Genomic DNA, 54,365 nt, shown 5'->3' with positions numbered 1-54,365 from the left:
AGGTGCCGCCATCGCGAGCAGGCTCGCTCCCACAGGGTTTGTGGACGAGCACAAATTATGTGAACACCCTCAAATAACTGTGGGAGCGAGCCTGCTCGCGATGAGGCCAGTAAGGGCACTGCAAAACTCAGACAGTAATCAACCGCTCCCGCAACTTGGCAATCTCGTCGCGCATCTGCGCCGCCGCTTCGAATTCCAGGTCGCGAGCCAACTGGTACATCTTCTCTTCCAGCGCCTTGATCCGCTTGGCGACTTCTCCCGGCGAACGCAATTCCGCTTCGTACCTGGCGTTCTCCTCGGCAGCCTTGGCCATGCCTTTGCGTTTCTTGCTGCGTGAGCCCGGCACGGTGGCGCCTTCCATGATGTCGGCGACGTCCTTGAACACACCCTTCGGCGTAATGCCGTTGGCCAGGTTGAAGGCGATCTGCTTGTCGCGACGACGCTCGGTTTCACCGATCGCCCGCTCCATGGAACCGGTGATGCGATCCGCATACAGAATCGCCCGACCGTTGAGGTTACGAGCTGCGCGACCGATGGTCTGGATCAGCGAGCGCTCGGAACGCAGGAAGCCTTCCTTGTCCGCATCGAGAATCGCCACCAAGGACACTTCCGGCATGTCCAGGCCTTCACGCAACAGGTTGATCCCCACCAGCACATCAAACGTGCCAAGGCGCAAATCGCGGATGATTTCCACGCGCTCCACGGTGTCGATGTCCGAGTGCAGATAACGTACGCGCACGCCATGGTCGGCCAGGTAATCGGTCAAGTCTTCGGCCATGCGCTTGGTCAGCGTTGTGACCAATACCCGCTCATCCACTGCAGCGCGCTTGGTGATTTCCGAAAGCAGATCGTCGACCTGGGTCAACGCCGGGCGGATTTCGATTTGCGGGTCCACCAGGCCGGTCGGACGCACCACCATATCAATGACACGCCCGGCGTGTTCCGCCTCGTAGTTGCCCGGCGTGGCCGAGACAAAGATCGTTTGCGGACTGATGCCTTCGAACTCGTCGAAGCGCATTGGCCGGTTGTCCAGCGCCGACGGCAGGCGGAAACCGTATTCCACCAGAGTCTCCTTGCGTGAGCGGTCGCCCTTATACATGGCGCCGACTTGCGGCACGCTGACGTGGGATTCGTCGATCACCAGCAAGGCGTCGGCCGGCAGGTAATCGAACAAGGTCGGTGGCGCTTGACCTGGATCGCGACCCGAGAGGTAGCGGGAATAGTTTTCGATGCCGTTGCAATAACCCAGTTCGAGGATCATCTCCAGGTCGAAACGCGTACGTTGTTCGAGGCGCTGCGCTTCCACCAGTTTGTTGTTGGAGCGCAGGTATTCCAGGCGCTCCTGCAACTCGACCTTGATCCCCTCGATGGCGTCGAGCAGGGTTTCTCGCGGCGTCACGTAGTGGCTTTTCGGGTAGAAGGTGAAACGCGGCAGCTTGCGGATCACCTCCCCCGTCAGCGGATCGAAGGCCGACAGGCTCTCGACTTCGTCGTCGAACAGCTCGATGCGGATCGCTTCAAAATCGGATTCTGCCGGATGGATATCGATCACATCACCGCGCACGCGGAAGGTCGCACGGGCGAAATCCATGTCGTTGCGGGTGTATTGCAGATCGGCGAGACGGCGCAGCAAGGCGCGCTGATCGAGCTTGTCGCCACGATCCACGTGCAACACCATTTTCAAATAGGTTTCCGGACTGCCCAGACCGTAGATGCACGACACCGTGGTGACGATGATCGCGTCCTTGCGCTCCAGCAGCGCTTTGGTCGCCGAGAGTCGCATCTGCTCGATGTGGTCGTTGATCGAGGCGTCTTTCTCGATGAAGGTGTCCGAGGACGGCACATACGCTTCAGGCTGGTAGTAGTCGTAGTAGGAAACGAAATACTCGACAGCGTTGTTCGGGAAAAACGCCTTGAATTCGCCGTACAACTGCGCGGCCAGGGTCTTGTTTGGCGCCAGTACCAGCGTCGGGCGCTGAACCTGAGCGATGACATTGGCGATGCTGAACGTTTTGCCCGAACCGGTCACACCGAGCAGCGTCTGGTGCGCCAGCCCGGCCTCGATGCCCTCGACCATCAGGCGGATGGCTTCCGGCTGGTCGCCGGCGGGCTCGAAGCGGGTGACTAGCTGGAATTCAGACATGAAATACCTCTGGGTTCACCCGTACGCGGTCAAACCGGACAGGAACGAGAAAGACCGCAAACGACCGACGTCGCCCGAGGAAAAAACTGGATTGTGCTCAATGTGGAGTCGATTGCCCTCTCTTTCAAGGCAAACGTCCTACATCCCTTGAAGCCTCTGACGCGATCAATCGACTAACGGTCGAAAAATAATCGGAAAAACTTACGGTAAAAGCCGAATCGACTGTCGCCATCAATCGCGGATGACCTCTATACTAGCTCCCCGTTTGTGCACCGCTCTAGTGCATTCGGCTGGAGCGCGACACGTCCCTCCACACTCCATTCAGAGCCGCCGCAAAAATGAGCCTGTTCTCCGCTGTCGAAATGGCACCACGCGATCCAATCCTGGGCCTCAACGAAGCATTCAACGCCGATACCCGTACCAACAAGGTCAACCTGGGGGTCGGTGTTTACTGCAACGAGGAGGGGCGAATTCCACTCCTGCGCGCCGTTGTCGAAGCCGAGACGATTCGCGTCGCTCAACACGCTTCCCGTGGCTACTTGCCGATCGACGGCATCGCTGCCTACGACCAGGCCGTGCAAAAACTGCTGTTTGGCAATGACTCGCCGCTGATCGCTGCTGGCCGCGTCATCACCACTCAGGCCGTTGGCGGTACTGGCGCGCTGAAAATCGGTGCCGACTTCCTCAAGCAACTGCTGCCGAACGCCGTCGTGGCGATCAGCGACCCGAGCTGGGAAAACCACCGCGCGCTGTTCGAAACCGCCGGTTTCCCGGTGCAGAACTATCGTTACTACGACGCCGCGACCCACGACGTTAACCGTACCGGCCTGCTGGAAGACCTGAACGCCCTGCCGTCCGGCTCGATCGTTGTGCTGCACGCCTGCTGCCACAACCCGACCGGTGTTGACCTGAGCCCGGCAGACTGGAAAAACGTCCTTGAGGTGGTGAAAGCCAAAGGCCACGTGCCGTTCCTCGACATGGCCTACCAGGGCTTTGGCGATGGCATCGACGAAGACGCCGCAGCCGTGCGTCTGTTCGCTGAGTCGGGCCTGACTTTCTTCGTTTCCAGCTCGTTCTCCAAATCGTTCTCGTTGTACGGCGAGCGCGTTGGCGCCCTGTCGATCGTCAGCGAATCGAAAGAAGAAAGCGCGCGCGTGCTGTCGCAGGTCAAGCGCGTGATCCGCACCAACTACTCCAACCCGCCGACCCACGGTGCAAGCATCGTTGCCGCTGTATTGAACAGCCCGGAACTGCGCGCCCAGTGGGAAGAAGAACTGGCCGAAATGCGCCTGCGGATTCGCGGCATGCGCACCCAGATGGTTGACCTGCTGGCGAAACAGGCTCCTCAGCGCGATTTCAGCTTTGTCGGTCGTCAGCGCGGCATGTTCTCCTACTCCGGCCTGACGGTTGAGCAAGTGACCCGTCTGCGCAGCGAGTTCGGCATCTACGCCCTGGACACCGGCCGCATCTGCGTAGCTGCGTTGAACCAGAGCAACATCGACGTGGTGACCAAGGCCATCGTTGCGGTGATCTGAGTCCTCCGGTAATACAGAAAACGGGAAGCCCTTGGGCTTCCCGTTTTTTATTGACCGCAGATTATTCTCAACCCGCCAACCAAGCCCTCTAGACTGCACACATCTACCCTGTAGGAGCCGGCTTGCTGGCGATAGCGGTGGGTCAGTCAACTTATTTATTGGCTGGACGGACGCCATCGCCAGCAAGCCGGCTCCTACAGGTTCTGTGTACACCCCGAATGCTTATGAGTACCGATATGAAAAACGATGACCTGCGCGCTGAGCGCGATGACCTGGATGACCTGAATGACTTCATCCCCCGCACCCCGGCCAAACGCGGCAACAACCTGGTGCTGCAAGTGGCTGCGGGGGTCTTTCTTGGCGGCCTGGCGCTGTGGCTGGTTCAACTGGGCGCGACACTGCTGTACGCCAAGCTGATGCTCGCCACCATTACGTTCGGCGGTTAAGCCAGTTCGGTCGCGCGTTGGCTGGCTGCATCGTCATAAGCGACGTACAGCGACTCGGCGACCTGGCTTTTGATGGCCTTGGTGCTTTCCAGGCCCAGGACAAAACCTTCGGCCTTGCCGCCAGCGCGATTCAATTCGTCAGCGGTGCTGGCCTGAGTGATTGCGTCGAACAGTTTTTCGGCGTGCGGACCGACCCCTTTGGGCAGGCTGATCTGAGCGATGCTCATGCGAACACCTCGTTGTGACGAAGTGTGAGGGTTGGGTGATTCATGGCGCGTACCTTTTCGGCGAATGGCCGGCAGCGCGTGTCACCACTTCCGGGCGGCCATGGTAGACCTCTGGTGCGATTCTGGTAACCGCCAATCGCCGATAAACCGCCGTCCGTCCCGACGAATCGCTCAAATTGCCAACAGGTGCTTGACTTCTCTTTTTGAATCAGTAACATACACGCCATTCCGCGATAGCTCAGTTGGTAGAGCAAGTGACTGTTAATCACTGGGTCCCTGGTTCGAGTCCAGGTCGTGGAGCCAGACAAAACAAAGGCTTACGTCATCAGACGTAGGCCTTTTTTGTTGGGCGCGATTTTTCGTGTCTACATGAAGTCTATAGGGCAGATAGACCATTACAGGTTGGGATGGGTAAGAGCCATTGCCCTACCTCTTGGCCGGAGCTTTACCTGTCTGTCTGCCGCTCTTGGAAGCTACCAATTTGTATTCACCGGTGTCGGCCTCTTTCCCAAGACGCACGATCAGAGATTTGGTGCGAAAGCGGTTATAAACCGAGGTTTTCTTGACCGTGGGGCGAACGGTTTCGGCATGAGCTGCCTTTCCCGAGGCTGCCGACACGAAAGCATTCGGCTCCATCGCAAACCGCTCTGCCAGCGCGTATGCCATTTTGTGACTGACGGGCCGATCCCCACTGAGCACCTTGGACACTGCCGTTTTATCGCCAATTTCAGGGAGGTCCGAACCAGTGAGTCCTAGCGTCTCCATCAGATCCTTAATCAGTTGCACAGGGGTGCACGTCGCCTCGAAAGCGGCATTCGATTCGCGAAATTGGTTGGAGTCGCGCTGGTAGGCGAGAATTTCGTCCTCAAGGTCAACGAGAATTTTCTCCTCGACCTTGCTCAGTTCGCGCCCGTCGGTGAGCTCATCGAGCAGGTCGGTCGCCCGCTCATAGTCAGCGGGAGTCTTGATGCCGTGCACAAACTCATCGCGCAGGCGCTCCACCACCGCGTGTAGCTCACCAAGCGTTGCGATCACGGTTTGAAAGTCGCTTCGGGCTGCGCTCATCGTTTTACCCCTTTGTTTCTTGCATACCAGACGTTGGCAACGTCGTAATCGGCATGCGTGTAGATGTGTTTGACGTAGAACTTCTGCCGGGTGTAGTTGACTCCGCCTATCACCCTGAGATTATTGCCGCCTACGTCGATCACTACCCAATTCGCTTCGGCTCTCGGCTTGAACAAATCGACACCGTTCGTACCGAAAAATTTTTGCAGGTCCGCGAATTCTTTCGGGCGTGCCATCTTCAAAATGCGGAGGCAACGATAAAGCCCGGCCTTGTCGTTCGGGTACAAAATCGCAGCTTCGTCAAAACATGATGGCTTGAGAATATCCATAGGCTTCCCTGTCTTTAAGCTGATATTACTCTAGTTGTGTTTTTTCACAACTATTTGTCGACAGCAGATCTATTCTGACCGGCAGGCTGTGGATCGTGTGCATCGGGTCGCCGATCCGGCCGGATTCCCTACGGTGCACTACACTCAAAGGTGCGCCGGGATTTTCCATTTGCGAAGGGGCGCTCAATAAATGCCTTTGCTAAGTGGAGTGCCCCGCCATGCCTTCCCTTCTGCTCGACACCGCTGCACGCCTCGCCATCGTCAGCATCATCACCGATAGCCCTGAAATCGTCAGTCTCGTTACCCTACCGTCCGGGCACCAGCTTCGGCTGTTTTGCCACTGCGGGCATGTCGCGATTGAGCTGGTCAGCAATGACCTGCTCGATGAGGCGGTCGACGTTTCCATGCAAGTGCTGGAGAACCTGCAAAGAAATCGTGATTGGAAGTGACAGAAAAGCCCGGTTAAATGCCGGGCTTTTTTATAGCAGCCCGTGCTACATCCATCGCTGGGAACTGGCTTTATCACCTTCCGATTCGGAGGGCCGCGATGGTATCGTTGTGGATCTACTGCTGAGGCAGATTTTCAGGGAGCATTGCATGAGCATTGAGCAGGAAGTGTTAAAGGTTCTCATCAAACATGGCGGCTTTGATGACGAAGATCAAAAGGTCCGAGGTATAGCCCAACTGGCAATTGACAAGGGTTACGAGCACTTGTCTGTCGCCCAACAAAAGGTGGTGCAGCCTTTTCTTTCTCGCAAGTGCGACGGCGTGGAAGATCCGGGTGGATACCATAATCAATGTGCCTTCACGCTTGAAGGAGCCGCTTTAGTTGAAGCCTTGAGCAATGAGGCATATTACGACGGCGCGCTATGTGAAGACTGCGTTAACGAAGCCACCCAATATGCTAACGAGTGGGAACGCATTCAGGCTGAGTGATGGTCGCAGCCGCTGGCCGGTGCGACTCTGAAATTCGCACCGGCTTTTTTATAGCAGCTCGCGACCGCGCTGCTAATATCGTGCGCATAAGTCAGGCATTTAAGGAAAAAATATGCGAATCGTTATCCCTGCAATTGCTTTGCTCGCGTTGTTCGGCTGCACGACGAACTCTGGCATCGTTGACCTTGGTGGAGGCAACTACGTTTACGAAAAGGAGGATGCGATGGCCTACAACGGTAGCTCAGTGAAGGTGGAGATACTGAAAGAGGCTGCTGCATTCTGTAAAAACCAAGGTAAGGAGCTTTCCGTGCAAAGCTCCGATGCGAAACCATATGCCCCTTACTCTTCATATGCTGGTGCAGAGGTTCAGTTCAGCTGTAAATAACTGTTTGCCCTGCACCACTATCAAGGACGACCACCATGCCCTCTGACAACATCGCCACGGCGGATGCGCTGACACTGCTTCTGCACAACCAGCACGCCATTTGTGCCGCCCTTGAAGAAGTTACCAAGTGGCTTGAAGAGAATGGTGTGCGGGATGTCGCCGATAACGCAGTGGCGGCCATGCAAACGCTCGACACAAATGCTCAAGCCATTACCGACGCGATTTTGCGGATACGCCAGTCTTAGGCGTTTAAAGCAGGTCCCTGCCACGTCGACTAAGCCTGCGACACAATTCCCCTGCGCTGGCTTTGGTGTTCACCACCGGTTGTTGATAGCCGCCGCCCTGTTCGGCGGGGCTGCCGCCACGATAATTGTTTATGTTCACTTCTTGGGTTTCCCTAACCAGAGCAACATTGCGCCGTTCCTCTGGTGTCAGGGGCAATTCTTCAGCCCAACGCTGGCGGTCGAGGTCTTCGGCGGGCTCCGGTTGTGGCGGTGAAGGTTGCCAATCGTTCAAGGCTTCCTGTGGCGTACGGGCTTGCTGTGGTTCTGCACCTGGGACACGCTCGGCGACCGGCGCCAGCTCTCGCTCCTGCGCGTAGTGGATGCCGAGATTCAAGGCAAATGCTACGCGCTGCGCCACAGCAATCGGGTCGCTGGCAAAGTTGATCTGCTGATTAAACGTATTGCCGTCGCCGTCGTTTTCTTTAAAAGCGGGTGGCATCAGTTTGCTCAGGCACTGGGACAGAAACAGATCTGGCCGTTCCTGTGCGACCTTGAGCAGCCAGTCGGGGCCTAAACGCTTGTACGTTTTAAGGATGTCGCCAGCAATGGCTTCACTGATGACCATGCGTTGGCCACGGTCCAATGAACCGCGTTTTCTTCCGCCAGTTTTCACAGAGCCGGGTTTTCTGCCTGCGGTCATTACACACCAGCCTTCGGTTCATCCAGCACGGTGCGCACCGAGTCGAGCGTGCCGTCCGGGCGGTAAGTGAAGTTCACTCGACCGGACCTAGGCTCCTGTTCGGATTGATCCACCAGCCATTCGGTCAGCGCGTTAACCAGTAGAATCGCTTGCGCTTGTGAGTCTTCGTTGGCGTCGAAATCGACTTTCATGGTCAGTCCCTCCCGGCCAGTGCGGGCGCCGGTAATGCAGGTGGCATTGGGGCGATGTCAGCAGGCACCAGCCGGACAATTTCGCCCAACTCGTTGCGCTGCACATAGTATTGCCGGTCGCCCATGCTGACCCGGTTGTACCTGCCCAGCTCGTCACGGCCGAACTGAATTTCCACTGCCTTTGGTGCAGGTGCACGGGGCACTGGTGGGATCTGGTCGAAGCTGGTGTACGGCTCCGGGGCGCGGAACAAATCCCGCACACGAGGCGGCGGCCTACGGTCCACCGCTTCGCCAACCTTGCGTGCGATTTCTTCCTGCACCATGGCATCAATCGCCGCGCCAATGCTGCCAGTCTCAGGCGCCGGAATTCGTTCCGGGGTTTTCCGTTCCAGCCTCCGCTGGATCAAAGCTAGCTTGCTGTTCATTAGCTGCTCCCCACGGAAACAGAAGCGTGCAATCCGCCACCCCAACCAGTACTGGTACTGATGGAAGTTACTCGATGCCATGTAATGGCGCTGGTGCCGGAGATACTTTGATTAATAGCGACTACCAGATCCCCAACTTGCATACCTACGGCGTTGTTAGTTGGTGAGCCATATCCGCATCCATTAAAAAAATTAGCGCCTTCCACCGCCGCGTGGGCGTGGGTTGACTCGTAGGCCCATAAATTGTTGCCAGAGGTAAAGCCAAGATTGAGGATCTTTCTGACAGGATTCGTACTTGAGTAAGCCATTTCAATTCTCCACTTTAGTTTGTTGGCGCTTCTGGCGCTTTTCCCATCTTTTGCGCTCCTTGGCGAGTTGAGCGTCAGCCTTTCGCAGTTTCTTTATGTGCATGTCAGCCACCAGAGCGGATTCGAAGAAGTTCGCGATACCTTGCCTGCAAGCGTTCGTCGGCCTGCCATCTTTTTCGATCAACTTTCATCACGTGCTCGCACTGTGCAATTTCAGTTGCTACGGCACCGCCGCTGGTTGGCATTGAATGAATTCCGATGGCTTGTTGATACAGCCCGAGGATAATTTCTTTCGTGTTAAGCGCTCTGATCCAGCCAGTTGTATAAACGTCGAGCGTCCTTTGCTCATGTATAGGAAGAGACGTGAAATAAGCGTCCACCATCCTGAGGTTGGATTGAAAGCTGTCACCCCAAAGATTCTGGAGATAACCATAAGCCTGCGCTTTGGCGGCGTCATTGGCTTTAACGACAGCCGCGTACTGGGCATCTGATAAAGCGTCGGTCGGATCTGAATTAGGTGCCGTCCTTGGCATGTCACCCGACCCCTCAGCCGGATTCTGTGAAAGTTGTTTCGAGGCACGGGCCAGCCACTGCAAACACGCTGTGACAAACTGTTGTTTAGCCCGAGGTGATCCAGATAGCCCCTGTACCATGTTTCCAAACGCATGGCCCAAGTAATCATCCTGACCGTGCAGGTTGAAGTTGTGCAGTTGTCGAACGTGATACGGCGCCTTTGTCGCGTTAGCGGTCATGAATTGCACCGCCGCATTAATATAGGCTTGCGGGTATCCGAGCGAACTAAAGTCGGCCATGAACACGCCGCCTAACTGCCCCAGCATTACTTCTACCTGTTGCTGTGTGGTCCCGGCAGGCAACGAGGCGCCGAACAGTTGTAAGCCAGACTGGTGGCGATGATCCTCACGCAGTAAATCATTGTTACCCCAGGTATCGGGAGTGCTGCTAATAGGCGATAGCGTTGGTGCGCCGGGGTTGTAGGGGGCGATGTCACCAGCGCTTAAGGTATCGATATCAGTGGACATTTTTCACCATCCTTACACTGCAAATGCCCCAGTCGCCTCGCCCTACAGTAAATTGAACACCCAACTTTTCCAGCAATGGCACCATGTTCGGCAGCCGCGAGCGGATGGCTCTAAAAGTGTCCTCTGGAAGTTCGGAGTGCAGTTCGGCAATGTCCATTATTTTTTCGATAAGTTTTGGCTGCTCGGTCGTATAACCTTCTTCTGAAAGTTGATACAGGGCGGCGATAATCTTTTGCGTGAGTGACATTATGGTGTTGCCTCTGATTTTTTCAGTGACGTAGTGCCAGTTCGGTACTGCCGAAACGGCTTTTAATAAAACGTCCTTAATATTCACAAGAGTGATTCCTTACGATTTGCTCCAGCACGCGCAGCAATTAAATTCAGGCGCTGCCACGGCAGTGCGCAACGCGGATGAACTCGCTCGCCTTGGATGGCGATCCCCACCGGATTAGTTGCGACGGTTAATTCAATCGAAGCGAAGGAGCCTTCGACTAAGCCACAAAAGGCACAGGCTTCACGACTGTTAATCAAACGTCTTGTAGCTAAGGACTGGGCATCTTTTTGGTTGTCCGGCAATGCCGTGCAAATTAAAACGTAGTTGCCGGTCACATGGCGGTAAACAAGAGTTTCCCAGTTCAGGGCCAACTCTTTTTGGACCGACTCCTTGCGTAGTTGCCGAATCACTTCAACCTTGTCGAGATTGGTGTTTCGGGCGACGAGTTCGGCAAGCCGATTGATAGGCAAGCGGATAGCCTGAACGGAGCGTGCCAGTTGTTGCACTGCCCGGTAGAATTCGGCACTCATTTTTCAGCACCGAATGTCGGGTGAGCTTTCAGTTCCGAAATGCAGGCTTCCTTACTCGTGGCATTCCGCACGATCAACACCGAATCACTTAAGCGTCGCGCACAGTAACCGTCCATTTGAGAATAAAAAATCTCAAAGTTAATCAGCGCTTCGCTGCCATCACTGATAATGCCTGGGAGTTTCTTGTAGTCGAGCAGCACCAAGGACGTGAAACTCTGAGAGGCTTCCAGAACCATCAGATCCGCAATGGCACTCCGGTCTTCCCAAACAACCGTAATACGATCCAGCGCGTGCAACCGGTGTGCAACAGATAACCAAAGTCCGGATTCGGTCAACATGCTCGGATCAGTATCGCGAGGCACTACGGCGCAATGTCTTACAAAACGGTAGTCCTCGAAAGACAGCGCGTGGGGCGCCAGCGGGGCGGGTTTGTTTTTGGTTTCGGTTGTAAGTTCGACGGACATGTTCGGCACTCCTGAAGTGATAACTTGAGTGTGCGCCGAAGCAGTTTTTAAACAATGGCGGCGGGTGTAACGGATATCGGTTCTGGTTAGAACGTGTATCCATGTTTAATTAATATCTCGCGAACCTTTGCTCGGCTGGGTGTTTTCGGCCGCTCAACCCCGTACAGGTCTTTGAATTCATCGGAGTATCGAGCCTTCTTGTCCACAACAGCGTTGAGGTGCGCTATCAACTTGGCAGTCCAGAAAGCGCGGTCAACACCCGCCAAGTCAGCGCGCAGCGTTGCGTTTCCCATCGCCATCAGCACCAAGCGCTCGATGCTCTCGGTACGGGCTTGGCGGGCCTTGGCCGGATTGGGCACCTGATCCAGATACGCCAGTACGGTCGCCGCGTGCTCTGGTGGAAGGTAGAGCTTCACAGCGTTGTCGGTCGCTGTCGTACTACCCGCCGTCGTGTCGATGAAGTTCGTTTTCATGTCGACTCCCCTACCAAATTGCTGGCGTGGCTTCGCGTGGGCTCGCTGGGGACGTTTTCCTGTCGCGGTAGTGGTGTTGAGGGGATAGAGCGTCGTTTGAGCGCTTGCTGCATCCTCTGGTATCGACCAACGAATTCAGACAGAGAGCCGTGCGGGTGGCCGTGATCGGTAGCCCAGTGCCGCCACTTCGCGAAGTCGAGGCCGGTCTGCGTTTCGATGAATTCCTGCATCAATGGATCTTTCATTTCCAGGCCCTCGACAGACCTAAACAGGTACGTTGTAGACACGAAAAGCTTCTTTTCACATACAAATAACCCTGAAATCCGCATTCCTGCGTATTGATCCAAGGGATTACATATCCTTTATTTTAGTTTTTTGTGCAGGTGCTACGGCCATCGGCGCTCCAACCAATCCGCTGGGATTTTCTAATCCTGTGAGTCCACCATGGATAATTGATGGTTGTCAGTTTCTGCCAAAAGCCGTTCAAGCAATGAGGCCAATGTTTCTTCACCATGCAGTCTGGCGCGCAATTTATTAAAAACGGGCTCGGGCAATAAAACCTGCAATTTCTTATATCCAGCCTCGCGTCTGCGCTGCTCAAATTCCTTTTGCGTAACTGAGTGGCGCGTTGGCTTTTTCGGCTTGATCCCGATCAGGTAACTGCCGCTCGCCAGTTTCTGCTCGGTGTCGGCGTTCGGCACCATCTCCCGCCCATACATCGCGGGCACCAGCAGGATTGTCTTTTGCATCACATTCACCTCCCAACGTGGTGTGTTCCCCAGGAACACAGGGTGTGTTCCCTACACTTTCTGGAACACACGAAACCCCGAAGCTAGAGCGGCTGCGAGGGTATTTTTGGCCATGTGTTCCTGTGTTCCTGACCTCTCACACATACCCACGCCAAACACCTTAAATTTAACCAGTAAAAGCCCTAAAAAATGAAATCAGAGAAGGGGGGTGTGTAATGGTGTAAGAACACACATATATAGATAGTAAAAAACCCTTCTAACCCTTGTATGGCGTGGGTTTCAGGTGTTCCGGGAACACGCCGGAACACATGGGAACACACGGAACACACATACCCGACTACACCAGCTTCACAGCCGTCAGATCACCGAATTTTTCTATCGCGATATCCTCACACCCGAGCAGGTGGGCAAACGCCCTGTCGAATGGCTGCGCATCGAGTCCGGAGCGTTTCATCAGTAACGCCCTTGGTACGGCGCCAGCCGCCAGCGCTATGGCTTGCCCCTCGCGTGGCTTGCCCTTCCGGTCCTTCTGCGGGGTAAACACGTTGTCGCTTAGCAGTTTTTTGATTTTGGCGGCATCCCGTTGCACGTCCCCGTTGTGCATTTCGTCCTCGACAAAATTGAGCGCCGTCGCGTTGGACGCCCGCACGAATTGCGCCGCCCATTCCACATGCCTCGTGGTAATCATCGGCTTATCCGGGTTATCCAATACGGCCAGCACTCCGCAAATATGTTCTACGTTTTCCAACGAGCGCGCACAGAGTGCTCTTTCGTGAGGTGCACCAACGCCACGGCCAATAAGATCAAATTCATCATTAAGTTTATCGAGCAGTGCATCGGCGTCACTATTCATATCCACCAGAACCGGCGCATCTTTAGCTAATCTACTGCGCGCTAAATTCACTTCAATTTTCATGGCCGTGCTGGAAAACGATTTAGGCAAGACGAATGCTTTTTTACTTCGACGGTTTTTAGGGACCCCCTTGGTTTCCACCCACAGTGGGCGCCCCGCCAGTCCATTATCAATATCATCAAGTGAAATGGCCCGCCCAAGCACTAATGGTGTGGTAAAACCAATAAGACTTAATGCCGGATTAGGGATGCTGCGCCCCGGCTTGTCGGCTTTACCCCGAGCGGTATAGTTAGCATCTGCCCCAGCGGCATACAGTTCCAGAAATTTACGCATTAACGAAACATGCCACGCCTTCGCGTTCTTCGCGTTCGTCAGTGCCAGTAGGTGGCCCATTTCATCTATGACGCAAAGCGTCCCGATATTGCTGGTTAAAGCGTCCTCCAATCCTTCGCCTGATGAAGGCGCGCTGATTACATTGACGTTGCCGATCTTGGCCAGTCTTTTAGCCATCATCTGCGGCAGGTTTTTGCCGCCAGCGGTCGGCAATATGCCAATACCGTACAGGTTCAACCGGCAGCCGTTGGCGAGGGCATAGAAGCTGCCACACATGGCGGCAAAAGCCACCAGCGCCGCGAGCATGGTTAGCGCGGGCTGGGGTTTGTTCGCCACTGCCAAGATAGCCGTGACCACATCAGCCGCGACACCGGGGAGAGGGTCAGGGTAGGTGATTGTCGGGGCGAACTTAGGTGCTGCACTAGGCGCAGCCAAATCACCCTTTTCCTTCTCATACCGTGCCAGTACCGCCACGACGAATTCTGGTTGGGTGCGCTCGGCGCAATGGCCGTGGAAGCAACTAAAAGCCGCTTGGGGATGCCCATGGGTGTTTGCTAGGCAGTACATGGTTTCCTTCTCACCGCCGTCCATGCTGTGTTCATGGGCGAACGGGCATTCGATCATGAACCTTTCATTGTCCTCAGTGCTGCGCACCATGCCCATTTGGATCATGGCGTGCAGGATTTTATCGTCGCTCTTTGCCTGCTCCAGTCTGGATTGATTGCCGTTGTTACCTTTCGGCTTAGTTGTGGGCGCCAGCATCAGCATGGCGTCAACATCCACCGACTGACCAGTAAAGCGAAATGTCTCTGCACCTTCCAAGGGGGTGTATAGCGGCTGCTCGCCGGGGTAGACCTTCTTGTCGAACTTCACTCGGCCAGCACCCAGTTCGGCGTCGATCTTTGCCTGTACGGCCTCGCACAATGCAATGCCTTGCTCCCGGTCAGTCTCGCGGCTCTGCGCCAGCACCACGCGGCAACGCGGTGCTTCGGGTGTATGGCTGGCCGTGGTGTAGGCGAAGCCCTGATAGCGCTTCAGATACCCCAGCAGCATGGTGTAGGTTTCCAGACTGTCGAAGCCATCGCAGTCGAGCGGCAGGAAGCCACGGGGCAGTGCCAGGTGCTTTGCCCGCCACGTCTTTTGGCCGGGGTACTTTTTCTGGTCATTGTTGTAGCCTTCAGCCATCGGCGCGCAGATGAAAGTTTTACCTTTGGCCGTTCCACGCCCAACTAATACGTCATCAGTGAATTCGTCAAAGTTGGCGGCTTCACACTGCACGGGGCAGTTATCAAACTTTGATGCACCAACTGAAACATGGATGGCCGTATTGACTTGCGGCACTTTGGATTTTTCAGTCATAATTTAAGCGCTCCTAGATTCCCTAGTGGCGGTGTCGCGTGACAGTGACCCTCTAAAACCCTCGATCATGCCTTATTGATCGAGGGTTTTTTATTTAATGCGCGTCATATCAGTGAATTCCGTCATCACATAATTCCCAGCAGTTTTTGCTTGGCATCACGCTTTGCTTCATTTTCGAGACGCTCAACTTCAGTAACAGGAATGCGCCGCACACCGCCCAGCATTAAAAAGGCAATAGTGCCGTTGTCCATTAGTAAATACGCCTTCGTGCGCCCCATACATGTAGCTACACAAAACTGGTTAACGGACATCAGCACTGGCTTGGGGTTTGGCAACTTCGTTGCAGTCATTTTGGTACACCTCAATAGAACTTCGAACACGTTCGCACCTATACGGCCAAACTTGGAAGTTTGGCAATATGTTTCGCTTGCTAGGGCTGTGGATAACTAGGACAACTAGGGGATAAACAGTGGATAACTTCACTCTAATTGAGACGAATAATAACCGTAGGAATTTCTGCTGATAGCAACTCACCAAATGAAAAAATCTGCTACGAATTTTGGGTATCCGTAGCAGATTTAGCTAATCGTGCCGTCTGTCTGATTAGGCGTGAAGTTGTATAACTTCCGCCAAAGGCTCCGCCTTTTCATTCAGCAGCCGCCACAGTTTTTCCAGGGCTTCTAGCATTTCTTCGTGCATCGGGTCGTGCATGTAGGACCGCGCCTGCACACCGCCCAATCCGTGGCTAAGTAGACGTGCCAGCACATCGCTCGATACCCGGTAGGGTTTTTTCATCAGGCGCGTTTCGATGGTGGCGCGAATGGTTTTCCCAGTGAAGGGTTCGCCTTGCAGTTCGCCAGCTTCGGCCATCTGGCTGCACACGTCCGAGGCGATGTCGCTGATGTAGCTGACGTGCATCGGACTCAAGCCGCCGTTGCAGGAGAAGACATACTGTCCAACGAGGGTGATGCGGTCGATGCACGCCAAAGCCTCAGGCAACAACGGCACCCAATATACCCTGGGCTTCTCGCGCTTGCCCTTGCCGTCCTGCATGCGCATCAGCATGGCGTCGCGGTCGATATCGGCCAACATCACACGGGCTAGTTGCTGCATGCGCTGGCCACCCGTCAGGACGTGCAGCATGGTCACGCTCCGGCACGGTTCCTCCAGTGCCTGGATACGCTTCCAATACGCCCGAAACTCGGCCAGGGACAGAGCACGTTCGCTGGCCTCAGATGAGCCTTTGACCTTGTTGATTTCGTTTGCCGGGTTGCTGGTGATGCCCAGCTCGCGCATCACCTTGGGCGCCTTCACATTGCCACGGGCATTGATCGCGGCGCGGTAGGCGCTCTTGAGATAGGAGCGCATCTTGTCGGCCTGTCGCGGTTTTTTCTCATCGTTCAGCTTGCCGATGATTTCCACGCAATTATCGAGGGTGATGTCCACAGCCGGCTTATTCCACAGAGCTGGGAAAGCCGTCTCGACATCCTTCTTCACCTGACTACGGACCTCTCCAGCACTGGCCTTGCCGGCTGCTTTCAGCATGTCGGCATAGGCGGTCAGCAGATCGCCAAGAGTGCCTTGCTGGGCCTTCGCTTCGGCCTCCAGGGCGAGCGCATCGAGCTGAGCCACCTCCGCCGCCAGCCGGGCTTGCGAGGTCCTCGATTCCATCGCGGCATACTGGTGCAGGTCGTGGATGCCAGAACGATATAGAAGGGATAAACGATCCGCTTCGTCGCTTGCCATGGCCAGCGTCTCTTCATTGATACGCAGTTGGTGTTGCTTGCCGTCGTGACTGTAGCGAAAAAAGAAAGCGATGCTGCCATGCGGTGAAGCACGCACGCGCAGCCTGCCCTCTCCCCGGTTGCCCTCCTTGGTGACCCAAACGTCGGAGCCCAGCAGCTTGGCTTTCCTGCTCGCCGCCTCGACGGTTTTGGTGGTGAAAACGCTCATGGCCTTTTCTCCCGTGTCTGTAAAAACCTGTATAGGCCTCGGTCACTGGGATACATAAGCGTACGAAAGCGGACAGGTACAACTAAAGGATAGACCTGGCCCATTGATTTCGTTAGATTTTAAATCACTAGGGGACATGGCCGGACGGACTATTTAGGGACTGTTAATCACTGGGTCCCTGGTTCGAGTCCAGGTCGTGGAGCCAGACAGCAAGATCAAAAAGCCCCTGAATCGAAAGGTTCAGGGGCTTTTTTGTGGGCGCTGGAAAAGATGACTTAAGAGCTGTAGGAGCCGGCTTGCCGGCGATGAGGGCCTTGAATAATGCATCGTTCTCAAGGCCGCCATCGCCGGCAAGCCGGCTCCTACAGTACGGGGTCATGTCATGTAAAAAGGCGCCCCTGGGGGCGCCTTTTTTATTCAGACATGTTCACTGCTTTTGATATGCACCGCCTTCGGCTCGCCATGCCCATGATCCGTCTCTATCACCGGGATCTCCTTTCCGTCGCAGTCATGCAACTTGCCTTCGCTGAAGTAATCCCCTTCGCGCAGCGCTGCCAGATCCTGATAGCGCAGGACTCGCTCAGTACCGGCAGCAAACACCGACTGCTGATCCGAGTTGCCGGCAGTGAGGTGGTTGAAGGCCAGGTTCAGCACGATGGCCATGATTGCCGAGGAGCTGATGCCCGAGTGGAAGATCGTCGCGAACCAGCTTGGGAAGTGGTCGTAAAAGTTCGGCGCGGCAATAGGGATCATGCCGAAACCGATGGACGTGGCGACGATGATCAAATTGACGTTGTTGCGGTAGTCGACCTTGGACAGCGTGCGAATTCCGCTGGCCGCCACGGTGCCGAACAGCACGATCCCGGCGCCGCCGAGCACGGAGGTCGGTACCGCGGCGATAACCCGCCCCATGAAGGGCAGCAGGCCGAGGATCACCAGAAACAAGCCGCCGGTAGCCACCACGTAACGGCTCTTGATCCCGGTCACCGCCACCAGCCCGACGTTCTGGGCGAACGCACTCTGGGTGAAAGAACCGAAGATCGGCGCGATCATGCTCGACAGCATGTCGGCGCGCAGACCGTTGCCCAGGCGCTTGGAGTCGACTTTGGTGTCGATGATTTCACCGACCGCGAGGATGTCCGCCGAGGTTTCGACCAGCGTCACCATGACCACGATGCACATCGACAGGATCGCAGCGAAGTGGAAGGTCGGCATGCCGAAGTGGAATGGCGTGGGGAAGCCGAACATCGGGCCCTGGGTGACGGACGAGAAGTCCGCCATGCCAAGGAATACCGCGATGAGCGTGCCGATGACCATGGCCAGCAGAATCGACAACCGGGAGATGGTCGCGCTGCCGATCTTGCTCAGCAACAACACCAGCACCAGCGTTACCGCCGCCAGGCCGATGTTCGCCATGCTGCCGAAATCCGGCGCATGACTGTTGCCACCCATGGCCCAGCGCGCGGCCACCGGCATCAGCGTCAGGCCGATGGTGGTGATCACGATGCCCGTCACCAGCGGCGGGAAGAACTTGGTGATTCGCGAGAACACCGGCGTGATCAGCAAACCGATCAATGATGCGGCAATCACCGCCCCCAGAATCGACTGAAACCCGCCCTCCCCGCCACTGCTGACAATCGCCACCATCGTCGCGACGCCCGAGAAGGACACGCCCTGCACCAGCGGCAACTGACAACCGAAAAACGGTAAACCGAGGGTCTGCAGCAATGTTGCCAAGCCCCCCGCAAACAATGAAGCAGCAATCAACAAACCGATGTCCGCCGGCGAGAGCCCGGCCGCCTGGCCGATGATCAAAGGCACCGCGACGATGCCGCCGTACATGGTCAGAACGTGTTGCAGGCCGTAAGCCATATTCGCGCCGACACCGAGGTTTTCGTCCTCAGGCCGTTGGTGTGAAACATGGGGCGTTTTCATGGTTGGGGGGTTCCCTGGTTTTTGTTATGCGCACACTGTATGCAAGACTCAAGACAAATGTCTATAGAGTTGTATACAACTCATCAGTCAGATTATGGACATGTGTCCATGCAGTCCTTCCCCTGCGCTGTTTTCCCCTCCAAAAAAACATTTGAAATACATCCTTCCTGCGCCTTCTCCCCCGCCCGCTAGTCTTTGGCATTCCAAGCGACCGCCGGCACGGACGCCTTCTCGCTTATACATATAAAGTATGCATAATGAAGTCATTCGAGATTCAGTTTCACAAGGCAAAGAACGCAGCTAACAAATTAAAGCACCAAGGGATCAGCCTCGCGGAGACCGAGGCGGTGTTTTATGACGAGAGAGCCCTCTCGCTGGAGGACAACCATCACGATGAGCAGCGGTGGATCATCATGGGGCTGGATGCCAAAGGTCGATTGTTGGTCGTTGCGTACACCTGGCGCGAGCCGAATTTCGTTCGAATCATTTCCGCGCGCGCCGCTACCAAAAATGAGCGGCGCCGATATCTGGAGGCTTGAACCATGAAAGACGAATACGATTTCAGTAACGCCAAACGCGGAGCGGTTGCCTCGAGCAAAGGCAAAACCCGCATCACCATCATGCTCGACGATGTCGTGTTAGACGCGGCGCGTCTCGCCGCCGAGAGCGAAGGTTTCGGTTATCAGACGGTGATCAACAACACCTTGCGCAAGGCCTTGCTCGACGATGGAAGCAAGAGCGCAGCGACCATCCCGAACACCGCTGTTGTAAATGCCGGACATTTCAAAGAAGGGATAACGGCCGCCGAGCTAAAAAGCCTGGAGAAAAAACTATCGGAGGTGCTCAGTGAAATTCATCGCGTGATGAAGCCTTGAGCTACGCCGCCACGATCAACTGCGCAAGCACTTGTTTGAGCGTTGCGTGCTCCGGCACCCGAATCCCGAACTCGCGCCCCAGCAATCCGACCAGCTCATCCACATCCGTCACCTGCCAACGTTCGCTCTCGCCGCCCATCCGGTGAATCGCAAAACTGCCGTTGTTGAGCGTGCGCCGCCAGCCTTCTCCCGTTCGCGCCACCATCAACTGCCTGGCAAAAGACGATTCGGGGTGGGTCGAGACGTACCAGTTGCCGACGGCGAAATCGATGTCTTCCTGCCGTTGCAGGTCGAAGATGTACATCGCCCGCCACTCACCCGCAACGTTGGCGCGCAAGGTGTAGCCATCGGCATGTTGCTCGATGCGATAAGGTTCGTGGGGCGTGCGCTGTTCGGCCGGGGTATCGAGCAGCAGCGGTGCCGTAGGCACCATGCCGCCGAAGCCGACATCGGTGATGTAGCGCACGTCATCCAGGATGACCAGGCTCAAGCGGTGTGTCCTCGCCGTCCACGCACCCTCGGGTTGGCCCATGACCACTCGGCCGGAGATGCCACGGGCATTGAAGCCCAGCGCCTGAAGCAGCGCCAGAAACAGATTGTTGAGTTCGTAGCAGTAACCACCACGACCATCGTGCAGGACTTTTTGCTCGATGGACGGCAGATCGATGAGCACTGGCTCGCCTGACAGCGTGGTGAGGTTTTCAAACGGGAATGCGCCGGTGTGACGCAGTTGCAGTTGACGCAGGGTGTCCAGGGTCGGCGCCGGTGGCGCATCGAAGCCCAGGCGTTGCAGGTACAACGCAAGATTGCTCAGGCGTGGCTCGCTCATTGCTCGGTCCTTATGCAGTGGCCGCAGATCTCTGCGCCGATGGCCGCCATGTATAAGTGATAAAACGGTACGACCGACAATTGATTTCGCCAATCGCCACACGACCGAAAAATCAACCGAGAAAACCGACATCATGGAAACACCGCTGGAAGGCAACAGAATCTGCCTGCGCCCACTGCAATACGCCGATGCCGATGCGCTGGTACACGCCGCCGAAGATGGCGAACTGTGGAACCTGACTGTCACCGTCGTGCCCTCCCCGACCACGGTGCACAGCTACCTGAAAAAAGCCCTCGACGGACGGGATGCAGGCACTGTTCTGCCCTACGTCATCGTGCTCAAGGACACCGGCAAGGTCATCGGTTCGACGCGCTTCTGGAAAATCGACCGGCTCAATCGCAAGCTCGAAATCGGCAGCAGCTGGATCTCGGCCCGCTGGCAAAAAACCTTCGTCAACACCGAAGCCAAATACCTGATGCTGCGCCACGCATTCGACGTGCTGGACTGCGTGCGGGTGCAGTTCACCACCGACGAAAACAATCAGAAGTCGCGCAACGCAATCCTCAGGCTCGGCGCGCAACAGGAAGGTATCGTGCGTCACGAACGGATCATGCCGGACGGACGCAAGCGCAACTCGGTGCGGTTCAGCATCATCGATGATGAATGGCCGACGGTGCGTCAGCGGCTCGAACAAAAACTTGCCGACTACAGCCTTCGCTAATCCGCACAGACCGCTCGCGCCTGAGTCGTCTCAACGATCCGAGCGCATCAACTCCTCGATCCCGCCGTCGATGGACAGCACCGCCGAACGGTTTCGCCCTGAATGCTTGGCCTGATACAAGGCGGCGTCCGCACGCCCGATGAACACTTCGGTGCTGTCCAGCCGCGTGGGCACAAACGAATAGCAGCCAAGGCTGACCGTGACGAAACCGTTGGGCGAACCGCTGTGGCTGATGTTTTTGGCCATGACGGCGCGACGGATATGCTCGGCAATGACCATCGCACCGTGAATATCGGTATCCGGCAGCAACACTGCGAACTCCTCACCACCGTACCGCACCGCCAGATCGGCTTTTCGATGGCAGCAACCCTTCACCGCCCGCGCCACTTGCGCCAGGCAATGGTCCCCCGCCACGTGGCCATAAGCGTCGTTGTAGCGCTTGAAGTAATCGATATCGAGCATGATCAGGCTCAATGAACTCGACTGACGGATGCCACGGCCGAACTCGATGTCCAGCGCTTGCTCGAACAGTCGGCGATTGGCCAGGCCGGTCAAGCTGTCGTGGGTCGCGATGAGCTTCAGCGCCTCCTTGGCCTTGCGCAAATCCGCCTCGACCTGCTCGCCGAGGCGAACCTGGCGCACGAACACCCAGCCGAACAACCCAATGCCCAGCACGACAAGGGCAACGATGACGCTGGATCGAAACGCGGTGTCGTACCAACCCTTGAGAATCGAATCCCTGGACGATGCCGCCGACACCACCAGCGGATAGGCGTCGAGCTGTCGGTAGCCATACAACCGCACGGTGCCGTCGACCACCGAACGGAACGTTGCATTGCCGGAGGGCGCTTTGGGCAGCAACGTCTGAAAGATCTCGCCATTGGCCAACGACGTGCCGATCTGCGCTTCGATAAACGGCCGGCGCGCCAGCAACGTCCCGTCGGTCAGCCCCAAAAACATCGAGCCATTGTCATCAAGGCTGAAGCTTTTGAAGAACTGGTCGAAGTAGGACATCTTGATGCCGGCCAGCAACACGCCCTGGAAATGGCCGTTTTTGTCGTTGATGCGCTTGGAGACCGGAATGATCCACTCGCCATTCTCACGACTGCGAATGGCCGGCCCGATGTGCGCCACGGACGATACGTTCTGTTGGTGATACATAAAGTATTCGCGGTCCGCCACGCCTCGACCACGAGGCAGATCCGCAAAAGAGGTCACGATCCACTGGCCCTTCTGGTCAAACAGCAAGATCCCGTGCAATTGACTCAGCGCCTGCACCCGCTGGGCGAACGTTTTCTGAAGACGTGGGCGCTGCGGCGGACCGAAGCCGTCGGCCTGAATCCAGTCAACCAGACTGGTCAACACCAGGTCGGCTTTCATGAAGGTGTCTTCGGCCTGCTGCGCCATGGCTCGCGTCAGGTTCGATGACGCCACTTCGGCCACGGCCAGATCGTGCCGGCGCGATTGCTCCAGTTGCAGGTAAAGCAAACCGCACAGGCACAGGCACACCACGGCAATGAACAGCATCGCTGCCTTGCGCAGCGGTAACCGTTTCAAAGCAACGCCAGTGGCGATGTGCGGGTCGTTTTGGAGATTAGGCAAAGCTCATCCTGCAAGGGTAAGGCATGGGCGAAGGCCCAAAACCCTTATATTTTGCGAGCTTAGTCTACGCCGTAGTGAGGGGCAATCGTCCTTTGGACAGTCTGCGCATCGCACTGTGCAAATGCGCCCGCGCGCTTTCGGCATCCCCCAGGCGCATTTGTTCGTAGGCGCGCCGGGCAATCGGCTCGGGCACAGGCTTGAGATCGCGCTGGGTCGCCATCGCCATCAGTTGCACCTGGGCGGCACGCTCGAGGTAATACAGATCGTCCCACGCCTCGGCAATGGTCGGTCCGGCGACAATCACACCGTGGTTTTTCAGAAACAGAATGTCGGCATTGCCCATGACACTGGCGATCCGGTCGCCTTCGGATTCATCGAGGGCCAGGCCGTTGTAGTCCTCGTCCACCGCCGTGCGACCATAAAACTTCAGAGCCGTCTGCCCCAGCCACAACAGCGGCGGGCCTTGCAGCAAACATAACGCCGTGGCGTGAGGCATGTGCGTATGGAACGCCACTTTCACCCTTGGCAGCTGTTGGTGCAGGCGGGCGTGAATGTAAAACGCGGTCGCTTCAGGCTGCCCTTCGCCGGCCACGACATTGCCGTGAAAGTCGCAGACCAGAAGATTTTCAGCGCTGACTTCTTCGAAGGCATAACCGTAGGGGTTCACAAAAAACAGATCATCCCGGCCCGGCACCATCGCGGAAAAGTGGTTGCAGATCCCCTCCTCCAGACCGTGCAGTGCCGCAAGCTGGAAGCACGCTGCCAGCTCCGTGCGCGCGGTGATGGCCGCCTGCGAATCCAGATTCAGCTCGGTGTAACGGGTGGGACGGGAACCGCCTGCAAGGGTGTGTGCCATGGCAATGACTCCGGGTTTACCAGCCAAGGGATTTGAACAAGGGCACGACTTGATCCAGCGTGTTTACTGTCGCATCGGGCTGGTAGTCCGGCAGCAATTGCCGACCGGTGCCGCGATCGACCCACACGCAGCGAAAGTGCATGTCCCGCGCGGCGGTGTGGTCCAGCGTCGGGCTGGCACAAATGTGCACCACCTGATCACGTGTCACGCCCAGCTGCTCGTGAGCGTAGTCGAACAGTCGCGGATCCGGCTTGTAAGCACCGGCCTGCTGCGCCGTGATGACCCGATCGATGTGCCCGCCCAGTTGCCCAACGTTGCCGGCGATGATGTCGTCATCGGTGTTGGACACAATGCACAGCTTGAAGCCCATCGCCTTGAGCCGGGCGAGCGTCTCGATCACTTCCGGAAACGGCGGCATCCGCGGGATCGCCGCGGCCAGGCGCAGGCTGTCTTCGGGGGCACTCGCCAACGCCAGTTCTTCCAGGGCGAGATGCAACCCGCCAGTGCTCAACTCACGGAACGAGCGATGCGGCGGCATCTGTTCCAGCCGGTGTTCATGCCGGTCGTACACCTCGATCAGACGATCGACATCAACGCTGTGATCCCCCTTGTCGCGCAAGATGTCCGCCACCACGGCTTTCAAGCCCTCATCCCACTGAATCAACGTGCCGTAGCAATCGAAGGTCAGCCACTCGGGGCGCGGGGTGATTGTGAGTGTCATGTTCGTTTCCTCTGAAGGGTGATCTTCAGGCTAAGAGCGATCAGTGATAGTGTGAAATTAAATTAATAACGACATGTCAGTGATAAATCGAATATCAAGAGGCCGCCATGTTCGATCTCGAATTGCTCAAGACCTTCGTTTGCGTGGCGGACGAAGGCAGCTTCACCCGCGCCGCCGAGCGCGTGCACCGGACCCAATCCACCGTAAGCCAACAGGTGCGCAAACTCGAAGAACTGGTCGGGCATGCGCTGCTGTTGCGTGACCGAACCGGGCAGAACATCAGCGTGACCGAGCATGGCGAGATGCTGATTCACTACGCACGGCGCTTGCTCGCCCTGTCCTCGGAGGCAGTGGAAGCCTTGGCCAGCGACCTCGACCTGGAGATCCTGCGTATCGGCGTACCGGAAGATTTCGATGCCCGGCGCATGGCCGTGATCCTTGCCGGCTTCAACCGGGCCAGACCTGAAGCGCGCCTGGAAACCGTCAGCGGCATGAGCACCGATCTCAAGCAAAAACTCGCGGCGGGCACCCTCGATATTGCCCTGGTCAAACGCGAACCGGACAGCGGCCCCTGCTGGGCGGCGTGGCCGGAAACGCTGGTGTGGGTCAAGGGTGTGGGGGTCGACTCCGCCAATGGGGTATTGCCCTTGGCGCTGTTCCCACAGGGCTGCATTTATCGGCAACGGGCGATCCGTCTGCTGGATGTGGCGCAGCGGCCCTGGCGCGTTGCGTTTGGCAGCCACAGCCTGACGGGCATTCAGGCGGCGGTGGCCTCCGGGCTGGGCGTGTCGGTGCTGCCCGCTTCGGCGGTGCTGCCTGAGCACCGCGTGTGCAGCGATCTGCCCGAACTGCCGCCGACCGAGTTGGCGCTGATCAGCCGCGAGGGCGCGTTGACCGGGTTGCAACGTGCCCTGGTGGCGTTTTTGCGGGAGGAGCTAGGCGAGGCATGAACAAGAAGATTGCGCGCAGGTACCGAACGGTTGACGCCGGTTGAAGCTCGCGCAAAAAAACGGGTGCCTCAAGAGCACCCGCATCCATGAAGCACGGAGAATCCTCAGAGCATCCTGTCGACTTCATCCAACGTCACTCGGGGAATAAGTTCGACAGGAATCCTGGAGGTACCGGACAAGTTGTAAACCTGAAAATCATCGCTCACGACGTACTTCGACAGGATTTTGAACGAGGGCAGAATTCTCGTAAAAAAATGCTGATCGAGCATGCACGGTGATACATCTGCATCGTCTTCTTCGTAGAAACGTCGTACTGACTGATTCAAGTCGACACCCACCAGAAACACCTTGTTAAAGCCTGCGTGGTAGGCAATTTGCAATGCCAGATAGGCCACGGTGCGCGCATCAAAAAAGCCGCGCTTGAGGTTCTTGCTGAACCCCAGGGTTCTGTTGCGACCGTTTCCAAGCCGGCGACTTCTGACGAGCTCTTTATCGCCCCTGAAGACCAGGTCACTCCAGGAGAGCTTGGGCGCCTTGGTCAATAAGTACAGGTCCCCTTCGGGTGAGTCGGCCGAACGCCGGATGTGTTCCTCCCACACGGCAACCCGCTCACTGAGCTGCATGGCCGCCGACAGCAATTCGGGCTGTTCCCGGTAAAAGGCAATGTCAGTGCAAGCATAAAAGAACGGTTTGATATCGGTACCGATGAACATTGAGATAGCCCCGTTCATCGTGATCATTGGAACGTCGGCGTACTTTTCAAGTGGAAAATCTTTAGCAGATGCCCCAGAGGCAATGATAAACACCGGACCCTTTTGAATGTTGCGGCACTCATCGAGGTCATGCACATGAAGCTGACCTTTGATGGGTACCGTGTTTTCTTGCGCAACATCCATCTTCACTTCCCTATTCCTTTGGGTCGATTTCTCGTTGGTTTATTACATTGTGATAGCTTTCAACGGGAGCGCCAACCACCTGCATGTATCGGCGCTGCAAACTGCGACCCAGTGCAAAGGTTGACCTAGAGCATTTGCTTCGCCAGAAAAAAGATGACTTACCCCTTTTCCTGACGACCCGACAACGGTCTATTTTAGTCACTTACACTTTTTTGTCCGGCCGCGAGCGCAGGCAGTCCGGCTTGCTGCCATTGCGGAGCAGGCAGTTCCGAACGCAGATTCAATCCCCGCAGAACCGCAGAGTCGTACCCGTATACATCGGGCTTGAACATCACGCGACCATCATTACTCAGGTCCACCGTCCAGTAAGCCAACAGCACTGGCACCTTGACGGGAAGCCGGATGTTTTCAGTCTTGCCGTTGGCCAACTGCGCCTGGATCCCGGCACTGTTCCAATGCACCGGATCGTTGAACAACAGCTCCACCAACTGCAGCGGGTTCTCGACCCGGATGCAGCCTGAACTGGTGGCGCGGCGAGATTGAGCAAACAACTCACGATGCGGCGTGTCGTGCAGATAAATCGCGTATTCATTGGGAAACCGGATCACGACCTGGCCCAGCGAGTTGTCCGGCCCGGCATCCTGTCGCAGCGTAACGCCGCGCGGGTTGGACCAATCGACCGTCGATGGGTCGAGCAAGTTCCCTTCACGGTCAATGGGCTTGATTCGGTTGGCGGCAAGGTAGCCGGGATTTTTCTGAATCTTGGGCAGCATGTCCTTGACCAGAATGGTCGGGGGCACGGTCCAGGTAGGGTTGAACGTGACGTAAGTAATCTCTGACTGGAACACCGGCGTACTGCGAAACGGTTTGCCGACTTGCACCCGTGAACGCCAAATCGGCTTGCCGTCGCGGTAGAGCGCAACTTTGTAACCAGCTATGTCAACGATGACAAAAGTGCCCTGAAGTTTGTACAGCAACCAACGCGCACGCTCCATGTTCACCCGAACCTGGTCGATCCGCGCCTCAACCGACACATTCAACGCCGCAAGCGTCGCCGCCCCGGCGACACCGTCCGCGCCCAGGTATTGTTCGGCTTGATACTTTTTGACCGCCGCCGTGACAACAGCGTCGTAGTCGCTACGTGGTTTCAACTGTGGGGCCAGATAACCACCGGCCGCCAAACGGGCTCGCAGCTGCGCGACCGCAGGTTCGTCCATACCAGGCTTGAGCGACTTGTCTTCGGCAACCTTCGGCCAGCCACCCGCATCCCGGACTTTGCGCAGTTGCGCCAAACCCATGCGCAAGCTGCCATAAACCGCTTCTTGCGGTGGCGCTTGAGCGAATGCCCGGGCGACATCATGGCTGTCGAGGGCGGCGAAGAAGGTGTTCACGTCTTCACGCGGATCGACGCCGACCGGGTCGAAATTCCAATGCATGTCCAGGCGCGAAGGGTCGACTTTGCCGCGCCGCAATTGCAGAAGCGCGGTGATGAACGTCCGGGTGGCGACGACATCGAAACTCGCCCGCTGCGCCGGGGTTTGCATCGACGCTCGTGCCTTGGCCAATTCATCAATATGAAAATCTGCCGGCTCCAGACCATCCGCTTGCGTGTTGCCCAGGCTTTTCAGCAACTGGGTGACATCACTGTCTTGTGTCCACGCTGCGCGATAGCTGCGATGCATATAGAAATCCATGACCACACGGTTGACGTCTACCCGTTGATGCCTGGGGGATGTGAGCAGCGGCGGAAACGCCGAAGCCAACGGCGCCAGCATGCTTTGAATCGTCTGACCGACGATGTCATCCGCTGCAGCCTCACTGGCGTTGATAGATGTAGATGACTGCTCGATCGGCGAAGTTTGCGCAATCGCTGCACCGCTGATCAGAAAGCCCATAAAAAATACACGGCTTATGACGAATAACCTTGTTAACTGCCCCATGGATAATCCTTAATCTCCTGCATTCACCGGCTAGCCGCGCTCGCGCTGCTAGACTCGAAACAATCATGATGAGACACGCATATGGCGCTAGACCGCTTCGGCTTCCTAATTACGGCCCTGCTGCTGAGTTCAACGTCAGTCACGGCAGCCTACGCCGACTCACTTGAAGCCGCTTTGGTCAAAGCCGCTCCAAACGCTAACGCCAAGGTGATTGCGCTGGCCGTCCGTGCCTCTCAATGCAGCTTGGCCCAAGGTACCGCGCCTGTCCAAAGACTTGCCGTCATTGATTACTCCCTGCCCTCCACCGAACAACGCCTTTGGGTGTTTGACCTTAAACAGCGCAAATTACTGTTTCACGAATTGGTTGCCCACGGTCGCAACAGCGGCGAGAACATGGCGGTCAAGTTTTCCAATCAAAACGAAAGCTTTGCCACCAGCCTGGGCTTGTATCGCACGCAGTCAAGTTACGTCGGGCAGAACGGTTATTCGTTGCGCATGGAAGGACTCGAACCGGGCTTCAACGACAACGCCTTCGACCGGGCGATCGTCATTCATGGCGCGCCTTATGTCAGCCCGGTGCTTGCGCGGGCGAACGGGCGGATTGGCCGCAGCCTCGGTTGCCCGGCGGTACGGCCGGCGATTGCGCACAAGCTGATTGACTCGATGAAAGACGGCCAACTGTTGTTTTCGTACTACCCGGATCAGCGCTGGCTGAAAAAGTCTTCGTATATCAATTGCGGTAGCAGGACGGTGGCGTCGACCGCCAAGCCTTCCACCAACCGTTGAACACCACGTTGAAACTGTCAAAACTGTAATCCCCGCTTCAGTCTGCTGAAAGGCATCGCCCGTTAGCCTCGTCGTCAAGTTGTCTCCCAACTGACGGACCGGGAATAAAAACGGCATGCACTCCAACACTTCAAGACGCACCTTCGTAAAGGGGCTGGCCGCGGGCGGATTGCTCGGCGGCCTCGGGTTATGGCGCACGCCTGTGTGGGCGCTCACCCGCCCTGGCGAACCGCAGATGCTCACGGGCAGCGATTTCGAGCTGTTCATCGGCGAAACCCCGGTCAACATCACCGGCAATCCGCGCACCGCGATGACCATCAACGGCGGCATTCCCGGCCCGCTGCTGCGCTGGCGTGAAGGCGACACGGTCACGCTGCGGGTGAAGAACCGGCTCAAGGAAACCACCTCCATTCACTGGCACGGCATTTTGCTGCCGGCCAACATGGACGGCGTGCCGGGCCTGAGTTTTCACGGCATCGAACCGGGCGGCGTGTACGTCTATCAATTTCAGGTCCGGCAGAATGGCACTTACTGGTATCACAGCCATTCGGGCCTTCAGGAGCAGTCCGGCGTTTACGGCCCGCTGGTGATCGACGCCAAGGAGCCGGAGCCCTTTGAGTACGATCGCGATCACGTGGTGATGCTGACCGACTGGACCGACGAAGATGCGGCCAGCCTGATGAACACCCTGAAAAAACAATCCGATTACTACAACTACAACAAGCGCACCGTGGGCGATTTCATCGACGACGTCAGCAAAAACGGCTGGGCTTCCACGGTCGCCGATCGAAAGATGTGGGCCGAAATGAAGATGAATCCCACAGACCTCGCCGACGTCAGCGGCGCCACTTACACCTATTTAATGAACGGCCAGGCGCCGGACTCGAACTGGACGGGCGTGTTCCGGCCAGGTGAAAAACTGCGACTGCGGTTTATCAACGGTTCGGCCATGACCTACTTCGACGTGCGCATTCCAGGGCTGAAAATGACGGTGGTCGCGGCGGATGGGCTGTACGTAAAACCGGTGAGCGTCGACGAATTCCGCATCGCGGTGGCCGAGACCTTTGATGTGATTGTCGAGCCGACGCAGGACGCTTACACCGTGTTCGCCCAGTCGATGGATCGCACCGGTTATGCGCGCGGCACGCTGGCGATGAAGGCGGGTTTGTCCGCGCCTGTGCCTGCACTCGATCCGCGACCATTGGTGACCATGGATGACATGGGCATGGGCGGGATGGATCACGGCAGCATGGCCGGCATGGACCACAGCGCGATGGGTGGCATGCAAGCGCATCCCGCGACGGAAAACGACAACCCGCTGGTGGACATGCAAGCCATGAGCACCTCGCCGAAACTCGACGATCCCGGCCTTGGCTTGCGCAACAACGGTCGCCGCGTCCTGACCTATTCCGACCTGCGCAGCACCTTCGAAGACCCGGACGGCCGCGATCCGGGCCGCACCCTCGAACTGCACCTCACCGGCCACATGGAAAAGTTCGCGTGGTCGTTCAACGGCGTGAAATTCTCCGATGCCGAACCGCTGCGCCTCAAGTACGGCGAGCGCGTGCGCATCGTGCTGGTCAACGACACGATGATGACCCACCCCATCCACCTGCACGGCATGTGGAGCGACCTCGAAGACGAGAACGGCGAGTTCATGGTGCGCAAACACACCATCGACATGCCCCCCGGCTCCCGACGCAGTTACCGGGTGACCGCCGACGCACTCGGCCGCTGGGCCTATCACTGCCACCTCCTGTACCACATGGAAATGGGCATGTTCCGTGAAGTTCGCGTGGAAGAATGAGGCGCTACCCATGACCAGACTTACACCGATTTTTCTCGCCGTTTGCACAACGGGCCTGACGCTTTCTTCGGCGAGCGCCGCCACCGGCGACATGCAGAACATGGATCACAGCCAGATGCCGGGCATGGACCATGGCCAGATGCAGGGCATGGACCATAGCCAGATGCAAAGCATGGACCATAGCCAGATGCAAAGCATGGACGACGGCCAGATGCAGCCCGCCGCTCCAACTGAAAGCCGCACGCCGATCCCGCCGCTGACCGATGCCGACCGCGCCGCCGTGTTCGTCAGCCCCGGCGGCCATAACGTGCATGACTCTGCACTCAATCACTACTTCCTCGCCGACAAACTCGAATGGCAGGACGCCGACGATGGCAGCGCGCTGGCCTGGGATTTATCGGGCTGGATCGGCGGTGACATCGATCGCCTGTGGCTGCGATCCGAAGGTGAGCGCAGCAACGGCAAAACCGAAGACGCTGAAGTCCAGGCGCTATGGGGCCACGCGATCTCGCCGTGGTGGGATGTGGTGAGCGGCGTGCGCCAGGACTTCAAACCCGGCGCCCCGCAAACCTGGGCCGCGTTCGGCGTGCAAGGCATGGCGCTGTACAACTTCGAAGCCGAAGCCACGGCGTTCATCGGCGAAGGCGGCCAGAGCGCGGCGCGGCTGGAAGGTGACTACGACATCCTGCTGACCAACCGGCTCATTTTGCAGCCGACCGCCGAGCTGAACATTTACGGCAAAAACGATCCGCAGCGGGGCATTGGTTCCGGGCTCTCCAACACCGAAGCCGGGCTGCGGTTGCGCTATGAAATTCGTCGGGAAATCGCCCCCTACATCGGCGTGACCTGGAACCGCACCTACGGCAAAACCGCCGACTACGCCAAAGACGATGGCGAGGATCGCAGTGAAACACGCGTCGTTCTCGGCGTTCGGCTTTGGTTCTGATCGCACTCACATCACCATCAAAAAAAACCGCTTCGAGCGGTAAAGAGGCCTTGCATGCGCACAATTAAAACCACCGCTGTTGTCATCGGCTTGCTCATGAGCACACTGGCTCAGGCGCACCCGAAACTGCTCTCCTCCACCCCGACCGAAGGTGCGGATGGCGCGGCACCGAGCACGATCGAACTGCACTTTTCCGAAAGCCTCATGACCCAGTTTTCCGGCGCGAAACTGGTCATGACCGAAATGCCAGGCATGGCGCATTCCCCGATGCCCATGAAAGCCAAAGTCACCGGCGGCAGCGACCCGAAAACCATGCTCATCACCCCGCTCTCGCCGTTGCCCGCCGGCAGCTACAAAGTCGAATGGCGCGCGGTGTCTTCGGACACTCACCCGATCACCGGCAACGTTACGTTCAAAGTGAAGTGATTGATGAGCGACTGGGTCAGCATTGCACTGCGGTTTGGGTTGTATGTGGATTTGATGGTGCTGTTTGGGCTGGGTTTGTTCGGGCTCTACAGCCTTGCGGGCCGGGAGCGGGTGTCCGGGGCGGTGCTGCCGTTTCGGCCGATCCTTCAGGTGACGGCCGCGTTCGGCGTGCTGTTGTCTGTGGCGGGCATGCTGACGATGGTGAGTGCGATGAGCGGAGAATCGGACTTCACCGAGCTGCGACCGCATGTCCAGATGATGGTGTTCGAGACGGATTTCGGGTTGGCCTGGGCAGTGCGCATCACCGTGCTGGTTATCGCCGGTTTGGCGGTTACGCTCAATGACCGTGCGCCGGGACTCAGCCTGCTGATTGCGTCTTTTGCCGGCGCTATCGCCTTGGCCAGCCTGGCCTGGAGCGGTCATGGGGCGATGGACGAAGGCAGCCGTCGTTATTGGCATTTTGCGATGGATATTCTGCATCTGTTGGCGGCAGGCGCGTGGTTGGGTGCGCTGGTTGCGTTTGCGCTGATGGCGAAAATCAACGCGCTGAAAACCGCAGAACGCGTCAGATTACTGGCTCGGGCTGTCGCTCGATTTGAATCGGTGGGCGCGGTGATCGTGGTCGTCATCACGGTCACGGGCGTCGTGAATTACCTGTTCATCGTCGGGCCGAAGCTTGATGACTTGTTGCTAAGTACCTACGGGATTTTGCTGTTTATCAAAGTGGGGTTATTTGCCGGGATGCTGGTGCTCGCCGCGTTGAACCGGTTTCACCTTGGGCCGTTCCTGGAGCGGTCGTTACGGGAGGGGAAATACGAAGTTGCCGCCAACGCGTTGCGACGCAGCATGGTTGTTGAGTTTGCGCTCGCGGTGTTGATTGTGGGGCTGGTGGCCTGGCTGGGGACGTTGAGTCCGGAAATGGAGGCCGCTGCGCAATAGCCAATCGAGCAGCAGAATCCGAAGTACTTATAACCATCGGCGGGAAAAATTAAGTACTCTCAGCCCCAATCCATCACGGAAGTCGGGTACACATGAAAACCAATAAATGCACAGTAATGCTCGGTAGCCTGCTCGCACTATCGTTCGGCGCCCAGGCCGAACAATCGCACCTGGACAGCGTCATCCAGCAAGGCCAACTACGCGTGTGCACCACGGGCGATTACAAGCCCTACACGTTCAAAGCCGAGAACGGCGAATACTCGGGCATCGACATCGCCATGGCCCGCTCGCTGGCCGACAGCCTTGGCGTCAAGGTCGAGTGGGTACCGACCACCTGGAAAACCCTGATGCCCGACATGCTGGCGGGCAAATGCGACATCGGCATGGGCGGGATCTCCGTCACCCTGGAACGGCAGAAAAAAGCCTTCTTCAGCACCACGCTGGACGTCGACGGCAAAATCCCGTTGGTGCGCTGCGAAGATCAGGCGAAGTATCAGACCGTCGAGCAAATCAACCAGCCTTCGGTTCGCTTGGTCGAACCGGCCGGCGGCACCAACGAAGCGTTCGTTCACGCCTTCCTGCCCAAGGCGCAATTGAGCCTTCACGACAACGTGACCATCTTCCAGGAGCTGCTGGACAAGAAGGCGGACGTGATGATCACCGATGCGTCGGAGGCGTTGTATCAGCAAAAACTCAAACCCGGTTTGTGCGCGGTGAATCCAGGCCAGTACATGCAGTACGGTGAGAAAGCTTATTTATTGCCGCGAGACGACATGACGTGGAAGTTGTACGTCGATCAATGGCTGCACCTGGCCAAAGTGACGGGCAACTACCAGAAAGTTTTAGGCCAGTGGATCGCCACACCCGAGACTAAATAGGCTTATTTCAGGTAACAGCTGGGCGAACAGGCAACGGCAGGATTACCGCGCCGTTGCCGGTCAGTCGTCGTGCAACAGTCCCGAACCGTATTCACCGAAGCTGCTGCCCAATGCACTGCCATGGAAGTTCAGCTGACTGTGGCTATTGGTCGGGCCAGGACCGAAGCCGGCGGACGGCTCGAGGTCTTCTGAATAGTCGTTATGGGTGCTGACGCCCGAACAGGCGCTCAACAGCAGCGCACCACCGATCAGCAAGACTTTGAAGAAGTTCGAGATCATTTTTCAGGTTCCCTGTGGCCGGAGGTGGGGTGATGCAATCTTCAGTGTCCATCCTAGGCTGCGAACCCGGCAGCATCGTGAAACTTCACGCAGCGACAGCATTTGTTCAGGTATTCCGATTTCCCGAGCCCTCCAAAAAGGCTGTGGACGGTGGTGTTCGCAAGTTCGACAGGCTGCTGCAGCTGCTAAGCTCTGCGTTCAGTGCCCGCACAAAAAACAACATCCGCCGCGAGAGAAAGGAAGCATTGAATGAGTGGAATCACCGTTGATGACAAACATCGTCTTGCCCTGGTTGACGCATTGCGCTGTTTTGCATGCTTCTGGGTGGTTCTGTTTCATTTATCCGAAGGAAATCACATCCCAACCCTGCTGGCAGCCATTCCAGGCTGGTTGAAATACATGGTCTTTGACGCAGGCCATTTGGGAGTGCCTATATTTTTCGTACTAAGCGGCATTGTCATGGCGACCACGACATCCCGGGTGCCAATGAATAACGTGAACGCCACAAACTTTGTGGCACGTCGCCTGGTACGCCTCGCCCCTCCCTACTACGCCGCCATTGCACTGGGCGTGGCCGTGATCGCCGTAAAACACATGCTTGGGCAACCCGGAATCGAAATCCCCGGCGTGACGGCCATACTCGCCCACGTGCTGTTTCTCCAAGATTTCCTTGGCATCAGAAACATCATCACGGTGTTCTGGACCCTGTGTATCGAGGTGCAGTTCTACATCTTTTTTGCGGTGCTGCTGTGGTTAGCCGATCGTGCTGGAGAGGGTGTAACACCCAAGCGTCGCAACCTCTGGATTTGGGGCAGCGCATTGCTGGCGATGCTGTGGCCCGCCGGGATAATTCATGCGATAGGCTGGAAAGGCGGATTTATTGCGTTCTGGTTCAGCTTCATGGCCGGGGTGCTGTGCGCTCAAACCCTGAGCGGCACTAAACAAAGCCATTACATCGCCATTGGTTACTGTGCATTGGCGCTTGTTATCGGTCTTGCAACTAAAAACTCATTCACCATTGCTGCCGGGTTGACGGGCTTACTGTTCTGCTTCCTGGTTAATCGCTCCACCACGCTGGGTTTTATATCCAGCTACCCCGTGCAGAAAATTGCCCTGATTTCCTACAGCCTGTACTTGTTCCATTCTCCTGTGACCGGTTTCTTCATGCGCGTTTACCGGGCTTTCATGCCAACCGGCCTTTTCTCGGATGCACTGGCCGCCGTCCTGATCATTGCAACGTGCATCGCATTCTCGGCCATGGCCTATCTATTGTTCGAACGTCCCGCCATCGCGTGGAGCAGACGCATCAAGTTCAAGCGCCCTGATGCCGTCGTTCTGAATCGTACGTAAAGTCAGGCCAACCTGAGTCGCCCGCTCGCGGTCACAGACAGGGCTTGTCGGTGGTAGTGAACTCCAGAAATGAAAAAACCTCGCTTTGGCGAGGTTTTTTACATAACAAGGATCGACGTCAGAAAGCCTCGACAGGCTTCTTGGCCTGCTGAGCCATTTTGTGCTCATCGAGTTTCGGGAAAGAAAATTTGATGATGATCATGGACTCATCGCCCTCACCAGAAACAATCAAATCAGCCCCTCGAATGTTGTCAGGCGCTGATGCCACCACGCTATGAGCGCTAGAAGCACCACTGGCCGAGGTAATTCCTTCAAAAAAGGTGTAGGTCAAATCGTTGGCGGCCAAAGCAACACTCTCGTAATTCGAGAGCTTGGCGGCGTATTCATCTTTGTTTTTTACTTTGCCTGCGAGATCAACAAGGTCCAACACCGATTTCCCATCCTTGCGGAGCGCTCTTTTTCATTACGACCTGATCGATTGACTACCGCGCCCATCCGAGCAGCACTCACAGGGCGACGCATTGACGTACTCACCCAGCAATAGGGATGGCTGCCTGCCGTCTACCTCATCGTTTCATCGATGAAGTCCGCTTTCTGGCTCACATACTTTGGTCTGAGGTGATCCCCATCTTTGTACATAGGTTCATCATCAGCATCAACTCCTGAGCAATTGGGAGTGCATAAAGAGTCCATCGGTTTTATAACCATAGCCCCGGCGCTTTTGGCCACCTGCGCCAAATCAGTCTGGATTTGTCCGTAAGCCTTTTCCAGTTCATCACGCGGGATCCCGTTGCTCTTGAAAGACATTAATTTCGGAAACGCTGTCAGATCGCGCTGGACCATGGATCGGGGATCAAGTTGGTAACCTGCCGGAATATTGAGCACCAGATACACCCGCTTATCCAACGCTCGAAGTTCCTTGATGTACGCACCCAGCTTGCTCAATGCATCAACATACTCAGGGCTTCCAACCCCGAATTTACTGGCCATGAATACGCCGGACTTAAGATAAGCGTTCCAGAGTGAGCCAATGACCACGGTATCAACTTCAGGCTTTTCTTTCGCCAACCTCAGAGCGTCCTGCATTAATGTCGCACAATGCTGGTGGTTTAAATCGTAGAGCATACCGGGAATGGCAAGGCACCCCCCACCTGTCTTGAAGATGACCCCACTGGTCTCCTTGGCGCCACCCGAGATCAACACTTCAGCGCGAGGAAAATACTGCTCGATATTTGAATCGCCCACAAACAGTGTGACCGACGGCTTCTCCGATCGCAGGTAGTAATACTGGACGCCCTCAAACTTTTCATTCGAAAGTGTTCCAGGGTAACCCCACTCATTAGACGCCTGAGTGACTTTGGCAAACTCCTCTGCCCTGGACGGTACTCCGCCGCTTAGAAATGCGTGAAGTCCAACCAAGCCGACAATGACCATTATTACGCTCAGAGCAGCGGTCTTGATCCAGGTTTTCTTTCCGAGCCGGATGGGCTTTTCGATCAGGCGATAGGTCAACCAGGCCAACACAACACTGAGCAGCACCGCCCCCAATCGAGCCCAAGGCGAAACCTCGAAGGCGAGAATTCGCAAAAACGAGAGAATCGGCCAGTGCCACAGGTAAAGCGGATAGCTGATGATCCCAACGAACACCATCACCCGGTTAGCCAGCAAGACTCGATTCACCCATCCATCAGGCCCGGCGAGAATCAGCAGGAACGTTCCCGAAACCGGCAACATTGCCCACCAGCCGGGAAACGGCATTTTCTTGTCGATCAAACAAAAACCCGCAACAAGAAGAAGCAGTCCAACAATCGACAACAGGTTGTTGAGTATCGCGTTACGTTGAGCCAGCAGCGGCGGGTGACGGAACAGAACCGGATGAAACACCCAGCGCTGCATCCACCCGGTAAACTTCGCTTGCCTGAACAGTTGCAGGTACGCCAGAACTGCCCCCGCCAGCAGTTCCCAGAAACGGGTTTGCGGCAGAAAGAACGTCGCGGTGGGATCGTCGGTCACTCTCGCGACATTCAACACTAGCGAGACCAGTCCCAAAATCAGAACGACCGTCAGGACGTTGAACCCCTTGCGCCACGCCAGAAGGATCAGCACCGGATAGATCAGGTAGAACTGCTCTTCAATGGCCAGTGACCACAGATGCAAAAGCGGTTTTAATTCCGCTGAGGTATCGAAATACCCCACCTCTTGCAACAGGACAAAGTTCTGCACGAAGCCGGCGCCAGCCACCATGTGCTTGCCCAACTGTTTGAACTCGTAGGGCAACAACACAAACCAGCCAAATACGTAACAGGCCGCCAACACGACAATTAAAGCGGGGTAAATGCGCTTGATACGATGGGCATAAAACTCAGTGAAACTGAAATCACCGCGATGCATTCCTCTGAAGATGATGCTGGAGATCAGAAACCCTGAGATGACGAAGAAAATATCGACACCAATGAACCCGCCCTGCAACATTGACGGGAACGCATGAAATATAACCACGGACAGAATGGCCACGGCTCGTAAACCGTCGATGTCTGCACGATAGGCTGGTTTGGATTTAACGCTGCGCGATACAGATTTCGGATTGCTCAAGCTGTCCATGCTGTACTTCTAGAGTAAAAAGTCGCGCAGTGTACCTTTCCCTTCGCCTTCTTTCCAAACAGCTTTCGTCAACTTTGTTATTTAAACCTTACTCCTGCCTCCCCGCACTCATTACAGTCGCCGTACTTGTCTGACACTCCTACAGATCCGGTCTCTGGTCTTGCGCTCGACCGCCTGACTTTCCTGATAAACTGGCACACCCTTTTGCGTAAAACACTGGCAACTGGCAGTGAATGAGAAGTCGACGAATGCAGAGCACATTGGCAGAAAACCTGGCCCTCCCGGCAAATTCGGTCTCCAGGAGATTTTCTGTTGCCCCCATGATGGATTGGACAGACCGCCACTGCCGTTTCTTCCTGCGCCTGCTCTCCAGGCACGCTCTCCTCTACACGGAAATGGTCACCACCGGCGCGCTGCTCAATGGTGATCACGACCGTTTCCTGCGTCACAACGAAGCCGAACACCCCCTCGCCCTGCAACTCGGCGGCAGCGTGCCGCTGGACCTGGCCGCCTGCGCACGCATGGCTCAGGACCACGGTTACGACGAGGTGAATCTCAACGTCGGCTGCCCAAGTGATCGGGTGCAGAACAATATGATCGGCGCGGTGCTGATGGGGCATCCGCAGTTGGTGGCGGATTGCGTGAAGGCGATGCGTGACGCGGTGTCGATTCCGGTGACGGTGAAGCACCGGATCGGGATTAACGGACGGGACAGTTACGAAGAGTTGTGTGATTTCGTCGGCACGGTTCGCGACGCCGGGTGCACGAGTTTTACGGTGCATGCGCGGATTGCGATTCTGGAGGGGTTGTCGCCGAAGGAGAACCGCGACATTCCGCCCCTGCGTTATGACGTGGCGGCGCGGTTGAAGGCGGATTTTCCGGAGCTGGAGATTATTCTCAACGGCGGGATCAAGACGCTGGAGGCTTGTCACGAGCATTTGCAGACCTTTGACGGTGTGATGCTCGGTCGTGAGGCGTATCACAATCCTTATGTGATGGCTGAGGTGGATCAGCAACTATTCGGCAGCACGGCGCCGGTGATCACTCGGGCGCAAGCGCTGGCGCAGTTGCGGCCTTATATCGCGGCGCATATTGATGCAGGCGGTTCGATGCACCACATCACCCGGCATGTGCTGGGGCTGGGCACCGGGTTTCCGGGGGCGCGCAAGTTTCGGCAGTTGTTGTCGGTGGATATCCATAAGGCCAAGGAGCCTCTGGCGTTGCTGGATCAGGCGGCGGAGCTGCTTGAAGGGCGTTAACGGTCACCCGCGTTGAACCTGCGCCCGGATTTGGCATCGTATTTACGGACACCGCGCCCCGCCTTTCAAACATCCGTTTTCCAGATGTTGCCGCCGGGGCCTTCGATACGTACATGTGCCCTTGAGTGGCTGTCAGCGCTCGGGTAATGTCATTAGACCCATAGGACAGAGCACGCCCATGACTTCCAAGCTGGAACAACTCAAACAGATGACCACCGTGGTTGCCGACACCGGCGACTTCGAAGCGATCGCTCGCGTTAAACCGGTGGACGCTACCACCAACCCTTCCCTGCTGCTCAAAGCCGCGGCCATTCCCGGCTATGCCGAGTTGTTGAACGCTTGCGTCAGCGACTGCAAGGGTGATGTGGGCCTGGCCAGCGACCGTTTTGGCGTCGCGGTAGGGCAAGAGATCCTGAAAGTGATTCCGGGCCGTATTTCCACTGAAGTGGACGCGCGCCTGTCGTTCGACACTGACGCCGTATTGAAGCGTGCGCACCGTCTGATCGAGCTGTATGAAAAGGCCGGCATCGGCCGTGACCGCGTGCTGATCAAGATCGCCTCCACCTGGGAAGGTATCCGCGCTGCCGAAATCCTGGAAAAAGAAGGCATCCAGACCAACCTGACATTGCTGTTCTCGTTCGCCCAGGCGGCGGCGTGCGCCGATGCGGGTGTGTTCCTGATTTCGCCGTTCGTGGGCCGTATCTACGACTGGTACAAGAAGGCCAACGGCAACGACTACACCGGCGCGGATGATCCGGGCGTGCAGTCGGTGACGCGTATCTACAACTACTACAAGGCCAATGACTACAAGACCGTGGTCATGGGCGCGAGCTTCCGTAACCTGAATCAGATCGAGCAACTGGCCGGTTGCGACCGTCTGACCATCAGCCCGGACTTGATCGATAAGCTGGCGGCGGACACTGGCAAGCTGGAGCGTAAATTGGCGCCAGGTCATACCGGTGAAGCGCGCTTGAGCCTGAATGAAGCGCAATTCCGCTGGTTGTCCAACGAAGATGCGATGGCGACCGAGAAACTGGCGGAAGGGATTCGTCAGTTTGCCCGGGACCAGGAGAAGCTTGAGGCGCTGTTGCAGGCCAAGCTGTGATCTAGTTCAGCGCAATGCAAAAAGGGCGAACCTTGATGGGTTCGCCCTTTTTTGTGTGCGTTTGTTTGATGCTCGCTTTGGGGATGCGGGGGCTGTCAGGCCGCCATCGCCGGCAAGCCGGCTCCTACACAGATGATGATTTTGTAGGAGCCGACTTGCTGGCGATGAGGCCAGTACAGGCTTCCTACCTTTTCAAAGGATCAGTGACGCTCGAGCGCATTCACCAGATCATGAAACGCTTCACGATTCGAATCATTCAGCCCCATGAGGATCTTGTGCGCTTCCAGCACTTTGATCCGCACCACTTCTTCCGACTGGTCCTGGTCAGGCAAGTCGGTCAGGCACTCAGGGCACGGGATCGGGCGGTCAACGATGTTGAACACCTGCTCGAAGCCCATGGACTGCAACAGACGGGTGATGTCTTCGTGGGTGGTGACGACGGTCGGCAGCAGGCCGACTTTCTGCCGCGACAGAATCGACAGTTTGGCCAACAGGCCAAGGGTGGTGCTGTCGATGCTGCGGGTTTCGGTCAGGTCGATCACGATCGCGTTGAAGTTCAACGCCGTGAAGATCCGCTCAATAGTCGCATCCAACGCCGAACACAGGGTCAGGCGAACTTCACCGACGAACTTCAGGACGAAGGTGCCGTCCTGCTCGGCGAACTGGATTCTACCGGTACTCATTAAAGATTCCTGCTCAACACCAACAGGGCGATATCATCCGGCATCTCCCCTAGCGTGGCCAATCCAAAAACCTGCCGCAGCCCATCCAGGGTGCCGCCCGCTGCCTTGACCCGCTGGGGCAAAGCCGCTTCTTTTTCTTTGAGTGTAGGTTCTGGCAAAAGGTCCAGAATGCCATCGGACATCAGCGTCAGGCTGAAGGTCGGCGGCAGCTCCAGCACGTGATCTTCGTAGGTGGCTTCATTGAAGAGGCCCACCGGCAGACCACGCCCTTCCAGATATCGAACACTGTCTGGCGTGTACAACACAGGCAACGGCAAATGACCACCGATGCTATAGGTCAACAAACCTGTCTCCTCGTCGATGACTCCACCGACCATTGTGACGTGTTTACCCAGCTTACAACTGATCAGGCCCCGGTTGATATGACCAAGGACCTCTGAAGGCTTGAATTCCGGCAATGTGCCGTTGCGCTTGGATTCGAACAGCAAGCGCGTGGTCATGAATTTCAGCAGCACCGTAACGAAGGCTGAAGAAGCGCCATGACCGGAAACGTCCGCCAGGTAGAACGCTACCCGACGCTCGTCGACCCGAAAGTAGTCGACGAAATCACCCGACAGATACAAAGACGGGATGATCTGGTGTGCAAACTTGAATTCGTCAATGGTCCAGGGGCTGACCGGCAGCATGTTCATCTGCACCTGGCGACCGGCATTCTGGTCTTCCTGGAGCAGGTTCAGGCTGGCTTCGAGCTCGCGATTGGCCTTTTCCAGCTTCTCACGGTAGCGCTGGTTTTCCAGCAGCAGACGCGCGCGATCCAGGGCCCGGCGCACAGAGTGCTCGAGCACGGCCAGATCTTCGAGAGGCTTGATCAGGTAATCCGCCGCGCCCAGGCGCAAGGCCTCGACCGCGTCGTTCATCACGCCGGCACCCGAAACCACAATCACTGGGGTTTGCGGTGACCGCTCGGTGACCTGGCGAATGAGTTCGAGTCCGCCCATCTGCGGCATGCGCAGATCGCAGATGACCAAGCCGGGCTTGTCTTGCTCGAATACCTGAAGACCCTGCTGGCCATTGCTGGCCTGCAAGACGCTGAAACCACTGTCTTCCAAATAGGCGGCGAGGCTCGCGCGCACTACTTCGTCATCATCGATTATCAGCAGCGTGGCACTGGTTTTTGGCATGTGGGCAAACGGCGCCAGAATTAGGTTGGCGTAGCAGGCTGGGCAATTGACCCCGCACACACTACTGGATTCGCTTTCTAGCCTCTCTGTTGCACCGCTTTCGGGCATCGACCCTACTGACAGGCACACCAGAGGTGCCCTTCTAAGGCGCAGACGGTACTCCCATCCGCGGGGCGTTTCAAGCTCACGCCGATGGTCGCTTGACGTCTTTACTTGTCAAATCACCGAGAGTTATAAGAACTGATAAAACCGTAACCCAATGGAAGGATGAAGCCCATGAGCCAAACCGAACGGGACTACAGCGAAAAGCGTGATTTCATCCGCATGCGAGTCGATGCTGATGTCGCGCTGATTCATGAAGGGGACGAAGTTGCAGCCGTCTGCATCGACCTTTCCAGCAGTGGCATGCAGGTTGAGGCACCGCGTCGGTTCAAGGTCGGCGACCGGCTCAGCGTGCGGATCGACTCCGATCATGCGGCACTCAAAGGGCTCGAAGCCGACACTGAGGTGGTCCGGGTTAAAGAACAGGACGGCGCCAGTCAGAAACTCGGCCTTACAATCTTGAAAATGAAATAACCCGGATCCAAAACCAAAAAAGGCGGCCATCAGGCCGCCTTCTTCGTTTTTACCGGTCGAGATCAAAAATCGTCTTCGACCTGACCGTCTTTGACTTTGAACTCGCGGTTCTGCAAGTACGCATTGCGGATGAAGGTGTACTTGTCGCCGCTGATCAGCTTCTCGGCCGACAGCAGGCTGGCGCGGGTGTCGACGACGTTCAGGGCGAAGATCGAGTTACGCACCGGTACGTCATGGATGTACGGGTATGGGCCGGTGTAGCCATCGACAAACTTGGCAGGCGCATCACGCAGAGTGCTTGGGCCCAGCAACGGCAGCATCACGTACGGGCCGCTTCCTACACCCCAATAGCCCAACGTCTGACCGAAGTCTTCGTCGCTGCGGTTCAAGCCCATCTTGGTGCCCACATCGAAGAAGCCCAGCAGGCCGAAGGTGGTGTTGAAGATCAGGCGTGCGGTGTCGACGCCGGCAGCAGCCGGTTTGGCCTGCAAGATGTTATTGGCAAGGTTGGTGACATCACCGACGTTGCGGAACATGTTGTGGATGCCGTCTTCGAGAAATTGCGGGGTCACGAACTGGTAGCCCTGCGCCAGAGGCTTCAGCGCATAGGTGTCGAGCACGTCGTTGAACTTGTAGATCGGACGGTTGATGCTTTCCCAAGGGTCCTCTTCCGTGGCTGCCTGGGCAGCGAACGGAGCCAGCAACACACTGGCGCACACACACAGCTGAGCTAGATGATTGCTCCAGCGCATAGAAAAACTCCTTGGTTTGTACTGGCACGAGCATCTTGGCCCGGGCATTAAGCTGGCTAGTATAAGACGGAAAAGCCGCTTTAGGCAGCATCGTGCGTGATGGCCTACGGATGATTCGCCATGACTGTGAGCGATTCACATCCATGTCACTCAACTGTCACCGGCGGCGCATAGCCTTGACGCTATTTCAGGGATGTTGACATGCCGCACGCCGAAACCTTGCCCCTCGCCGCCCCTAGCCTGACCGCCGTCCTGTTTGGCCTCAGCGGTTGCCTGGTGGACTTCGGCGCCCGCACGCGCCAGCACGGCGACCATTGCGCCGAGCATGCCGAAGTCACACCTGGCGCTCTGGACAGCCTGCACAGTTTGCAGCGCCAACAGATTCCCTGTGCCTGGCTCGACGAACTTCCTCCCGCATTGAGCCTCTCGCTGGCCGCCGCCCTGCCCGACTGGGTCAAGCCGTCGCAACACCCCGCAACAATCAATCCGTGGCCAGCACCGAATGCATGCTGGCAAGCCTTGATGGCGCTGAATGTCGGGCAACTGGATGGTTGCGTGCTGGTCAGTGGCGAACCACGATTGCTGCAATCGGGCCTGAATGCCGGGTTGTGGACAATCGGCCTGGCCTCCTGCGGCTCGCTCTGCGGGCTGGCGCCCAGCGAATGGCAGGCCTTGAGCCAAAAGGAACGCGAACACCTGCGCGGCAAGGCCACCGTGCAATTGTTCGGCCTGGGCGTGCATTCGGTGATCGATCACCTCGGCGAACTCGACACCTGCCTGGCCGACATCAGCCTGCGTCGGCTCAAGGGTGAAAAGCCCTGATCGAGATCATGCAGGTTGCGCGCGAGTGGATTAATCTAAAGGTCAGCCATAGACCTTTGGCGCGCTGCCACGGTCTATGCCAGTGCCTATCGATAAAAGGAAGAACGCCATGCCTGCCCGCGAACTGCAACAACAGCTCAATGCCCTGCGCGAGCAATTGGAACAGAATCCTCCGCTGACCGAAGCCGAGCGCGAAGACCTGCATGCGCTGATGAAACAAATCGAACTTGAGCTTGAGCTCGAAACCAAAACCCAGGACTCCAGCCTCGCCGATGGCGTAAACCTGGCCGTCGAACGCTTTGAACTTGAACACCCCGCCATTGCCGGCACCTTGCGCAACATTGTGCAATCCCTGGTCAGCATGGGGATCTGAACCCGCCAGATACAAAAAAGCCCCGCTAGTGATAGCGGGGCTTTTTATTGCGTGGTAACTCGCTGTGCTTTTGTAGGAGCCCGGCTTGCCGGCGATAGCGGTCTCAAAAACGCCATCGCCAGCAAGCCGGGCTCCTACAGATGTTACTGTCGGACCAGGCGATGGTTCGGCAGTTGCACGTCTTCAGTGCTGCGATACGGGTTGATGTCCAACCCGCCGCGACGCACATACCGCGCATACACCGTCAATTTCTCCGGCTTCAGCAACCGTTGCAGGTCGAGGAAGATCCGCTCCACGCATTGCTCATGGAAGTCCGAGTGCTGACGGAAGCTCACGATGTACTCCAGCAGACTCGCGTGATCCAGCGCCGCGCCACGGTATTCCACCACCACGCTGCCCCAGTCCGGCTGACTGGTCACCGGGCAGTTGGATTTGAGCAAATGACTGTGCACGCTCTCCTCGACGATGCGCGAATCATCACAACGCAGCAGCTCCGGACGCGGATGCTCATAGTTGCTAACGCTGATGTCCAAGTCATCGATGCACACACCCGGCAACGCCACGACGCCTTCGGCTTCAACGTCTTTCAGGCGGCGAACCCGCACGCCGACCGACTTGCCTGCCGCAGCGGACAGGTCGTTCACCAGCGTCGCTTCAAGGCTTGCGATATCGGCAAACGGAGTCTGATTCAACGAGTTCAGATACAGCTTGAACGACTTGGATTCGATGATATTCGGCGAATCCGCCGGGATGCAGAATTCGCCGATCGCCACCACGGGTTTACCGGACGGCAACAGCCACGACAGCTCGAAGCAGTTCCAGAAATCCACGCCTTTATACGGCAGGGTTTCAGCCGTCAGCCCCAACTCGGCCCATTTCGCGGTGCGCGGGATCGGAAACAGCAAGGACGGCGTGTAAGTGGCGATGTATTCGCTGGATTTACCCAGCGGCGAGTGTTCGGCTGCGGGATGCATGGCGGAAACCTGACTGAAGAATCAGCGGATTCTACCAGCCTTTGCTCGCGCCTTAGAGTGCTTACTGACTGACTGTCAGTTTACCGACCATGCCAGCCTGATAGTGACCTGGAATATTGCAGGCAAATTCCAGGTTGGTGGCCTTGGTGAAGGTCCAGGTCAGTTCGGCGGTTTTGCCCGGCTCGACCAGCACGCTATTGGGGTCATCGTGTTTCATACCATGATCCATTCCCGCCATCGCGCCGTGGTCCATTTCCTTCATCCCTGTAGGCGTAAGCATGCCGCTCTGCTGCATCTTCATCATTTCCTGCTGATGTTTTGCATGCATCGCCGCGTCACCGAGGTTGAATTCGTGCAGCAACTGGCCTTTATTCACCAGCACAAAGCGAACTGTCTCACCGGCCTTGATATCGATGGCCTTTGGGGTGAACGACATATCGCCCATCACCACTTCAACGCTGCGGGTCGCCTTGGCAGCCGGGGCCGGTTGCCCGAAGTCGTAGGTGTGCGCCGGCGATGCCCACACCGGCGAACTCAGCACCAGCAGGCACGCAGCCAGCACCAGGGGTTTGCGCAAAAACATAGTCATACTCCAACAAGATAAAGTTCAGCCTGTGGAAAACACTAAACTGCGGCCACTGCCCGTAACCTGACAGCCAGATTACAACTTTGTCAGGTTGACCTGCACAACCGCTGCCCACGGTATAAAGCGTTCGTTCCATTTGCCTCGAGTCGCCCATGAAACTGCTGATCGTCGAAGACCAACCGAAAACCGGCCATTACCTGCGTCAGGGCCTGACCGAAGCCGGGTTCAACACCGAACTGGTGGCCGACGGCGACACTGGCCAGCAATTGGCATTGAGCGGTGACTACGCGCTGTTGATCCTCGATGTGATGTTGCCCGGTCGCGACGGCTGGCAAATCCTCCAGGCAGTGCGCAGCGCAGGCCTCGACACGCCAGTCCTGTTTCTGACCGCGCGAGACGCGGTGGAAGACCGGGTTCACGGCCTCGAACTGGGCGCCGACGATTATCTGGTCAAGCCGTTCGCCTTCTCCGAACTGCTGGCCCGGGTTCGCAGCCTGTTGCGTCGCGGCAGCACCACGCCGCAGGAAACCAGCCTGCAACTGGCCGATTTGCGCCTGGATCTGATCCGCCGGCGCGTCGAACGCAGTGGCCAACGCATCGACCTGACCGCCAAGGAGTTCGCCCTGCTCGAAATGCTCCTGCGCCGTCAGGGCGAAGTGCTGCCCAAATCGCTGATCGCGTCCCAGGTCTGGGACATGAATTTCGACAGCGACACCAATGTCATCGAAGTCGCCATCCGCCGTTTACGCCTGAAAATCGACGACGAGTTTCCGAACAAGTTGATCCATACCGTGCGCGGCATGGGTTATGTCCTCGAAGAGCGCCCGGCCTGATGCGCCGACTTTCATTGAGCAGCCGTCTGGCGCTGCTGTTTGCAGCTTGCACCGCCGTGGTTTCGTTGTTCGCGGGCGTGTTGTTCAGTCGAGCCAGCGAGGCACATTTCGTTGAACTGGACCAGCAATTGCTGGACGGCAAGCTCATTGGTTTGCGCCGGGCGCTTCACGATCTTCAGTCCAGTGAAAGCGAAGTCAGACTGGCGGATGAATTGAACCGCCAGGCTGATTTGTCCCTGCGCATTTCCGGCAGCGACGGCAAGCGCTGGTACGACAGCGCCCCGAGCCTGCCCGATAAACTTCCGCAGAGGCCGGGTTTGTCGACCATGAACGACGACGGCACCGACTACCGCGTCCTCAATGCGCCGTTGTTTGTCGACAAGCCTGACTCACCGCAATTGACCCTGCTGCTGGACATCACCCACCACCAGCACTTTCTGCAGCGCATGCAGCACTTGATCTGGCTGACCGTCGGTTTGTCGGCCCTGGCGACTGCGCTGCTGGGTGCCTGGGCGGCGCGTAGCGGGCTGCGTCCGTTACGGCGCATGAGTGCAATCGCCAGTGGCGTTTCCGCGCAGTCGCTGAACGCCCGACTGCCCGAAGAGAACATGCCGCCCGAACTTGCGGAAATGGCCCACAACTTCAACGCCATGCTCGGACGCCTCGACGACTCATTTCAGCGACTCTCGGCGTTTTCTGCCGACATCGCCCATGAACTGCGCACCCCCCTGTCAAATTTGCTGACCCACACCCAGGTCACCCTCACCCGCCCACGCCCCCTTGAGGATTACCGCGAAGCACTGCACAGCAACCTCGAAGAACTGCAATGGATGGCGCAACTGGTCAACGACATGTTGTACCTGGCCAAGGCTGATCACGGGTTGCTGATGCCCAAACGTGAACCCTTGGAATTGGCGGAAGAAGCGGATGTGTTGCTGGAGTTTTTTGCGCCATTGGCCGAAGACGCCCAGGTGACGTTGAGCCGCGAAGGCAACGCGCGCCTGGAGGGAGACCGGAGCATGTTGCGTCGGGCACTTTCGAATTTGCTGGATAACGCGCTGCGATTCACGCCGGCCGAAGGTGAGGTCCGGGTGCGGATTATCGAGCGGCCTGAAGGTTTGAGTCTGACGGTCGAGAACAGCGGCGAAGGCATTGACGGGGCATTACTGCCGCGTTTGTTTGATCGCTTCTACCGCGCAGATCCGGCGCGACAGGAAGGCAGCAGTGAACATGCGGGGTTGGGGTTGGCGATTACCCAGTCGATCATTCGGGCCCATGGCGGGCAGATTCGTTGCGAATCGGAGAATGGGTGGACGCGGTTTGTGATTGAGTTGCCGAAGGGGGATTGAGGCCAGCAGGTCCGGCCCCTTCGCGGGCAAGTCGGGTCGCCGCACCGCTCGCTCCTACAGGTTTTGTATCGACGCAATAAAACCTGTAGGAGCGAGCGGTGCGGCGCCCCGACTTGCCCGCGAAAGCGGTGTAACGGCCTACGAATACCGCAACGCGTGAGCCGGCTCGATCTTCGCCGCCCGCCACGCCGGGTAAACCGTGGCGAGGAAGCTCAACACAAACCCCGCAGAGCAAATCAACAACACATCCCCACCCTGCAATTCCGAAGGCAGGTTGCTGACGAAATACACGTCAGAACTGAAGATGTGCTGCCCACTGACCCGCTCCACCCAGCCCACCAGCTCACTGACGTTCAGCGCGGCAATCACGCCGAGCACGCCACCGATCAAGGTGCCGACCACGCCAATCACCGTGCCCTGGACCATGAAGATCGCCATGATCTGCCGTGGCGTGGCGCCAATGGTACGCAGGATCGCGATGTCCGCGCCCTTGTCGTTCACCACCATGATCAAGGTCGCGATGATGTTGAACGCTGCCACCGCAACGATCATCAGCAACAGCAGGCCGATCATGGTTTTTTCCATCTTCATCGCGCTGAACAGGCTGCCCTGGGTGTGAGTCCAGTCGTCAGCCTTGTACGCCGTGCCCAAGCCGCCAGCGATATCGCTGGAGACCTTCGGCGCCGCGTACAAATCCTTCACCGCCAGACGCACGCTCTGCACCTGATTCGGTTCCCAATGCTGCATCTGCGCGGCATCTGCAACGTGGATCAGCGCCATGGAGCCGTCCAGCTCAGCGCCGACCTTGAACACGCCCACCACATTCAGCCGCTGCATGCGCGGGGTGATCCCGCCCGGTGCGGTGCTGACTTCCGGCACGATCAGGGTGATCTTGTCACCGACATTCAAGCGGAAACGTCGTGCCGTGATCTCACCGATCACCACACCGAACTCGCCCGGTTTCAAGGCATCGAGACGCCCCTGGACGATGTGCTGGGCAACGATCGAGACCTTGCCTTCCAGCGCAGGATCGACGCCACTGACCTGGATCGGCTGCATCGTGCCTTTATAGGAAAGCATGCCTTCCATCTCGGTGAACGGTACGGCGGCGGTCACTTCCGGGTTTTTCATCGCGGCGTCGGCCACCGGCTGCCAATCGTCGATCGGGTTCACGCCGACGATGGTCGCGTGAGGCACCATGCCGAGGATGCGCGAGCTCATTTCGCGCTGGAAGCCGTTCATGACCGACAACACCACGATCATCGCCAGCACACCGAGGGCGAGGCCGATCATCGAGGTCATCGAGATGAACGAAACAAAGCGATTGCGGCGCTTGGCGCGGGTATAGCGCGTGCCGATAAAGATCGATAACGGTCTGAACATTCGCTGGGGCACCGTATAAAAACAAAAAGACCCGACGTCTTTTCAGACATCGGGTTTCGGCCAATCAGATAGGCGTCAGGCAACCTTCCTGCAAATGCAGGACGCGATCCATCTGGCGAGCCAGGTTCATGTCGTGAGTCACCACCAGGAACGCCGTGCGCATCGAGGTGCTGAGTTCCAGCATCAAATCCTGAATACCCTGGGCGGTGTGGGAGTCGAGGTTACCGGTCGGCTCGTCGAGCATCACCAGCCCTGGCTTGTTCACCAGCGCGCGGGCGATGGCCACGCGTTGACGTTCGCCACCGGACAATTCCGCCGGTTTGTGCTCCAGGCGATGGCCCAGCCCTACCCGCTCCAGCAACGCCGTCGCACGCTGACGCGCTTCCGGGATCGCGGTCTTGCCGATCAGCAACGGCATGCAGACGTTTTCCAGCGCAGTGAATTCCGGCAGCAAATGGTGGAACTGGTAAACGAAACCCAGCGACCGATTGCGCAACAGGCCGCGATTCTTCTCGCTGAGTGCCGACAGCTCTTCGCCGTCGAGCCAGACGCTGCCCTTGGTCGGCGTATCGAGACCGCCCAGCAGGTTGAGCAAAGTACTTTTGCCCGAACCCGAGGTGCCGACAATCGCCACGCGCTCACCCGGATGCAGCTCCAGTTGCAGACCGGCCAACACTTCTACCGATTCCGGGCCTTCCTCGTAGGATTTGCCCAGGTTGCGGCAGCTCAAGATTGCTTTATCACTCATGCCCGACTCACTCATAACGTAGCGCCTCCGCAGGCTGGGTGCGCGCGGCACGCCAGGCTGGATACAGGGTGGCGAGGAAACTCAGGACCAACGCGGCGGCGCAGACCATCAACACATCCTGGCTCTGCACTTGCGACGGCAGGTAATCGATGAAGTACACGTCGGCGTTGAGGAACTTGTGTCCGATCAGGCCTTCGAGCAGCGAGATCGCGGCGCTGACGTTCAGCGCGGCGAAGATCCCGACCACGGCGCCGATCAGCGTACCGACCACGCCGATGACCGTGCCCTGCACCATGAAGATCGCCATGATCGAACCCGGCGTGGCGCCGAGGGTACGCAGAATGGCGATGTCGCCCTTCTTGTCGTTCACCACCATCACCAGCGTGGAAATGATGTTGAACGCGGCCACGGCAACGATCAGCAGCAACAGCAGACCGATCATGGCTTTTTCCATGCGGATCGCCTGATACAGATTGCCGTGGGTGCGGGTCCAGTCGCGGGCGTAGAAATGGTCTTCACCGAGCTGCTGGGCGATGTTCCACGCGGTGCGTGGCGCCTGGAACAGGTCGTCGAACTTCAGGCGGATGCCCTGCACCTGATCCGGTTTCCAGCGGTGCAGCTTCGCCAGATCCTGCAGATTGGTGACGCCCAGGTAACCGTCGATTTCACCGGCGCCGACATGGAAGATGCCGACCACGGTAAAGCGTTTCATGCGCGGGAACATGCCGGCCGGGGTCACGGTGACTTCCGGCGCCACAAAGGTCAGCTTGTCGCCGATGGCCGCGCCGAGCTTGGCGGCCGCCTTGTCGCCGATGACGATGCCGAAACTGCCGGGCGCGAGGTCGTCGAGTTTGCCCTGCAGCATGAACTTGTCAATGATCGACACCTGGCGTTCCAGCGCCGGGTCGATGGCATTGAGCAGCACCTTGGAGACCTTACCGTTATTGGTCAGCAATCCCTGCATCTGGGTAAACGGCGCCACGGCCGTTACTTGCGGGTTCTGCTTGACCTTGGCGGCGAGGCCCTGCCAGTCGCTGATCGGCTCACCGGACTCGATGGTCGCGTGGGGCACCATGCCCAACACGCGCGTGCGCATCTCATGATCGAAGCCGTTCATGACCGACAGCACGACGATCATCACGATCACGCCGAGGGCAAGACCGATGATCGAAGTCAGGGAAATGAACGACACAAAATGATTGCGACGCTTTGCACGGGTATAACGCGTGCCAATAAATACGAAGAGAGGTCTGAACATGTCGGGGCTTGTTCGGAGGGAAAAGGAACGTCCTTGTGGCGGGGGTCGATAACCAGCTTTACACTCAGACCACCGCCGCTACCATGGGTTCGCCATGTCGACATTAGATGAAGAAGATCGCCGCGAATACTACCGTATCGAGGACACGATCGCACTGGAAATTCGGCCCCTGTCCGCTCCCGAAGCCGCAGGCCAGGAAGTGTTGCAGGATGCTTCCCCACTCTTCAACCTGCTCAGCGAATTGCACCTGAGCGAATTCGAGTCGCAACACCTGCTGCGCCAGATCAGTGAACGCGACCGCACCCTCGCGGCGTTCCTGAAATCCCAGAACAAACGCATCGATCTGCTCAGCCAGGTGATCGCCATCACCGTGCTTGGGCAGATCGGCGAGCCGCAGCCAGTGATCATCTCGGAAGGCGGCATCGACTTCCAGAATCCGACCGCTATCGCTGAAGGCACTCACTTGTCGGTGAAACTGGTGTTGATGCCACAAGCCCTCGGCCTGTTGCTTCGGGCGCGCGTCACCCATTGCGACCGCAAGGGCGACGGCTTTGACATCGGTACCGAGTTCGAACGCCCGACCGATGCCCAGCGCCAACTGCTGGCCCGCTACATTCTGCAAAAGCAGGCCCAGGAACGACGCCTGGCCCGCGAAAACGAATCAGGCAATTAATTTAAGGAAGAACCGTGACCCTCATCTACGGCCATCGCGGCGCCAAGGGCGAAGCACCGGAAAACACGCTGAACAGCTTTCAGCAATGCCTCAAGCACGGCGTGCGCCGTTGCGAGCTGGACCTGCACCTGTCCATGGACGGCGAGCTGATGGTCATCCACGACCCAACGCTCAAGCGCACCACCGACCGACGCGGCAAGGTGGTCGAGCACACGGCCGCCGAGCTGGTGACCTACGACGCGCGCAAGGGCGGACCGGGCTGGATCAAGCCGTGCCCTATTCCTACGCTGGAAGAGTTGTTCGAGAAATGCGATTTCGAACACTGGCAGCTGGAAGTCAAAAGCGCTTCACGCACCCGCGCCGCGACCACCGTCCTGGCGATTCGTGAAATGGCTGTACGTCACGGCCTGCTCGACAAGGTGACCATCACTTCAAGCTCGCGCGAAGTACTGAAAGCCGCGCTGGACCTGGTGCCGGACGTGTCCCGCGGATTGGTAGCCGAGTACGCCTGGCTCGACCCGTTGAAGGTCGCGGCAAGCTATGGCTGTGAGATTCTGGCGCTGAACTGGACCCTGTGCACGCCGGAGCGCCTGGAGAAGGCACAGCGACAGGGGTTGCATGTGTCGGTGTGGACAGTCAACGAGCCCGCGCTGATGCGCAGACTCGCCGACTTCGGCGTTGACAGCCTGATTACAGACTTTCCCGGTTTGGCCACCGCCACGCTCGAGAATTGCTGAAATCGGTCTCCCCGGCCGGCTCAGGCCACCGGCCGGAGCCGCTCAAAAAAGCCGGTTGAGGCCATCGTACGCCGCTACCCGATAGGCTTCGGCCATGGTCGGGTAGTTGAACGTGGTGTTGACGAAGTACTTCAGCGTATTCAGCTCGCCCGGCTGGTTCATGATCGCCTGACCGATGTGCACGATCTCCGACGCCTGATAACCGAAGCAGTGCACGCCCAGCACTTCCAGCGTTTCGCGGTGGAACAGGATCTTCAGCATGCCCTGAGGCTCGCCGGCGATCTGCGCACGCGCCATGCCCTTGAAGAACGCCTTGCCCACTTCGTACGGCACTTTGGCCTGAGTCAGCTCCTGCTCGTTCTTGCCGATCGAGCTGATCTCCGGAATGGTGTAGATGCCGGTCGGTACGTCGTTGACGAAGCGCCAGCTGCCGTTGTCGACGATGCTGCCAGCGGCCGAACGGCCCTGGTCGTGTGCGGCACTGGCCAGGCTCGGCCAGCCAATCACGTCACCGGCGCCGTAAATGTTCGGCACGCAGGTGCGGTAGGCTTCGTCGACTTCGATCTGGCCACGGCTGTTGACCTTGACGCCGATGTTTTCCAGACCCAACTGATCGGTGTTGCCGGTACGACCGTTGCACCAGAGCAAGGCGTCGGCCTTGATCTTCTTGCCGGACTTGAGGTGCAGGATCACGCCGTTGTCCACGCCTTCGACGCGGTCGTAGTCTTCGTTGTGGCGAACCGTGATGTTGTTGTTGCTGAAGTGGTAGCTCAGCGCCTGGGAGATTTCCGAGT

63 protein-coding genes and 1 tRNA gene (1 of these 64 cut by a window edge) are annotated in these 54,365 nt (G+C 57.5%); 28 read left to right on the top strand and 36 right to left on the bottom strand.

Going from position 1 to position 54,365, the window contains the following annotated elements:
- Positions 1–127 precede the first annotated feature (127 nt).
- Positions 128–2,143, bottom strand: a complete 2,016-nt coding sequence (uvrB, locus tag KGA82_RS20975; protein ID WP_207285148.1) for an excinuclease ABC subunit UvrB — start codon at positions 2,141–2,143, stop codon at positions 128–130.
- Positions 2,144–2,481: 338 nt separating this feature from the next.
- Here uvrB and KGA82_RS20970 point away from each other — a divergent pair, with 338 nt between their 5' ends.
- Both KGA82_RS20970 and KGA82_RS20965 read left to right on the top strand, forming a co-directional pair.
- Positions 2,482–3,678: an amino acid aminotransferase gene (locus tag KGA82_RS20970; RefSeq protein ID WP_008028323.1), complete on the top strand. Its 1,197-nt coding sequence runs from the start codon at positions 2,482–2,484 to the stop codon at positions 3,676–3,678.
- A gap of 236 nt (positions 3,679–3,914) precedes the next feature.
- On the top strand, positions 3,915–4,124 hold the full coding sequence (locus KGA82_RS20965) for a hypothetical protein (protein WP_008028325.1): 210 nt from the start codon (positions 3,915–3,917) through the stop codon (positions 4,122–4,124).
- Here KGA82_RS20965 and KGA82_RS20960 read toward each other — a convergent pair.
- On the bottom strand, positions 4,121–4,351 hold the full coding sequence (locus tag KGA82_RS20960; protein ID WP_008007186.1) for a hypothetical protein: 231 nt from the start codon (positions 4,349–4,351) through the stop codon (positions 4,121–4,123). The two genes, KGA82_RS20965 and KGA82_RS20960, sit on opposite strands and share 4 nt — an antisense overlap.
- Before the next feature lie 227 nt (positions 4,352–4,578).
- Between KGA82_RS20960 and KGA82_RS20955 the strand changes: the two genes are divergently transcribed.
- Positions 4,579–4,654, top strand: a tRNA-Asn gene (locus KGA82_RS20955).
- 123 nt (positions 4,655–4,777) lie between these two features.
- Here KGA82_RS20955 and KGA82_RS20950 read toward each other — a convergent pair.
- Positions 4,778–5,416, bottom strand: a complete 639-nt coding sequence (locus KGA82_RS20950) for a type II toxin-antitoxin system HigA family antitoxin (RefSeq protein ID WP_223452284.1) — start codon at positions 5,414–5,416, stop codon at positions 4,778–4,780.
- Complete coding sequence (locus tag KGA82_RS20945) at positions 5,413–5,745, bottom strand: type II toxin-antitoxin system HigB family toxin (protein WP_223452282.1); 333 nt, start codon at positions 5,743–5,745, stop codon at positions 5,413–5,415. Before KGA82_RS20945 ends, KGA82_RS20950 begins: the two co-directional genes overlap by 4 nt.
- Before the next feature lie 218 nt (positions 5,746–5,963).
- On the opposite strand from KGA82_RS20945, the gene KGA82_RS20940 reads away from it, so the two are divergent.
- From KGA82_RS20940 to KGA82_RS20925, 4 genes are all read left to right on the top strand, one after another.
- Positions 5,964–6,194, top strand: coding sequence for a hypothetical protein (locus KGA82_RS20940; protein WP_223452280.1), 231 nt, complete (start codon positions 5,964–5,966; stop codon positions 6,192–6,194).
- 148 nt (positions 6,195–6,342) lie between these two features.
- On the top strand, positions 6,343–6,681 hold the full coding sequence (locus KGA82_RS20935; protein ID WP_223452279.1) for a hypothetical protein: 339 nt from the start codon (positions 6,343–6,345) through the stop codon (positions 6,679–6,681).
- 112 nt (positions 6,682–6,793) lie between these two features.
- Positions 6,794–7,066, top strand: coding sequence for a hypothetical protein (locus KGA82_RS20930; protein WP_223452277.1), 273 nt, complete (start codon positions 6,794–6,796; stop codon positions 7,064–7,066).
- Between the two features lie 35 nt (positions 7,067–7,101).
- Complete coding sequence (locus KGA82_RS20925) at positions 7,102–7,311, top strand: hypothetical protein (protein WP_223452275.1); 210 nt, start codon at positions 7,102–7,104, stop codon at positions 7,309–7,311.
- A 4-nt stretch (positions 7,312–7,315) separates the two neighbouring features.
- Here KGA82_RS20925 and KGA82_RS20920 read toward each other — a convergent pair whose 3' ends face one another.
- From KGA82_RS20920 to KGA82_RS20855, 14 genes are all read right to left on the bottom strand, one after another.
- Positions 7,316–7,915, bottom strand: a complete 600-nt coding sequence (locus KGA82_RS20920; protein ID WP_223452274.1) for a hypothetical protein — start codon at positions 7,913–7,915, stop codon at positions 7,316–7,318.
- A gap of 74 nt (positions 7,916–7,989) precedes the next feature.
- Positions 7,990–8,181 carry a hypothetical protein gene (locus KGA82_RS20915; RefSeq protein WP_223452272.1) on the bottom strand — a complete coding sequence of 64 codons (192 nt, stop codon included), beginning with the start codon at positions 8,179–8,181 and terminating at the stop codon, positions 7,990–7,992.
- A 2-nt stretch (positions 8,182–8,183) separates the two neighbouring features.
- Positions 8,184–8,606, bottom strand: a complete 423-nt coding sequence (locus KGA82_RS20910) for a hypothetical protein (RefSeq protein WP_223452270.1) — start codon at positions 8,604–8,606, stop codon at positions 8,184–8,186.
- Positions 8,606–8,914, bottom strand: a complete 309-nt coding sequence (locus tag KGA82_RS20905) for a hypothetical protein (protein ID WP_223452268.1) — start codon at positions 8,912–8,914, stop codon at positions 8,606–8,608. Before KGA82_RS20905 ends, KGA82_RS20910 begins: the two co-directional genes overlap by 1 nt.
- Positions 8,915–9,018: 104 nt before the next feature.
- The gene (locus tag KGA82_RS20900; RefSeq protein ID WP_223452266.1) at positions 9,019–9,954 is read right to left on the bottom strand and encodes a hypothetical protein; all 936 of its coding nucleotides are present in this window, start codon (positions 9,952–9,954) and stop codon (positions 9,019–9,021) included.
- Entirely contained in the window at positions 9,944–10,288 is a 345-nt protein-coding gene (locus tag KGA82_RS20895; protein WP_223452264.1) for a hypothetical protein, read from the bottom strand. The genes KGA82_RS20900 and KGA82_RS20895 overlap by 11 nt, the downstream gene beginning before the upstream one ends.
- The gene (locus KGA82_RS20890) at positions 10,285–10,758 is read right to left on the bottom strand and encodes a hypothetical protein (protein ID WP_223452263.1); all 474 of its coding nucleotides are present in this window, start codon (positions 10,756–10,758) and stop codon (positions 10,285–10,287) included. The genes KGA82_RS20895 and KGA82_RS20890 overlap by 4 nt, the downstream gene beginning before the upstream one ends.
- Complete coding sequence (locus tag KGA82_RS20885; protein WP_223452261.1) at positions 10,755–11,222, bottom strand: hypothetical protein; 468 nt, start codon at positions 11,220–11,222, stop codon at positions 10,755–10,757. Before KGA82_RS20885 ends, KGA82_RS20890 begins: the two co-directional genes overlap by 4 nt.
- A gap of 86 nt (positions 11,223–11,308) precedes the next feature.
- On the bottom strand, positions 11,309–11,695 hold the full coding sequence (locus tag KGA82_RS20880) for a hypothetical protein (protein ID WP_223452259.1): 387 nt from the start codon (positions 11,693–11,695) through the stop codon (positions 11,309–11,311).
- A gap of 425 nt (positions 11,696–12,120) precedes the next feature.
- The gene (locus KGA82_RS20875; RefSeq protein WP_223452257.1) at positions 12,121–12,444 is read right to left on the bottom strand and encodes a hypothetical protein; all 324 of its coding nucleotides are present in this window, start codon (positions 12,442–12,444) and stop codon (positions 12,121–12,123) included.
- 337 nt (positions 12,445–12,781) lie between these two features.
- Positions 12,782–14,989, bottom strand: coding sequence for a DUF3987 domain-containing protein (locus KGA82_RS20870; protein WP_223452255.1), 2,208 nt, complete (start codon positions 14,987–14,989; stop codon positions 12,782–12,784).
- 125 nt (positions 14,990–15,114) lie between these two features.
- Entirely contained in the window at positions 15,115–15,339 is a 225-nt protein-coding gene (locus tag KGA82_RS20865; protein ID WP_223452253.1) for a hypothetical protein, read from the bottom strand.
- A gap of 253 nt (positions 15,340–15,592) precedes the next feature.
- The gene (locus KGA82_RS20860) at positions 15,593–16,942 is read right to left on the bottom strand and encodes a tyrosine-type recombinase/integrase (protein WP_223452252.1); all 1,350 of its coding nucleotides are present in this window, start codon (positions 16,940–16,942) and stop codon (positions 15,593–15,595) included.
- 417 nt (positions 16,943–17,359) lie between these two features.
- Positions 17,360–18,877: a nucleobase:cation symporter-2 family protein gene (locus KGA82_RS20855; RefSeq protein ID WP_223452251.1), complete on the bottom strand. Its 1,518-nt coding sequence runs from the start codon at positions 18,875–18,877 to the stop codon at positions 17,360–17,362.
- A 257-nt stretch (positions 18,878–19,134) separates the two neighbouring features.
- On the opposite strand from KGA82_RS20855, the gene KGA82_RS20850 reads away from it, so the two are divergent.
- Positions 19,135–19,416, top strand: a complete 282-nt coding sequence (locus tag KGA82_RS20850) for a BrnT family toxin (protein WP_223414608.1) — start codon at positions 19,135–19,137, stop codon at positions 19,414–19,416.
- Positions 19,417–19,419: 3 nt separating this feature from the next.
- A complete protein-coding gene (locus KGA82_RS20845) occupies positions 19,420–19,752 on the top strand; it encodes a BrnA antitoxin family protein (RefSeq protein WP_008037660.1) in 333 nt (110 codons plus the stop codon).
- Between the two features lies 1 nt (position 19,753).
- On the opposite strand, the gene KGA82_RS20840 is transcribed toward KGA82_RS20845, so the two are convergent.
- Complete coding sequence (locus KGA82_RS20840) at positions 19,754–20,581, bottom strand: arylamine N-acetyltransferase family protein (protein WP_223452250.1); 828 nt, start codon at positions 20,579–20,581, stop codon at positions 19,754–19,756.
- A gap of 133 nt (positions 20,582–20,714) precedes the next feature.
- On the opposite strand from KGA82_RS20840, the gene KGA82_RS20835 reads away from it, so the two are divergent.
- Complete coding sequence (locus KGA82_RS20835) at positions 20,715–21,302, top strand: GNAT family N-acetyltransferase (protein ID WP_223452249.1); 588 nt, start codon at positions 20,715–20,717, stop codon at positions 21,300–21,302.
- Positions 21,303–21,332: 30 nt separating this feature from the next.
- Here KGA82_RS20835 and KGA82_RS20830 read toward each other — a convergent pair whose 3' ends face one another.
- The 3 genes from KGA82_RS20830 to KGA82_RS20820 all read right to left on the bottom strand — a co-directional run bounded on the left by KGA82_RS20830 (position 21,333) and on the right by KGA82_RS20820 (position 24,481).
- On the bottom strand, positions 21,333–22,904 hold the full coding sequence (locus tag KGA82_RS20830; RefSeq protein ID WP_223452248.1) for a GGDEF domain-containing protein: 1,572 nt from the start codon (positions 22,902–22,904) through the stop codon (positions 21,333–21,335).
- 64 nt (positions 22,905–22,968) lie between these two features.
- A complete protein-coding gene (locus KGA82_RS20825; RefSeq protein ID WP_008028340.1) occupies positions 22,969–23,760 on the bottom strand; it encodes an aldolase in 792 nt (263 codons plus the stop codon).
- A gap of 16 nt (positions 23,761–23,776) precedes the next feature.
- Complete coding sequence (locus KGA82_RS20820; RefSeq protein ID WP_223452244.1) at positions 23,777–24,481, bottom strand: haloacid dehalogenase type II; 705 nt, start codon at positions 24,479–24,481, stop codon at positions 23,777–23,779.
- 107 nt (positions 24,482–24,588) lie between these two features.
- On the opposite strand from KGA82_RS20820, the gene KGA82_RS20815 reads away from it, so the two are divergent.
- A complete protein-coding gene (locus tag KGA82_RS20815) occupies positions 24,589–25,431 on the top strand; it encodes a LysR substrate-binding domain-containing protein (RefSeq protein ID WP_223452240.1) in 843 nt (280 codons plus the stop codon).
- A 104-nt stretch (positions 25,432–25,535) separates the two neighbouring features.
- Here the strand turns inward: KGA82_RS20815 and KGA82_RS20810 are convergent, their stop codons facing one another.
- Entirely contained in the window at positions 25,536–26,327 is a 792-nt protein-coding gene (locus KGA82_RS20810; protein WP_223452233.1) for a lipopolysaccharide biosynthesis protein, read from the bottom strand.
- Between the two features lie 194 nt (positions 26,328–26,521).
- Positions 26,522–28,267: a murein L,D-transpeptidase gene (locus tag KGA82_RS20805; RefSeq protein ID WP_223452232.1), complete on the bottom strand. Its 1,746-nt coding sequence runs from the start codon at positions 28,265–28,267 to the stop codon at positions 26,522–26,524.
- An 81-nt stretch (positions 28,268–28,348) separates the two neighbouring features.
- On the opposite strand from KGA82_RS20805, the gene KGA82_RS20800 reads away from it, so the two are divergent.
- The 6 genes from KGA82_RS20800 to KGA82_RS20775 all read left to right on the top strand — a co-directional run bounded on the left by KGA82_RS20800 (position 28,349) and on the right by KGA82_RS20775 (position 34,049).
- A complete protein-coding gene (locus tag KGA82_RS20800) occupies positions 28,349–29,053 on the top strand; it encodes a murein L,D-transpeptidase catalytic domain family protein (protein WP_223452228.1) in 705 nt (234 codons plus the stop codon).
- Positions 29,054–29,168: 115 nt separating this feature from the next.
- On the top strand, positions 29,169–30,860 hold the full coding sequence (locus KGA82_RS20795) for a copper resistance system multicopper oxidase (protein WP_223452227.1): 1,692 nt from the start codon (positions 29,169–29,171) through the stop codon (positions 30,858–30,860).
- A 10-nt stretch (positions 30,861–30,870) separates the two neighbouring features.
- Positions 30,871–31,806: a copper resistance protein B gene (locus KGA82_RS20790; RefSeq protein ID WP_223452224.1), complete on the top strand. Its 936-nt coding sequence runs from the start codon at positions 30,871–30,873 to the stop codon at positions 31,804–31,806.
- A 54-nt stretch (positions 31,807–31,860) separates the two neighbouring features.
- A complete protein-coding gene (gene copC / locus KGA82_RS20785) occupies positions 31,861–32,232 on the top strand; it encodes a copper homeostasis periplasmic binding protein CopC (RefSeq protein ID WP_008028354.1) in 372 nt (123 codons plus the stop codon).
- A gap of 3 nt (positions 32,233–32,235) precedes the next feature.
- The gene (copD, locus tag KGA82_RS20780; protein WP_223452218.1) at positions 32,236–33,171 is read left to right on the top strand and encodes a copper homeostasis membrane protein CopD; all 936 of its coding nucleotides are present in this window, start codon (positions 32,236–32,238) and stop codon (positions 33,169–33,171) included.
- Between the two features lie 92 nt (positions 33,172–33,263).
- A complete protein-coding gene (locus KGA82_RS20775) occupies positions 33,264–34,049 on the top strand; it encodes a transporter substrate-binding domain-containing protein (protein ID WP_008037675.1) in 786 nt (261 codons plus the stop codon).
- Between the two features lie 60 nt (positions 34,050–34,109).
- On the opposite strand, the gene KGA82_RS20770 is transcribed toward KGA82_RS20775, so the two are convergent.
- Positions 34,110–34,328 (bottom strand): hypothetical protein, encoded by a 219-nt coding sequence (locus tag KGA82_RS20770; protein WP_008037677.1) that lies wholly within the window; start codon positions 34,326–34,328, stop codon positions 34,110–34,112.
- Positions 34,329–34,360: 32 nt separating this feature from the next.
- On the opposite strand from KGA82_RS20770, the gene KGA82_RS20765 reads away from it, so the two are divergent.
- Entirely contained in the window at positions 34,361–34,597 is a 237-nt protein-coding gene (locus KGA82_RS20765; protein WP_008037679.1) for a hypothetical protein, read from the top strand.
- Complete coding sequence (locus KGA82_RS20760) at positions 34,578–35,678, top strand: acyltransferase family protein (protein WP_223452216.1); 1,101 nt, start codon at positions 34,578–34,580, stop codon at positions 35,676–35,678. Before KGA82_RS20765 ends, KGA82_RS20760 begins: the two co-directional genes overlap by 20 nt.
- 118 nt (positions 35,679–35,796) lie before the next feature.
- Here the strand turns inward: KGA82_RS20760 and KGA82_RS20755 are convergent, their stop codons facing one another.
- On the bottom strand, positions 35,797–36,105 hold the full coding sequence (locus KGA82_RS20755) for a hypothetical protein (protein WP_223452215.1): 309 nt from the start codon (positions 36,103–36,105) through the stop codon (positions 35,797–35,799).
- A 134-nt stretch (positions 36,106–36,239) separates the two neighbouring features.
- Complete coding sequence (locus KGA82_RS20750; RefSeq protein ID WP_223452214.1) at positions 36,240–38,279, bottom strand: acyltransferase family protein; 2,040 nt, start codon at positions 38,277–38,279, stop codon at positions 36,240–36,242.
- Between the two features lie 248 nt (positions 38,280–38,527).
- Here KGA82_RS20750 and dusA point away from each other — a divergent pair, with 248 nt between their 5' ends.
- Together dusA and tal are read left to right on the top strand one after the other, a co-directional pair.
- A complete protein-coding gene (gene dusA / locus KGA82_RS20745) occupies positions 38,528–39,538 on the top strand; it encodes a tRNA dihydrouridine(20/20a) synthase DusA (RefSeq protein WP_223452212.1) in 1,011 nt (336 codons plus the stop codon).
- Positions 39,539–39,716: 178 nt separating this feature from the next.
- On the top strand, positions 39,717–40,643 hold the full coding sequence (gene tal, locus KGA82_RS20740; protein ID WP_008028427.1) for a transaldolase: 927 nt from the start codon (positions 39,717–39,719) through the stop codon (positions 40,641–40,643).
- 200 nt (positions 40,644–40,843) lie between these two features.
- Here tal and rssC read toward each other — a convergent pair whose 3' ends face one another.
- Positions 40,844–41,326, bottom strand: a complete 483-nt coding sequence (rssC, locus tag KGA82_RS20735) for an anti-sigma factor antagonist RssC (RefSeq protein WP_007935262.1) — start codon at positions 41,324–41,326, stop codon at positions 40,844–40,846.
- Complete coding sequence (rssB, locus tag KGA82_RS20730; protein ID WP_032832382.1) at positions 41,326–42,507, bottom strand: two-component system response regulator RssB; 1,182 nt, start codon at positions 42,505–42,507, stop codon at positions 41,326–41,328. The genes rssC and rssB overlap by 1 nt, the downstream gene beginning before the upstream one ends.
- Positions 42,508–42,783: 276 nt before the next feature.
- Here rssB and KGA82_RS20725 point away from each other — a divergent pair, with 276 nt between their 5' ends.
- A complete protein-coding gene (locus KGA82_RS20725; protein WP_008037695.1) occupies positions 42,784–43,083 on the top strand; it encodes a PilZ domain-containing protein in 300 nt (99 codons plus the stop codon).
- A gap of 62 nt (positions 43,084–43,145) precedes the next feature.
- Here KGA82_RS20725 and KGA82_RS20720 read toward each other — a convergent pair whose 3' ends face one another.
- Positions 43,146–43,835, bottom strand: coding sequence for a VacJ family lipoprotein (locus KGA82_RS20720; protein ID WP_223452210.1), 690 nt, complete (start codon positions 43,833–43,835; stop codon positions 43,146–43,148).
- Between the two features lie 201 nt (positions 43,836–44,036).
- Here KGA82_RS20720 and KGA82_RS20715 point away from each other — a divergent pair, with 201 nt between their 5' ends.
- The gene (locus KGA82_RS20715) at positions 44,037–44,657 is read left to right on the top strand and encodes a hypothetical protein (RefSeq protein WP_008037697.1); all 621 of its coding nucleotides are present in this window, start codon (positions 44,037–44,039) and stop codon (positions 44,655–44,657) included.
- A 109-nt stretch (positions 44,658–44,766) separates the two neighbouring features.
- The gene (locus tag KGA82_RS20710) at positions 44,767–45,030 is read left to right on the top strand and encodes a DUF4404 family protein (protein WP_223452208.1); all 264 of its coding nucleotides are present in this window, start codon (positions 44,767–44,769) and stop codon (positions 45,028–45,030) included.
- Between the two features lie 143 nt (positions 45,031–45,173).
- Here KGA82_RS20710 and queF read toward each other — a convergent pair whose 3' ends face one another.
- Together queF and KGA82_RS20700 are read right to left on the bottom strand one after the other, a co-directional pair.
- The gene (gene queF, locus KGA82_RS20705; RefSeq protein ID WP_223452206.1) at positions 45,174–46,004 is read right to left on the bottom strand and encodes an NADPH-dependent 7-cyano-7-deazaguanine reductase QueF; all 831 of its coding nucleotides are present in this window, start codon (positions 46,002–46,004) and stop codon (positions 45,174–45,176) included.
- 61 nt (positions 46,005–46,065) lie between these two features.
- Positions 46,066–46,587, bottom strand: a complete 522-nt coding sequence (locus KGA82_RS20700; protein ID WP_223452202.1) for a plastocyanin/azurin family copper-binding protein — start codon at positions 46,585–46,587, stop codon at positions 46,066–46,068.
- A gap of 155 nt (positions 46,588–46,742) precedes the next feature.
- Between KGA82_RS20700 and KGA82_RS20695 the strand changes: the two genes are divergently transcribed.
- Together KGA82_RS20695 and KGA82_RS20690 are read left to right on the top strand one after the other, a co-directional pair.
- Positions 46,743–47,423 (top strand): heavy metal response regulator transcription factor, encoded by a 681-nt coding sequence (locus KGA82_RS20695; protein ID WP_008028443.1) that lies wholly within the window; start codon positions 46,743–46,745, stop codon positions 47,421–47,423.
- Positions 47,423–48,772 carry a heavy metal sensor histidine kinase gene (locus tag KGA82_RS20690; RefSeq protein WP_223452200.1) on the top strand — a complete coding sequence of 450 codons (1,350 nt, stop codon included), beginning with the start codon at positions 47,423–47,425 and terminating at the stop codon, positions 48,770–48,772. Before KGA82_RS20695 ends, KGA82_RS20690 begins: the two co-directional genes overlap by 1 nt.
- A 138-nt stretch (positions 48,773–48,910) precedes the next feature.
- Here KGA82_RS20690 and KGA82_RS20685 read toward each other — a convergent pair whose 3' ends face one another.
- From KGA82_RS20685 to KGA82_RS20675, 3 genes are all read right to left on the bottom strand, one after another.
- Positions 48,911–50,155, bottom strand: coding sequence for a lipoprotein-releasing ABC transporter permease subunit (locus tag KGA82_RS20685; protein WP_008037700.1), 1,245 nt, complete (start codon positions 50,153–50,155; stop codon positions 48,911–48,913).
- A gap of 64 nt (positions 50,156–50,219) precedes the next feature.
- Positions 50,220–50,903, bottom strand: coding sequence for a lipoprotein-releasing ABC transporter ATP-binding protein LolD (gene lolD / locus KGA82_RS20680; RefSeq protein ID WP_167362922.1), 684 nt, complete (start codon positions 50,901–50,903; stop codon positions 50,220–50,222).
- Between the two features lie 7 nt (positions 50,904–50,910).
- On the bottom strand, positions 50,911–52,161 hold the full coding sequence (locus KGA82_RS20675) for a lipoprotein-releasing ABC transporter permease subunit (RefSeq protein ID WP_223434359.1): 1,251 nt from the start codon (positions 52,159–52,161) through the stop codon (positions 50,911–50,913).
- Between the two features lie 94 nt (positions 52,162–52,255).
- Here KGA82_RS20675 and KGA82_RS20670 point away from each other — a divergent pair, with 94 nt between their 5' ends.
- Positions 52,256–52,834, top strand: a complete 579-nt coding sequence (locus tag KGA82_RS20670; protein ID WP_223452192.1) for a PilZ domain-containing protein — start codon at positions 52,256–52,258, stop codon at positions 52,832–52,834.
- 14 nt (positions 52,835–52,848) lie between these two features.
- Positions 52,849–53,571 (top strand): glycerophosphodiester phosphodiesterase, encoded by a 723-nt coding sequence (locus tag KGA82_RS20665; RefSeq protein WP_008028453.1) that lies wholly within the window; start codon positions 52,849–52,851, stop codon positions 53,569–53,571.
- A 42-nt stretch (positions 53,572–53,613) separates the two neighbouring features.
- Here the strand turns inward: KGA82_RS20665 and sthA are convergent, their stop codons facing one another.
- Positions 53,614–54,365, bottom strand: partial view of a Si-specific NAD(P)(+) transhydrogenase gene (gene sthA / locus KGA82_RS20660; RefSeq protein ID WP_008028455.1) — the 3' portion only. Its footprint extends 643 nt past the window's final position; the window shows 752 of its 1,395 coding nt (coding positions 644–1,395); its start codon lies off the right edge, out of view; its stop codon occupies positions 53,614–53,616.

It is taken from the genome of Pseudomonas sp. BF-RE-22 (assembly GCF_019956155.1).
Taxonomy (GTDB): domain Bacteria; phylum Pseudomonadota; class Gammaproteobacteria; order Pseudomonadales; family Pseudomonadaceae; genus Aquipseudomonas; species Aquipseudomonas migulae.
Note: the sequence above shows the minus strand (reverse complement) of the source record. Positions and strands in the feature narration are given on the sequence as shown.

Excerpts from the sequence above, each read along its gene's own strand:
- uvrB (WP_207285148.1), bottom strand. The coding sequence starts at position 2,143 with ATGTCTGAATTCCAGCTAGTCACCCGCTTCGAGCCCGCCGGCGACCAG.
- KGA82_RS20970 (WP_008028323.1), top strand. The coding sequence starts at position 2,482 with ATGAGCCTGTTCTCCGCTGTCGAAATGGCACCACGCGATCCAATCCTG.
- KGA82_RS20965 (WP_008028325.1), top strand. The coding sequence starts at position 3,915 with ATGAAAAACGATGACCTGCGCGCTGAGCGCGATGACCTGGATGACCTG.
- KGA82_RS20960 (WP_008007186.1), bottom strand. The coding sequence starts at position 4,351 with ATGAGCATCGCTCAGATCAGCCTGCCCAAAGGGGTCGGTCCGCACGCC.
- KGA82_RS20950 (WP_223452284.1), bottom strand. The coding sequence starts at position 5,416 with ATGAGCGCAGCCCGAAGCGACTTTCAAACCGTGATCGCAACGCTTGGT.
- KGA82_RS20945 (WP_223452282.1), bottom strand. The coding sequence starts at position 5,745 with ATGGATATTCTCAAGCCATCATGTTTTGACGAAGCTGCGATTTTGTAC.
- KGA82_RS20940 (WP_223452280.1), top strand. The coding sequence starts at position 5,964 with ATGCCTTCCCTTCTGCTCGACACCGCTGCACGCCTCGCCATCGTCAGC.
- KGA82_RS20935 (WP_223452279.1), top strand. The coding sequence starts at position 6,343 with ATGAGCATTGAGCAGGAAGTGTTAAAGGTTCTCATCAAACATGGCGGC.
- KGA82_RS20930 (WP_223452277.1), top strand. The coding sequence starts at position 6,794 with ATGCGAATCGTTATCCCTGCAATTGCTTTGCTCGCGTTGTTCGGCTGC.
- KGA82_RS20925 (WP_223452275.1), top strand. The coding sequence starts at position 7,102 with ATGCCCTCTGACAACATCGCCACGGCGGATGCGCTGACACTGCTTCTG.
- KGA82_RS20920 (WP_223452274.1), bottom strand. The coding sequence starts at position 7,915 with ATGGTCATCAGTGAAGCCATTGCTGGCGACATCCTTAAAACGTACAAG.
- KGA82_RS20915 (WP_223452272.1), bottom strand. The coding sequence starts at position 8,181 with ATGAAAGTCGATTTCGACGCCAACGAAGACTCACAAGCGCAAGCGATT.
- KGA82_RS20910 (WP_223452270.1), bottom strand. The coding sequence starts at position 8,606 with ATGAACAGCAAGCTAGCTTTGATCCAGCGGAGGCTGGAACGGAAAACC.
- KGA82_RS20905 (WP_223452268.1), bottom strand. The coding sequence starts at position 8,914 with ATGGCTTACTCAAGTACGAATCCTGTCAGAAAGATCCTCAATCTTGGC.
- KGA82_RS20900 (WP_223452266.1), bottom strand. The coding sequence starts at position 9,954 with ATGTCCACTGATATCGATACCTTAAGCGCTGGTGACATCGCCCCCTAC.
- KGA82_RS20890 (WP_223452263.1), bottom strand. The coding sequence starts at position 10,758 with ATGAGTGCCGAATTCTACCGGGCAGTGCAACAACTGGCACGCTCCGTT.
- KGA82_RS20885 (WP_223452261.1), bottom strand. The coding sequence starts at position 11,222 with ATGTCCGTCGAACTTACAACCGAAACCAAAAACAAACCCGCCCCGCTG.
- KGA82_RS20880 (WP_223452259.1), bottom strand. The coding sequence starts at position 11,695 with ATGAAAACGAACTTCATCGACACGACGGCGGGTAGTACGACAGCGACC.
- KGA82_RS20875 (WP_223452257.1), bottom strand. The coding sequence starts at position 12,444 with ATGCAAAAGACAATCCTGCTGGTGCCCGCGATGTATGGGCGGGAGATG.
- KGA82_RS20870 (WP_223452255.1), bottom strand. The coding sequence starts at position 14,989 with ATGACTGAAAAATCCAAAGTGCCGCAAGTCAATACGGCCATCCATGTT.
- KGA82_RS20865 (WP_223452253.1), bottom strand. The coding sequence starts at position 15,339 with ATGACTGCAACGAAGTTGCCAAACCCCAAGCCAGTGCTGATGTCCGTT.
- KGA82_RS20860 (WP_223452252.1), bottom strand. The coding sequence starts at position 16,942 with ATGAGCGTTTTCACCACCAAAACCGTCGAGGCGGCGAGCAGGAAAGCC.
- KGA82_RS20855 (WP_223452251.1), bottom strand. The coding sequence starts at position 18,877 with ATGAAAACGCCCCATGTTTCACACCAACGGCCTGAGGACGAAAACCTC.
- KGA82_RS20850 (WP_223414608.1), top strand. The coding sequence starts at position 19,135 with ATGAAGTCATTCGAGATTCAGTTTCACAAGGCAAAGAACGCAGCTAAC.
- KGA82_RS20845 (WP_008037660.1), top strand. The coding sequence starts at position 19,420 with ATGAAAGACGAATACGATTTCAGTAACGCCAAACGCGGAGCGGTTGCC.
- KGA82_RS20840 (WP_223452250.1), bottom strand. The coding sequence starts at position 20,581 with ATGAGCGAGCCACGCCTGAGCAATCTTGCGTTGTACCTGCAACGCCTG.
- KGA82_RS20835 (WP_223452249.1), top strand. The coding sequence starts at position 20,715 with ATGGAAACACCGCTGGAAGGCAACAGAATCTGCCTGCGCCCACTGCAA.
- KGA82_RS20825 (WP_008028340.1), bottom strand. The coding sequence starts at position 23,760 with ATGGCACACACCCTTGCAGGCGGTTCCCGTCCCACCCGTTACACCGAG.
- KGA82_RS20820 (WP_223452244.1), bottom strand. The coding sequence starts at position 24,481 with ATGACACTCACAATCACCCCGCGCCCCGAGTGGCTGACCTTCGATTGC.
- KGA82_RS20815 (WP_223452240.1), top strand. The coding sequence starts at position 24,589 with ATGTTCGATCTCGAATTGCTCAAGACCTTCGTTTGCGTGGCGGACGAA.
- KGA82_RS20810 (WP_223452233.1), bottom strand. The coding sequence starts at position 26,327 with ATGGATGTTGCGCAAGAAAACACGGTACCCATCAAAGGTCAGCTTCAT.
- KGA82_RS20805 (WP_223452232.1), bottom strand. The coding sequence starts at position 28,267 with ATGGGGCAGTTAACAAGGTTATTCGTCATAAGCCGTGTATTTTTTATG.
- KGA82_RS20800 (WP_223452228.1), top strand. The coding sequence starts at position 28,349 with ATGGCGCTAGACCGCTTCGGCTTCCTAATTACGGCCCTGCTGCTGAGT.
- KGA82_RS20795 (WP_223452227.1), top strand. The coding sequence starts at position 29,169 with ATGCACTCCAACACTTCAAGACGCACCTTCGTAAAGGGGCTGGCCGCG.
- KGA82_RS20790 (WP_223452224.1), top strand. The coding sequence starts at position 30,871 with ATGACCAGACTTACACCGATTTTTCTCGCCGTTTGCACAACGGGCCTG.
- copC (WP_008028354.1), top strand. The coding sequence starts at position 31,861 with ATGCGCACAATTAAAACCACCGCTGTTGTCATCGGCTTGCTCATGAGC.
- copD (WP_223452218.1), top strand. The coding sequence starts at position 32,236 with ATGAGCGACTGGGTCAGCATTGCACTGCGGTTTGGGTTGTATGTGGAT.
- KGA82_RS20775 (WP_008037675.1), top strand. The coding sequence starts at position 33,264 with ATGAAAACCAATAAATGCACAGTAATGCTCGGTAGCCTGCTCGCACTA.
- KGA82_RS20770 (WP_008037677.1), bottom strand. The coding sequence starts at position 34,328 with ATGATCTCGAACTTCTTCAAAGTCTTGCTGATCGGTGGTGCGCTGCTG.
- KGA82_RS20765 (WP_008037679.1), top strand. The coding sequence starts at position 34,361 with ATGCAATCTTCAGTGTCCATCCTAGGCTGCGAACCCGGCAGCATCGTG.
- KGA82_RS20760 (WP_223452216.1), top strand. The coding sequence starts at position 34,578 with ATGAGTGGAATCACCGTTGATGACAAACATCGTCTTGCCCTGGTTGAC.
- KGA82_RS20750 (WP_223452214.1), bottom strand. The coding sequence starts at position 38,279 with ATGGACAGCTTGAGCAATCCGAAATCTGTATCGCGCAGCGTTAAATCC.
- dusA (WP_223452212.1), top strand. The coding sequence starts at position 38,528 with ATGCAGAGCACATTGGCAGAAAACCTGGCCCTCCCGGCAAATTCGGTC.
- tal (WP_008028427.1), top strand. The coding sequence starts at position 39,717 with ATGACTTCCAAGCTGGAACAACTCAAACAGATGACCACCGTGGTTGCC.
- rssC (WP_007935262.1), bottom strand. The coding sequence starts at position 41,326 with ATGAGTACCGGTAGAATCCAGTTCGCCGAGCAGGACGGCACCTTCGTC.
- rssB (WP_032832382.1), bottom strand. The coding sequence starts at position 42,507 with ATGCCAAAAACCAGTGCCACGCTGCTGATAATCGATGATGACGAAGTA.
- KGA82_RS20725 (WP_008037695.1), top strand. The coding sequence starts at position 42,784 with ATGAGCCAAACCGAACGGGACTACAGCGAAAAGCGTGATTTCATCCGC.
- KGA82_RS20720 (WP_223452210.1), bottom strand. The coding sequence starts at position 43,835 with ATGCGCTGGAGCAATCATCTAGCTCAGCTGTGTGTGTGCGCCAGTGTG.
- KGA82_RS20715 (WP_008037697.1), top strand. The coding sequence starts at position 44,037 with ATGCCGCACGCCGAAACCTTGCCCCTCGCCGCCCCTAGCCTGACCGCC.
- KGA82_RS20710 (WP_223452208.1), top strand. The coding sequence starts at position 44,767 with ATGCCTGCCCGCGAACTGCAACAACAGCTCAATGCCCTGCGCGAGCAA.
- queF (WP_223452206.1), bottom strand. The coding sequence starts at position 46,004 with ATGCATCCCGCAGCCGAACACTCGCCGCTGGGTAAATCCAGCGAATAC.
- KGA82_RS20700 (WP_223452202.1), bottom strand. The coding sequence starts at position 46,587 with ATGTTTTTGCGCAAACCCCTGGTGCTGGCTGCGTGCCTGCTGGTGCTG.
- KGA82_RS20695 (WP_008028443.1), top strand. The coding sequence starts at position 46,743 with ATGAAACTGCTGATCGTCGAAGACCAACCGAAAACCGGCCATTACCTG.
- KGA82_RS20690 (WP_223452200.1), top strand. The coding sequence starts at position 47,423 with ATGCGCCGACTTTCATTGAGCAGCCGTCTGGCGCTGCTGTTTGCAGCT.
- KGA82_RS20685 (WP_008037700.1), bottom strand. The coding sequence starts at position 50,155 with ATGTTCAGACCGTTATCGATCTTTATCGGCACGCGCTATACCCGCGCC.
- lolD (WP_167362922.1), bottom strand. The coding sequence starts at position 50,903 with ATGAGTGATAAAGCAATCTTGAGCTGCCGCAACCTGGGCAAATCCTAC.
- KGA82_RS20675 (WP_223434359.1), bottom strand. The coding sequence starts at position 52,161 with ATGTTCAGACCTCTCTTCGTATTTATTGGCACGCGTTATACCCGTGCA.
- KGA82_RS20670 (WP_223452192.1), top strand. The coding sequence starts at position 52,256 with ATGTCGACATTAGATGAAGAAGATCGCCGCGAATACTACCGTATCGAG.